The organism is Desulfosarcina sp. (assembly GCF_046496365.1).
GTDB lineage: Bacteria > Desulfobacterota > Desulfobacteria > Desulfobacterales > Desulfosarcinaceae > Desulfosarcina.
On record NZ_JAWOHB010000132.1, the window covers coordinates 1 to 43,791 of the forward strand.

Annotated in this window: 37 protein-coding genes, 1 tRNA gene and 1 pseudogene; 15 read left to right on the forward strand and 24 right to left on the reverse strand. The window is 53.9% G+C overall.

All coding sequences use genetic code 11. From position 1 onward, the window contains the following. The 7 genes from R6V78_RS11955 to R6V78_RS11985 form a co-directional block, all read left to right on the forward strand. On the forward strand, window positions 1-1,094 hold a 1,094-nt coding region (locus R6V78_RS11955), incomplete at its 5' end, for a DUF547 domain-containing protein (protein ID WP_410289588.1). Between the two features lie 54 nt (window positions 1,095-1,148). Beyond that, a complete protein-coding gene (locus R6V78_RS11960; protein WP_410289589.1) occupies window positions 1,149-2,681 on the forward strand; it encodes a mercuric reductase in 1,533 nt (510 codons plus the stop codon). A gap of 43 nt (window positions 2,682-2,724) precedes the next feature. Continuing rightward, complete coding sequence (locus R6V78_RS11965; protein ID WP_410289590.1) at window positions 2,725-3,060, forward strand: arsenosugar biosynthesis-associated peroxidase-like protein; 336 nt, start codon at window positions 2,725-2,727, stop codon at window positions 3,058-3,060. 1 nt (window position 3,061) lies between these two features. After that, window positions 3,062-4,051, forward strand: a complete 990-nt coding sequence (gene arsS / locus R6V78_RS11970) for an arsenosugar biosynthesis radical SAM (seleno)protein ArsS (protein WP_410289591.1) — start codon at window positions 3,062-3,064, stop codon at window positions 4,049-4,051. 131 nt (window positions 4,052-4,182) lie between these two features. Beyond that, the gene (locus R6V78_RS11975; RefSeq protein ID WP_410289592.1) at window positions 4,183-4,569 is read left to right on the forward strand and encodes a hypothetical protein; all 387 of its coding nucleotides are present in this window, start codon (window positions 4,183-4,185) and stop codon (window positions 4,567-4,569) included. Between the two features lie 3 nt (window positions 4,570-4,572). Next, window positions 4,573-4,827 (forward strand): DUF3179 domain-containing (seleno)protein, encoded by a 255-nt coding sequence (locus tag R6V78_RS11980; protein WP_410289593.1) that lies wholly within the window; start codon window positions 4,573-4,575, stop codon window positions 4,825-4,827. 39 nt (window positions 4,828-4,866) lie between these two features. Next, entirely contained in the window at window positions 4,867-5,403 is a 537-nt protein-coding gene (locus R6V78_RS11985; RefSeq protein WP_410289594.1) for a carboxymuconolactone decarboxylase family protein, read from the forward strand. 352 nt (window positions 5,404-5,755) lie between these two features. Here the strand turns inward: R6V78_RS11985 and R6V78_RS11990 are convergent, their stop codons facing one another. Continuing rightward, window positions 5,756-5,992 (reverse strand): zf-TFIIB domain-containing protein, encoded by a 237-nt coding sequence (locus tag R6V78_RS11990; protein ID WP_410289595.1) that lies wholly within the window; start codon window positions 5,990-5,992, stop codon window positions 5,756-5,758. Between the two features lie 158 nt (window positions 5,993-6,150). Beyond that, on the reverse strand, window positions 6,151-6,495 hold the full coding sequence (locus R6V78_RS11995; RefSeq protein ID WP_410289596.1) for a hypothetical protein: 345 nt from the start codon (window positions 6,493-6,495) through the stop codon (window positions 6,151-6,153). Window positions 6,496-6,937: 442 nt separating this feature from the next. Here R6V78_RS11995 and R6V78_RS12000 point away from each other — a divergent pair, with 442 nt between their 5' ends. After that, window positions 6,938-7,981: a sulfite oxidase gene (locus R6V78_RS12000; RefSeq protein WP_410289597.1), complete on the forward strand. Its 1,044-nt coding sequence runs from the start codon at window positions 6,938-6,940 to the stop codon at window positions 7,979-7,981. Between the two features lie 94 nt (window positions 7,982-8,075). Here the strand turns inward: R6V78_RS12000 and R6V78_RS12005 are convergent, their stop codons facing one another. From R6V78_RS12005 to R6V78_RS12090, 18 genes and pseudogenes are all read right to left on the reverse strand, one after another. Then, window positions 8,076-8,456 (reverse strand): rhodanese-like domain-containing protein, encoded by a 381-nt coding sequence (locus R6V78_RS12005; RefSeq protein ID WP_410289598.1) that lies wholly within the window; start codon window positions 8,454-8,456, stop codon window positions 8,076-8,078. 21 nt (window positions 8,457-8,477) lie between these two features. Beyond that, the gene (gene chrA, locus R6V78_RS12010; RefSeq protein ID WP_410289599.1) at window positions 8,478-9,791 is read right to left on the reverse strand and encodes a chromate efflux transporter; all 1,314 of its coding nucleotides are present in this window, start codon (window positions 9,789-9,791) and stop codon (window positions 8,478-8,480) included. A gap of 147 nt (window positions 9,792-9,938) precedes the next feature. After that, entirely contained in the window at window positions 9,939-11,219 is a 1,281-nt protein-coding gene (locus R6V78_RS12015) for an MFS transporter (protein WP_410289600.1), read from the reverse strand. Window positions 11,220-11,321: 102 nt separating this feature from the next. Then, a pseudogene (locus tag R6V78_RS12020) lies at window positions 11,322-11,474 on the reverse strand (chromate resistance protein ChrB domain-containing protein); the annotation flags it as partial. 228 nt (window positions 11,475-11,702) lie between these two features. Continuing rightward, a complete protein-coding gene (ygeW, locus tag R6V78_RS12025) occupies window positions 11,703-12,899 on the reverse strand; it encodes a knotted carbamoyltransferase YgeW (RefSeq protein WP_410289601.1) in 1,197 nt (398 codons plus the stop codon). Between the two features lie 180 nt (window positions 12,900-13,079). Further along, window positions 13,080-14,030, reverse strand: coding sequence for a carbamate kinase (arcC, locus tag R6V78_RS12030; RefSeq protein ID WP_410289602.1), 951 nt, complete (start codon window positions 14,028-14,030; stop codon window positions 13,080-13,082). 6 nt (window positions 14,031-14,036) lie between these two features. Continuing rightward, complete coding sequence (locus R6V78_RS12035) at window positions 14,037-15,248, reverse strand: YgeY family selenium metabolism-linked hydrolase (RefSeq protein WP_410289603.1); 1,212 nt, start codon at window positions 15,246-15,248, stop codon at window positions 14,037-14,039. 73 nt (window positions 15,249-15,321) lie between these two features. Next, complete coding sequence (dpaL, locus tag R6V78_RS12040) at window positions 15,322-16,551, reverse strand: diaminopropionate ammonia-lyase (RefSeq protein WP_410289604.1); 1,230 nt, start codon at window positions 16,549-16,551, stop codon at window positions 15,322-15,324. Between the two features lie 227 nt (window positions 16,552-16,778). Beyond that, complete coding sequence (locus tag R6V78_RS12045; RefSeq protein ID WP_410289605.1) at window positions 16,779-18,104, reverse strand: TRAP transporter large permease; 1,326 nt, start codon at window positions 18,102-18,104, stop codon at window positions 16,779-16,781. A 47-nt stretch (window positions 18,105-18,151) separates the two neighbouring features. Then, window positions 18,152-18,688 (reverse strand): TRAP transporter small permease, encoded by a 537-nt coding sequence (locus R6V78_RS12050; RefSeq protein ID WP_410289606.1) that lies wholly within the window; start codon window positions 18,686-18,688, stop codon window positions 18,152-18,154. A 62-nt stretch (window positions 18,689-18,750) separates the two neighbouring features. Continuing rightward, a complete protein-coding gene (locus R6V78_RS12055; RefSeq protein ID WP_410289607.1) occupies window positions 18,751-19,794 on the reverse strand; it encodes a DctP family TRAP transporter solute-binding subunit in 1,044 nt (347 codons plus the stop codon). Between the two features lie 499 nt (window positions 19,795-20,293). After that, window positions 20,294-23,017 (reverse strand): PAS domain S-box protein, encoded by a 2,724-nt coding sequence (locus tag R6V78_RS12060; protein WP_410289608.1) that lies wholly within the window; start codon window positions 23,015-23,017, stop codon window positions 20,294-20,296. Between the two features lie 393 nt (window positions 23,018-23,410). Continuing rightward, window positions 23,411-23,487: transfer RNA gene (locus R6V78_RS12065), tRNA-Met, on the reverse strand. Window positions 23,488-23,718: 231 nt separating this feature from the next. Then, the gene (locus R6V78_RS12070; RefSeq protein ID WP_410289609.1) at window positions 23,719-24,033 is read right to left on the reverse strand and encodes a DUF167 domain-containing protein; all 315 of its coding nucleotides are present in this window, start codon (window positions 24,031-24,033) and stop codon (window positions 23,719-23,721) included. Window positions 24,034-24,036: 3 nt separating this feature from the next. Continuing rightward, window positions 24,037-24,459, reverse strand: coding sequence for an acyl-CoA thioesterase (locus tag R6V78_RS12075; RefSeq protein ID WP_410289610.1), 423 nt, complete (start codon window positions 24,457-24,459; stop codon window positions 24,037-24,039). Window positions 24,460-24,476: 17 nt separating this feature from the next. Continuing rightward, the gene (thrH, locus tag R6V78_RS12080) at window positions 24,477-25,142 is read right to left on the reverse strand and encodes a bifunctional phosphoserine phosphatase/homoserine phosphotransferase ThrH (protein WP_410289611.1); all 666 of its coding nucleotides are present in this window, start codon (window positions 25,140-25,142) and stop codon (window positions 24,477-24,479) included. Window positions 25,143-25,184: 42 nt separating this feature from the next. After that, window positions 25,185-26,501, reverse strand: a complete 1,317-nt coding sequence (locus R6V78_RS12085) for a homoserine dehydrogenase (protein WP_410289612.1) — start codon at window positions 26,499-26,501, stop codon at window positions 25,185-25,187. A gap of 469 nt (window positions 26,502-26,970) precedes the next feature. Further along, window positions 26,971-27,201 carry a hypothetical protein gene (locus R6V78_RS12090; RefSeq protein WP_410289613.1) on the reverse strand — a complete coding sequence of 77 codons (231 nt, stop codon included), beginning with the start codon at window positions 27,199-27,201 and terminating at the stop codon, window positions 26,971-26,973. A gap of 248 nt (window positions 27,202-27,449) precedes the next feature. Between R6V78_RS12090 and aceK the strand changes: the two genes are divergently transcribed. The 4 genes from aceK to R6V78_RS12110 all read left to right on the forward strand — a co-directional run bounded on the left by aceK (window position 27,450) and on the right by R6V78_RS12110 (window position 32,896). Next, window positions 27,450-29,174: a bifunctional isocitrate dehydrogenase kinase/phosphatase gene (gene aceK, locus R6V78_RS12095; protein ID WP_410289614.1), complete on the forward strand. Its 1,725-nt coding sequence runs from the start codon at window positions 27,450-27,452 to the stop codon at window positions 29,172-29,174. A 36-nt stretch (window positions 29,175-29,210) separates the two neighbouring features. Continuing rightward, window positions 29,211-30,809, forward strand: a complete 1,599-nt coding sequence (gene aceB, locus R6V78_RS12100; RefSeq protein WP_410289615.1) for a malate synthase A — start codon at window positions 29,211-29,213, stop codon at window positions 30,807-30,809. 112 nt (window positions 30,810-30,921) lie between these two features. Next, the gene (aceA, locus tag R6V78_RS12105) at window positions 30,922-32,262 is read left to right on the forward strand and encodes an isocitrate lyase (RefSeq protein WP_410289616.1); all 1,341 of its coding nucleotides are present in this window, start codon (window positions 30,922-30,924) and stop codon (window positions 32,260-32,262) included. 298 nt (window positions 32,263-32,560) lie between these two features. Beyond that, window positions 32,561-32,896, forward strand: coding sequence for a hypothetical protein (locus tag R6V78_RS12110; protein WP_410289617.1), 336 nt, complete (start codon window positions 32,561-32,563; stop codon window positions 32,894-32,896). Between the two features lie 77 nt (window positions 32,897-32,973). Here R6V78_RS12110 and gcvT read toward each other — a convergent pair whose 3' ends face one another. The 4 genes from gcvT to R6V78_RS12130 all read right to left on the reverse strand — a co-directional run bounded on the left by gcvT (window position 32,974) and on the right by R6V78_RS12130 (window position 39,714). Further along, window positions 32,974-35,628, reverse strand: a complete 2,655-nt coding sequence (gene gcvT, locus R6V78_RS12115) for a glycine cleavage system aminomethyltransferase GcvT (RefSeq protein WP_410289618.1) — start codon at window positions 35,626-35,628, stop codon at window positions 32,974-32,976. Window positions 35,629-35,674: 46 nt separating this feature from the next. Next, window positions 35,675-36,595: an EF-P lysine aminoacylase EpmA gene (gene epmA, locus R6V78_RS12120; RefSeq protein WP_410289619.1), complete on the reverse strand. Its 921-nt coding sequence runs from the start codon at window positions 36,593-36,595 to the stop codon at window positions 35,675-35,677. Between the two features lie 31 nt (window positions 36,596-36,626). After that, window positions 36,627-37,949 carry a histone deacetylase gene (locus R6V78_RS12125; RefSeq protein ID WP_410289620.1) on the reverse strand — a complete coding sequence of 441 codons (1,323 nt, stop codon included), beginning with the start codon at window positions 37,947-37,949 and terminating at the stop codon, window positions 36,627-36,629. A gap of 70 nt (window positions 37,950-38,019) precedes the next feature. Beyond that, on the reverse strand, window positions 38,020-39,714 hold the full coding sequence (locus R6V78_RS12130) for a hydantoinase/oxoprolinase family protein (protein WP_410289621.1): 1,695 nt from the start codon (window positions 39,712-39,714) through the stop codon (window positions 38,020-38,022). Window positions 39,715-40,081: 367 nt separating this feature from the next. Between R6V78_RS12130 and hisS the strand changes: the two genes are divergently transcribed. From hisS to R6V78_RS12145, 3 genes are all read left to right on the forward strand, one after another. Further along, window positions 40,082-41,362 carry a histidine--tRNA ligase gene (hisS, locus tag R6V78_RS12135; protein WP_410289622.1) on the forward strand — a complete coding sequence of 427 codons (1,281 nt, stop codon included), beginning with the start codon at window positions 40,082-40,084 and terminating at the stop codon, window positions 41,360-41,362. Between the two features lie 40 nt (window positions 41,363-41,402). Then, window positions 41,403-43,214 carry an aspartate--tRNA ligase gene (gene aspS / locus R6V78_RS12140; protein WP_410289623.1) on the forward strand — a complete coding sequence of 604 codons (1,812 nt, stop codon included), beginning with the start codon at window positions 41,403-41,405 and terminating at the stop codon, window positions 43,212-43,214. A gap of 227 nt (window positions 43,215-43,441) precedes the next feature. After that, the coding region (locus tag R6V78_RS12145) for a pantoate--beta-alanine ligase (RefSeq protein ID WP_410289624.1) at window positions 43,442-43,791 on the forward strand (350 nt) is incomplete at its 3' end.

Genomic DNA, 43,791 nt, shown 5'->3' on the forward strand with positions numbered 1-43,791 from the left:
CGATCTTTCCTTTTTTTGTCATCAATCTGGTGATGGGACTCACCCGCATGCGCCTGCTCACTTTTTTCTGGGTATCACAAATCGGTATGCTGGCTGGAACCATTGTTTATGTCAATGCCGGCAAGGAACTGGCCAAGATCGATTCCTTGTCCGGCATTCTGTCACCGGGGGTTCTTGTATCATTTGCGGCACTCGGCCTTTTCCCAATCATTGTTAAAAAACTGCTGGAGGTTTACAAAAAAAGATTCAAGACGGCTTCGCAGACCCTCGAGAAAAAGATCAAAGAAAGCGGCATCCGGTTCATACTGGCCGCCTTGCTAGTGTTCACGGTATTGATCACTTGGACAGGGGTTGGGAATACGGCATCATTCGACCACTCATATGCAGGCTATAATGCCCTCTTGAAAAGGTTCGTGAATGATGGCCGCGTGGACTATAAAGGTCTGATATCCGATCCCGAGGCGCTCGAGCGATATCTGGAAGACGCCGCTGGTGTTGGCAAATCCCAATTCAATGATTGGGAGGAATCAGAGCAGTTGTCCTTTCTGATCAACCTTTACAACGCGGCCACCTTGAAGCTGATTGTTGACCACTATCCGGTCAAGAGCATCAAAAAAATTGGCAGTCTATTCAAGGGGCCATGGGATCAGCCGGTTGTCAGGCTATTCGGCGAGGCAATCACACTGAACAATCTTGAACACGACATCATTCGCAAACAGTATAGCGAACCACGTATTCACCTGGCTTTGGTTTGTGCCGCCAAGGGCTGTCCCAAGCTGCGCAGCGAAGCCTATATCGCTGAAAAACTGGATGAGCAGCTCGACGACCAATCAAGAGATTACCTATCCAGTCCGGCTGGCCTGCATATCGACCGGGAAAGACAGATTGTCTATTTCTCATCGCTCTTTAAATGGTATGGAGATGATTTTATCGCCGGATATTCACCCGCTTCAGAATTCCCCGGCCTGGACCGAACCGTGCGTGCTGTAGCGAATTTTTCCAGTCGCTATCTTCCTGCATCATACCGCAATTATTTGAAAGCAGGCGGATATTCCGTCAAGTACCTGGATTACGACTGGTCACTAAACGAGTAGGTGGCACAAACAAATCAGACCTTCCCCAACGCATTCATTCATGGGAGTCGAAATATGTCAAAAGCTGATAATGACCAAGCGATTCTGAGTCCGTGGGATACGCACAACCAAAATTTGGTTGCTCTTGTGCATCCCCCGAATTGGGAAAATCCCAAGCCGGCATCGACTTACAACCTGGTGGTCATCGGCGCAGGGACCGCTGGTCTCGTATGTGCGGCAGGGGCGGCCGGCCTGGGAGCCAAAGTCGCCCTGATTGAACGTCACCTGATGGGTGGCGACTGTTTGAACGTCGGCTGCGTTCCGTCCAAGGCCTTGATTCGTGCAGCACGGGCTGCCGCTGCCGTTCGCGATGCCGGAGAATTTGGAGTAATTATCCCTGATGGTGTGAAAATTGATTTTGGCCAAGCCATGGAACGCATGCGCCGACTGCGTGCATCCATTGCCCCTCACGATTCGGTCAAGCGCTTCAGCGACATGGGGATTGATGTGTTTATCGGCGACGGCCGGTTTGTCGACACGCACTCGGTTGAAGTCGCTGGAGAACGCTTGTCTTTCAAAAAAGCAGTCATTGCCACCGGTGCGCGGGCGGCGGCACCTCCCATCGATGGGTTGGATACGGTGAGCTATCTGACCAATGAAAACATTTTTTCCCTGACGGAACTTCCCAAGCGACTGGCCGTCATCGGTGCAGGCCCCATCGGCTGCGAAATGGCTCAGGCATTTGCACGTTTTGGATCGGAAGTGCTGCTGGTGGAAACCGCCCATGGCATCCTGCCCAGGGAAGATGCCGATGCATCCGGCATCGTCCTGGAATCCATGCTCAAGGATGGGGTAAAACTCCTGTGCTGCGGCAAAGCATTGAAACTGGCCAAGGATGCGAACGACAAAATCCGCCTTACTGTCGAATCCCATGGCAAAAATTATGACGAAGTCGTCGACCGATTGCTTGTCGCAGTGGGCCGCGCTCCAAACGTCGAGAATTTGGGATTGGAGGATGCAGACGTCGCCTATACCAGAAAAGGCGTCCAGGTCAATAACCGACTGCAAACGACCAACACCGATATTTACGCGGCCGGCGATATCTGTTCGCCCTACCAGTTTACCCATGCGGCCGACTTCATGGCACGCATCGTCATTCGCAATGCACTCTTTTTCGGTCGGGCCAGCACCGACGACTTGGTCATACCCTGGTGCACCTATACCGAACCTGAAATCGCCCATGTCGGGCTCTACGAGAAACAGGCTCAGGAAAAAGGGATCGAGATCGACACTTTCACGCGGGAGTTGAGCGACGTTGACCGATCGATTCTCGAAGGCCATACCAATGGATTGGTTCGGGTGCATGTGCGTAAAGGTACGGATAAAATTGTCGGTGCTACCATTGTGGCGTCCAACGCCGGCGATATGATCTCGGAGATCAACCTGGCCATGACCCACAAACTGGGTCTCAAGCACATCGCCAACACCATTCATCCCTATCCGACCCAGGCTGAAGCCATCCGGCAAATTGGAGACGCATACAATCGTACAAGGTTGACGCCCCTTGCTAAATCAATTTTTTCGCGATTGATGGCCTGGCGCAGATGATGCCCGGCACCTATGCATTCATGGACAAGAAAGGAATCATATAATGAGCAAACCTTACTACGAACAGCGAGACCTGGAAGATTTTCCAAATATCGGTGAGTATGCCCCGGAGCCTGGCACCAAATTTTTTGAATACTACACGACAGCCACCAGCGCCGGAAAATTGACCGAAAGGGAAAAAGCGCTGATCGCACTGGCCGTGGCCACTGTCAGACACTGCCCCTATTGCATTGACGCCTATACGAACAAATGCCTCTCACTGGGTGTGGGCAACGACGAAATGATGGAGGCGGTTCATGTGGGAGCGGCGATGGTGGCCGGCGACACCTTGGCCCATGCCACCCAGATGCGCAAGATCATCAAGAAAAAGGAGATGTAAGATGATTCAGCCAGCACCACGAGCCAGTTCCACGGATGAATTCATCAAGCGCTTGATCGACTGTGGCGTTTTTCCGCTCCAGGCTTCCGGCATCGAAATTCTCCAGATGAACATCACGCGGCAATGCAACCTGACTTGTAAACATTGCCATGTCCAGGCCGGTCCCCAGCGCAAAGAGGCGATGAGCCGGGAAACGATTATCGAGTGTATCAAGGTGGCCAGTCGGCCTGAAATTACCACCATCGACATTACCGGTGGCGCACCGGAAATGCATCCGGATCTCGAGTGGTTGATCGGCGAACTCGCCTCTTTAAACAAACGTCTGATCGTACGCAGCAACCTGGTCGTCATGCTTGAACCGGCCTACCGGCATTACATGGACGTTTTTGCCGCCAACAACGTCGAACTGGTCGGCTCCTTGCCCGACTACAATGCCCAAAAGGCCGATCGCCAGCGCGGTGCGGGGACATTCGAATTGGTCATAGAGGCCATCAGAGCGTTAAACCTAAGATCCTTTGGTGTGCCTGGCAGCGGCCTGGCGCTGCATCTCGTGCACAATCCGGTAGGCGCATTCCTGCCGGGACCCCAACACGCACTGGAGGCGGAATACCGTCGCGTCCTGCGTGATAAGCACAACCTTGAATTCAACACATTGTTCTGTCTGGTCAACAGCCCCATCGGCCGTTATCGCGATTACTTGAAGCGCAGCGAAAATCTATCGGATTACATGCGTACCTTGCAATGCGCCTTCAATCCGCAAAACCTGGACAGTATTATGTGCCGCACGACAATTTCGGTGGGATGGGATGGACGCTTGTATGACTGCGATTTTAACCAGATGCTCAATCTACCGGTCAACAGCGGTTCACCCAACCACATCGAAAAGTTTGATTTTGACCGGCTGGCCAAACGCGAAATCGTTGTCCGCAGTCACTGTTTTTCCTGTACGGCGGGAGCCGGTTCATCCTGCCAGGGTGCGTTAGCCCCATGAAACGTCAGGATATTATCCGAAGATCACAAGGCGCATGAGATAGATGACATCAAGAATCGAGGAACGATCTGATATTCAACTATACAAATAAGGTAATCCATCGATTAACGGATTAACCTAACGAGGTTGATATGAAAAATAAACCAAATTGCACACTGAAGGCTTTAGTGATCGTTTTCATATACGTGCTTTTTATTGCATCCCCTGCAGCTTCGTCGGTAGTAAAAGATGGGGGTAAGATTTACATCGTGGACCGGACGGGAGAGCGATGGGACATTACCCAGGCTGTTTCCATTGGGTATGATCCCAACAATTTTGAATTTGGAATCGGTCGTGATGCATTCCAAACCCTGGATGAGCGTCATTGGACGACCAAAACTGGAGCAGCTAATCCCGCCATGCGCGTTATCGGTGTTGCCGAAAATGGGGATGCCCATGCATATTCGGTGGGGAAACTGCGCCACCACGAAACCGCCAACACGACCCTGGGGTCCCGAGCCATTGTCGCCGGGTACTGACCGTTGGTCGATCTGGCGGCTGTGTACAACCGTGAAATAGATGGGAACACCATCACGATCACCCCTTCGGGATGGACCTACAAAAGAACGTTTGTACTGGTTGATAAAGAGACGGGAACGCTCTGGTACCCCAAAAAGGGTGGGCTGATGGGAATTCAGGGGCACTATTTCAAACGATGGCTTCCCGAATTGAAATCCTCCGACACAAAATGGTCAAATTGGAAGAAAACGCACCCCACTTCCAAGCTAATGAGATGATTCATAATACCAACCAAGGACAACAGAAAGGACACCATCATGGCAAGATTACCGATAATTACCCATGAAAAAGCGGATCAAGATACAAAAAACACCTATGACGCCATTGCATCGAAATTTGGCATGGTACCGAACATCTTTAAAGGCATGGCCAACAGTGCAGTAACCTTGAACGCCTACTTGAAGCTTGACGAAATGATCACCGGAGGAAACTTCTCTACCCTTGAGCAAGATATTGTAAGGATCGTGGTCAGCCAGGCCAACGGTTGTGATTATTGTATTGCCGCTCATACCATGGGCCTGTCCTCAAAAGGAATGGATACCAACGAGATCCTCAATATCCGTAAAGGCGCCGCCTCGGATGCCAAGCACAAAGCGCTGGCAGACTTCACCTTAAAGGTACTTGAAACAAAAGGTTTCGTGAGCGACGATGATCTTGAATCGTTTAAGAAAGCTGGATTCACCGATACGCATGCAGCTGAGGTTACCGTTATCATCGCTCAAAAGACGTTATCGAATTTCTTTAATCATATTAACGATACGGATCTTGATTTGCCGGCCGCACCGACCGTCTAAAGATTCCAAACCAACAATCCCAGATGACTAATGGGTACCGCCAAGCTTGATGGAATCGTAAAAAGTCGAAATCTCAGATTTATTGTCATCTCCGCGGAGGCGGAGATCCATAAGTTTCAAATAGTTATAGCCTCCCACCTCCACGGGAGCGACACATCAGGAACTTTTTACGAGGCCATCAAGCTTCTTGCTTATGAAAGTTCAAAAACCCATTCAATGCTATTAAAAGATGACCTTTTCAATCGTCTTGGTGGAATTTCACTTACGTTGCTCGATCTTACCTTTAGAGCTGCATTTACCGCTTTAACGAGTATATTCGTATTTTCTAAAAGTTGGGTATAAGGTAGCTGCTTCAGATTCTCTCTATCCGTATGCGAAAATTTGCCACCACCAACAGGGATTTTTTCTTCTTGTAGCGATAATCGCGCTTGTCATGACTTTGCGAACGGTCATGATACGCTTCACACTCCCGGGGTGGAGACGGCTGCGCCGCCGAACGCTCAATGAGCTTGTCCAGCTCCCCGCGGTCCAACCAGACGCCCGGGCATTCGGGACAATAGCCGACCTCGATGCATGGACGGTCGGCCATCACTGGACTGACCTATATGGTCGGCAGGTAGCGCTATCACATTGTTATATAAGAAAATTAGCGCCCACTACATCACGTGGTTTGCTCTATCCATATTTTCAGATTGGTGACAATCACAATATGTGGGCATTCCATATGTATCATCATAAGATCAGGTATTAGCTATCTGCCCTTACCTTCCCCAGAAGTAATATTTTTGTGTCTCCATTTGTTTTGAAACTTGCAAAAAGAAGATATGGGGCGAGAACCATTATCCCACCAAAGAATCCCAACACACCCAATGCAAGCCCTCCAAGAGTGAAATGGTGGCGCCAAGCGAGCCACAGGCCCGAAAGAATTAGAAAGCACATAAAGTCCAGATTAAACTGTCCGGGCCAGGTCATTGCTGCCATATCGCCAAAGAAAATCGGCAGCAGATTCCAACCATGGTTGAAAATCACAATACCCGTGTAACCGATGATACCTGTGGTGAGAATGCCCAGCAGAATTTGAAATGCACCCATCGTTTTTCTCCCTTCAAAATAGTTTGAATTCAATTTCTGGTTATAGTAATCGTTTTAGGTAAGGAAGCCCACCAGTGAGGATCCAATTGATTTTCAAACTGAAAATAATCTTCCGATAATGAGTTTGACCTTGGAAAAAGATTTAATGAAGGCAAGCTTTTTCACCACGATCTCAACGCTTGGAACACCTCTTGATTTAACAACCCAAGAACTCCGAATTGAGTCTCTTTTTCCAGTGGGTGAAAAAAACAACAAATGTTTCCTCTTGAAATTTAGATGAAAGCAGACAAAATACTGGGATGGTGGCGTTTGACGAGAAACTTGGTACAGCTCCTACATATGCCAACCGGCCTAAATTTTGAAAAACACAAAACTGGCAAAAAAATAACGAGGCAAACAAAATCCATTAAAAAATGATAATGAACCAATAGGAGGAGCGGTAATGGACGAAAAGCTGCGTATCATGACGGAAAACCCTCTTAATGCGGAAACACCTATCGAAAGGCTGCGCACTTGGATTACAGACAACAAAGTTTTTTTCAAGCGCAATCAGGGGATGTTTCCTGAGAGTCCGGTTGATCTGGACAACTGGTCATTAACTGTTGATGGCTTGGTAGGTGAAGAACTTGAATTAAAATTTGCCGATATCCTTGGGATGCCGAAGGTAGAGATGGCGAATACCTTGGAGTGTTCCGGCAACAGTCGCTCGCTTCTACCCAAAAAAGCTTCTGGGAATCCGTGGACCATTGGTGGTGTTGGTAATGCTATATGGGGTGGGATCTGGCTAAAAACTTTATTGAATAAGGCGGGAATCAGGCCGAATGCTAAACATGTCTGTTTTGAAGGATTTGATATTCCCAAAGGAAAAACGCAAATTAAATTTATCCGAAGCATACCGGTTGAAAAAGCCCTGGATTCAACTCTTCTTGCATATGAAATGAATGGAGACCCGCTGCCGCTTGAACATGGATTCCCCTTGCGTGCGCTCGCTTTAGGATGGACGGGTGCCAACTGTGTAAAATGGTTAACTAAGATTACTTTAATTCGTGCACCAGTGGAAGGCTTTTTCATGGATAAAGTTTATCGAATTTTCCAGAAGGGTGAAGAAGCCGCGTCCGGAAAGGTTGTTACAAACATAAAAATCAAATCAATTATTACCCAGCCGTTGAGTCATGAACAGGTTCCTGCGGGGATGACGCCAATACGGGGTGCTGCTTATGCTGGTGAAGACGGAGTAAAGCAGGTGGAGGTTTCCATTGACAATGGGCAGACATGGAATCCTGCAAAGTTAATCGGACTTGAAGCACCGTATGCCTGGCGGCACTGGGAGTATCTGTGGGATACCAAACAGAAAGGGGCTGTTACCATCTTGTCAAGGGCAGCCAGCACAAGCGGGGAACGGCAGCCCGATACGGCAACCTGGAATGTTCTCGGCTATTGTAATAATGGCATACAGGAACATGGTGTTACGATTCAGGTTGTATAGATCGAGATTGATGATTATATCCGCTGCCATGAACAATGGAATATTTCCTTCCTCGGAGTTGCGCGCGACGATGAGACAGGAGCCTGAAGCTGCACTAAGAGCGACCTGACAATGATGAATTGGCCTGGATCGCATAGGGCCCAGCTGACGGTCGGACTTCTGCAACCGGTTGACCGCCCTCCACCCGCGCCTTGAGCCCTCCTTCCAGAAAAACCGCCTCAACGCTCTCTCTGCGCAGCCTTTCGGTCAGGGACTGGTTGACTGAACCGCCCTTGACGCAATTGATTACCGTGTGGCTCTCGGCAGGCAACTCTTTGACCCAGGCGTCGAGTTTCTCCGGATCGCGGTACACGGCACCGGAGATGCATCGCGGGTCGGCCTCGGCATCCGCTTTGCGGCGGACGTCCAGAAGGATCATCGGATCGGGGCCAGACAGGCGTTGGTTCAATTCGTTGATTCCGATTGAATGTGTCACGATAGGTCCCCTGTTCTTTTATTAAAGGGTCAATCTCCAAATCACGCCTGCCGCAGCGCCCACAGGTACCAGATAGTGGACGGGAATATGAAATTTCTGCAGCAGCAATAGCGAGATCCCAGCGGATGCCAGTGCAAAAAGATCGATACCGCCGTTGGGTATTATCACCTTATGCCCGAACCAGACCGCCAGGTTGAGCACCACACCCACCACGGCAGCGGTGACGCCGGTGAGGGCGGCCTGGAGGCGCTGGTTGCCGGCCATGGCCTCGATGAACGGCGCACCGGAGAGGATGAAGAAAAAGCAGGGCAGAAAGGTCACATAGGTGGTGATCAGGGCACCGAGGATTCCCGCTGTTAAAGGATGGAGTCCTCCGGGGAGGTTCCAGGCCGCCAGGAACCCCGCGTACTGGGTCACCATGATCAGCGGTCCGGGGGTGGATTCAGCCAGACCGAGGCCGATCAGCATCTGCTGGGTGGAGAGCCATCCACTGGACACGGCAACGCCGGTGATATAGCTCAGCACGGCGTAAGCACCGCCGAAGGTGACGAAGGCGGCCTTTGTAAAAAACAGGCCAAGTTGTGTCAGTGTGTCGTCCTGCCCGCGCCAAGCCCAGATGCCGCCGACCGGCACCGCCCACAAGACGAAGCAGACCAGAAAGACCCGGATGACATGGATGAGCGACGGCCGACGCCGCTTACCGCTGTCGGGTTCACCCTCGATGCGGCATTCATGGGTTTGCTCGTCGAAGCTGCCCTTGCAAAAAATCTGTGGCAACCGTCGCTGCAGGAGCAAACCGCCGAGTGCGGCTGCGGCCACGATATAGGGGAATGGGATGTTTAGGAAAAAAATGGAGATGAAGGCCAAGGCGGCAAATACGTAGAGCACATAATGCTTCAACGCCTTTTTGCCGATGCGCAGCACCGCTTCGATGACAACGGCCACCACCACCGGCTGGATGCCGTAGAAGGCGGCGGCCACCGCCGGGATGTCGATGTGCGCCACGGCCAGGTAGCTGAGCAGCAGCATCACGAAGATGGAGGGAATCACGAACAGGGAACCGGCGGCGATCCCTCCCCATGTGCCATGCAGCCGCCAACCGATGTAGATAGCCAGTTGCTGGGCCTCGGGTCCGGGCAGCAGCATGCAGAAATTGAGTGCCCGCAGAAACGGGTTTTCACCGATCCATTGGCGGCGTTCCACCACTTCTTGATGCATGATGGCGATCTGACCGGCCGGACCGCCGAAACTGATAAATCCCAACTTTGTCCAGAACTTAAGGGCTTCTTTGAATGAAACCGTCGGTGAGGGAATTGGCTTGGGTGGCGTCGCCATGCATCCTCCTTGGTATCGACCGATATTGAATATCTGTGCGTTTATGCTTTTCCTTTTTCCGACAAGGACCGGCGCTCATCGTCCGCAAGCACCTGGGCATGTTTCACGAAAATCCTTTTCCGATTCTCCGAGTGATGTGGATTGTTTTCATTGTGATGGGTCATGGTAGACCTTCTTCTCGTATGCGGGCCCCTGAATATCTCGGCCGAAAATCGCAAACCCAACGGTGCCGATAATCCCGAAAACGAATGCCGTTAGCAGGTTCGTCTGCGGGCTGATTTGCCATAAAAACGCTCCGCCCAAAGCAGCGAAGGCGACGAAAACATCCCGGATCAGATAATAGAGCCCAAACATCCCGGCCTTGCAGCCCTCCGGGGAAAGGTCCATGATCAGGGACTTGCGTGTGGGCTCACCGAACTCCTTGAGCCCCCGCAGGATAAACGCCACGAGCAGCCATTCGAAAGAGCGACTGAAAAGCAACACCAGGGGAAACAGGGTAAAAAAAACAAAGGTGGCGAGCACAAAGGGTTTCTTGGTACTGCGGTCGGCCAAGTAGGCCACCGGGATGTATACCAGCACTGCCGTAGCCATTTCGATTGTGGTCAGCCAACCGAACTGCAGGGCCGATACCGGAGCCGCGATCACCTTCATGCTCCAGACGACCACGAAAGCATAGGGGATCTGTTCGCAGAACCGGATGAGAATATCGGTGACCAGCAAGCCCTTCATGGCCGGATTCATCAGCCGAAACAGTTTCAACGGATTCTTCTCCGGCGTCAGGCTGCAGGCATCGCCTGAAGACCGCGCATCCGGTGTATCGTCTTCGATCATTCGCTGCTGCAGGAGCAGCGCCACGATAGACATGATCAGGGCCACGCCGAAGGCGAACCGGACACCGTCACGCTCGCCCCATATGCCGATAAACAGCCCGCCGAGCAGGGGGCCAAGCGCCATGGGGATGCGGCGTACCAGCGAATGCATGGTTACGCCCATGGTGCGCTTATTGGTGGGCAGGACTTTGTACATCAGACTCATGGTGGCCGGCAGCGATATGGCCGACCAAGAAATAAAAAGCACTGATCCGACCAGCACCGCCTGCCAGGCCGGGACCAGGATCACCAGGGAAAACCCGACCATGGCCACCAGGTTGAAGATCAACAACGACTTCTTCGTGCCCAGACGATCGGACAGGTAACCTCCGGGAAAGGAGTAGAGGGCCGAAAGCAGGTTGTCCATGGCCTGAAGAAGACCGATGGCCAGCACACCACTTCCCAGGGCCAGCATATAAATTGGCAGAAAACGCTCGGCCATGCGCTCGCCCATGCCCACCAATACCACCATCGCCAGAACGCCGACGGTGCTGCGCTGCAGGGCGAGAAAACCGGAGATCCTGGCGGTGCTGCCCGTTATGCGTTCACGGAGTGCCATGGTGGGTTTCCTTTATTCGTCCCTGGCCGAAGCGAGTTGGCACCAGGCATAAAGTGCGTCGTAGACCTCGAACTGCCTCTCGATGTTTTCTCCCTGGAACATATCGAACCTCAAATCTCCTGAATTAGGCGTATCTGTGTTGGCTTTAACGGATTTAAAAACAGCTGCCTTATCCACGTAGCGTCGGATCAGCCAACCGCAGGCGATGCGGTCCACAAAAAGGTTTTTGCGTGTAACCCAGATTTTTCCTTTCAGGCTATCAAGCTTGACGGTGCCGTAAAAAGTCCAATATCTGCGTTACGCTTCATCCCTCGTCACTGCGGCGTACGTTAAGTACGCCGCATTCCTCGGGATTCGCAAGCCTTGATCCTGGGTCTAGAGGGCCGCTTTGATGGCCTTTCTGCTGGCGTTGATCAGTTCTCCGATGATCGGATCGATCCTGCGGTCGGCGCCATAGCGGCCGACCGCAGGTGTTGATCGATATTATCGAATCCGTGTATTGCCAGCCGTCAGCATGGCGTTTAGGGTATCTGCGGGGAATTTGGCTTTGCTCAACAGAATCATGGCCGCGATGATATATGGTTTGTAACTCGCTTCCATATACATGGGCTTGCGATAGCGGTCGAACACGCTGGCCGCGACCTCGCCTTCCTTACAACTCACACCGGTAATGTCGGCGGGCAGGCAGTGCATGTACAGGGCGCTACCCTGGTGGGTCTTGGCCATCAAGGATTCGGTGCACTCCCAATCCTTGAAATTGGCATTTTGTCCCAGCAGCTCTTTTTCCAGGGTTTTGATGCCGTCAAAGTCACCCTCGCCATAAAGGTTGGTGCGCTTTTCCATGGCGGAAAAGGGTGCCCAGCTTTTGGGGTAGACAACATGCGCGTCGGTGAACGCTTCGGCCATGGAATTGGTCTTTGAAAACTTTCCTCCGCCTTTGGCTGCATTTACCTCGGCGACCGCTTCGACTTCTGGCATCACTTCGTAACCTTCCGGGCTTGCCAGAGTGACTTCCATGCCGAAACGGGTCATGAGTCCAATCACACCTTGGGGAACGGAAAGGGGCTTGCCATAAGAAGGACTGTAGGCCCAGCTCATGGCCAGTTTTTTGCCCTTGAGATTGTCCGCACCGCCGAAGTGATGAATCAGATGCAGCATATCGGCCATGGACTGGGTTGGGTGGTCGATGTCGCACTGCAGGTTGACCAGGGAGGGGCGCTGTTCAAGAACCCCTTCCAGGTATCCCTGTTGCACCGCTTCGGAAACTTCACGCATGTAGGTGTTGCCTTTGCCGATGTACATATCATCCCGAATACCGATGACATCGGCCATAAATGATACCATATTGGCCGTCTCGCGCACGGTCTCACCGTGGGCTACCTGGGATTTGCCTTCATCCAGGTCCTGAACCTCAAGTCCCAGCAGATTGCATGCACTGGAAAAACTGAAGCGTGTGCGTGTGGACTGGTCACGAAACAAGGAAATTCCTAAACCGCTGTCAAACAGCCGGCAGGAGACGTTCTGCGCTCGAAGGCCCCGCAGAATATCGGCCACGAGAAATGTAGCCTGGATTTCCTGATCGCTCTTCTCCCAGGTAAGCAGAAAGTCGTTCAGATACATGGCCTGGTAATCCAGTTGGGATAGTTCGCGTATGAGGTTCTTAATTTTTAAGGTGTCCATCTAATTTCCTCCTTTTGCTTATACATTAAAAATATTGATCCGTAGGTGGGTCTGAACAAAACGAAACCCATCATTTTAACGCTGGTGTCCCTTTTTAGATTTGCACGTTGCTGGCCGCTATGGGCGACATCGCAAAACAAGAAGAGAGAGTCGTGAATCGAATGTACGAGGATGCAGCCGCTACGGAATGATATGTGTGCCGCTGCCGCTTAGTACAGCTTCTTTAATAAATTCGGGCGCCGTGATAATCACTTCTTTGCCGCCTGATTTGAGAAATTTCAATGCGGCCTGAATCTTGGGTAGCATACTGCCCGGAGCAAAGTGCCCCGCTTCGATATAGGCCTCCGCCTGGCTCATGGTCATGGTGTTCAAGGCCTGCTGGTCCGGCTTGCCAAAATTCAAGGCGACCTCCTTCACGGCCGTTGAAATTATCAACAGATCGGCGTTCAACTGTCCGGCCAGTAAGCTCGAGGCCAGGTCCTTGTCGATCACCGCATCCACACCGTCCAAATCCTTGCCGCTGCGCACCACCGGTATGCCGCCGCCACCGGCGGCCACCACGTGGTAGCCCGCATCCAGCAGCGATTCGATCACCGGCCGTTCGACGATTTCATGGGGAGCCGGTGACGGTACCACGCGGCGGTAACCCCGGCCGGCATCCTGGACCAGAGACCAGTCCGGGTACTCACGGCGGATGGCCTCAATCTGGGATTCATCGAAAAATTCTCCTACAGGTTTGGCCGGTGAACCGAACGCAGGATCATCTTTGTCCACCACCACCTGGGTCACCACGGTCACACACTGACCCGCAAGGCCCCGGGCGGCCAACTCATTGTTCAGGGCCTGCTGGATCTGGTATCCGATGGAGCCCTGTGTGTCGGCAACGACATTGACCAGGGGAACCAGGTGAAGACCGGTTTCTCGGCGGGCAACTTCGGACCGCCTCATGATGAACCCCACCTGTGGGCCGTTTCCATGAGAGATCAGGACTTGCCAACCCTGGCCGATGAGATCAGCCACATGCTTAACGGTCTCCCGGATCGCGTCGTGCTGATCTTCGACTCTCTGCAAGTCTTTGCTTTTAATCAGCGAGTTGCCGCCGATAGCGACAAAAGCCAGTTTCGCTTTCATGACCCGTTACTCCATTTTTTCGAGATAAATTGCTGGCAGAGCGGCATAGAAAGACGCACAACGCACCAGGTCGGCTTTCCAAGTTTTCTCGTTTGGTGCATGGGCCTGCGCCTCTTTACCTGGTCCGAAACCGATGCAGGGGATGCCCAGCAGCCCCATGATGGAGACACCGTTCGTGGAAAAGGTCCATTTGTCGACGTGGGGCGGTTGATCGAAAAGACGGCGATAGGTTTCCGCGGACGCCTGGGTCACCGGGTGGTTTTCCGGCAGAACCCAGGAGGGAAAGTAGCAGTCCGTGGGATAGACCAGCCCGGTGTAAGAGGGTTTGTCATAAGTGTACATAGACACCTCAGCGTTGGCGTCAATGGCCGCAGGAAGGTCTCGAATCTGCTGCAGGGCCAACTCCTTGTCTTCCCCGACCGTGAGACGACGATCGATGGAAATCGTGCATCCGTCGGCAACGGCACATCTGGATGGCGAGGTGTAGAAAATTTCGGAAACCGTCAATGAACCTTTGCCCAGGAAGGCATCGGTTGTCAATCGCGTGTGAAGTTGCTCGAGCTCACCCAGAATCTTTCCCATTTTGAAAATGGCGTTGTCCCCTCGCTCGGGAGCGGAGCCGTGAGCGCTGATGCCCTTGACTTCGACTTTAATTTCCATGCGCCCACGTTGACCGCGGTAAATGCCACCGTCGGTGGGTTCTGTGGAAACCACGAAGTCCGGTTTCAGCCCCGATTCCTTGATGATATACTGCCAGCACAAACCGTCACAATCCTCTTCCTGCACGGTTCCCACCACGACCAGCGTGTAGCCGTTTTCAAGCCCCAAGTCTTTGATGATCTTGCCGGCGTATACCATGGAGGCCATGCCACCTTCCTGGTCGCTGGCGCCGCGCCCGCCGATGGTCTCCTCGTCTTCGTAGCCCTCGTAGGGATCGAATTCCCAGTTGTCCCGGTTGCCCACGCCCACGGTGTCGATGTGGGCATCCATGGCGATAACGGTTTTCCCGCTGCCGATATATCCTAATACATTGCCCATGGGATCAATTTCGACCCTGTCGAAGCCCACCGTTTCCATCTCTTCCTTGATTCGCAGTACGACCTCCTTCTCTTGGCAGCTTTCGCTGGGGATGCGGATCATGTCCCTTAAAAAGGCGGTCATCTGGGGTTTGTATTTCTCGGCCAAGGCAGTGATTTTTTTATAATCCAATTGCGTCATTTTTGTATCCTTCTGTTAAATTTAATTTATTAGGACCGTTTTGGAATTTGTGTGGATCCAGCTAAAGATCGAATTATTGCGGTGACAACAAAGCCGGGCATTTACCGTACCATAGAATTTCTCGATAGTTGACGGGATCAGTCGCTCCTTCGGTGTTGAAAAACAGCAACTTGGAATCTGGGCCGATGTCCAGAGCCTCTTTGATTTCCTTAAAAGCGCTGTGGTTGGCCAAAAGATCCAGCAAGCCGATGCCCACCGAACCGGATTCTCCGGCCTCTACGGAACTGTCTCCACCGACGGGATTGGCCAAGATGCGTATGCCATTGGCCGCCACGTAATTGTCACAGCAGACGTAACCGCTTGGAAAATCTCTAAGAATAGGCCAGCCGATCAGGTTGGGCTCACCGCAGGCTAACCCGGCCATGATCGTATTAAGATCGCCGGTCACGGCATGCGGTTGACCGTCACCGGCGGTGGCAGAGGCGAAAATACAGGCCGCGTTGTTAGGCTCCATGATGATGAACCGCGGCGGCCGGGCACGAAACTTGTTGACCATGTAGCCGACGACGGCTCCTGACATCGCCCCGACCCCGGCCTGAATAAATACGTGCGTGGGCGCTGTGTTTTGCTCGGCCATCTGATCCACGGCCTCCTTGCACATGGTCATATAGCCCTGCATGATCCAAAGCGGGATCTCTTCATATCCTTCCCAGGAGGTATCCTGTATCATCTGCCAGCCGTTTTTTTCAGCCTGGCTATTGGCCAGGCGCACGGCATCGTCATAGTTAAGGTTGGTCACTTCCACCGAGGCGCCGTGGGCGCGAATGGTTTCTACGCGGGACGGGACAGTGCCTTTGGGCATGTAGATCACGGCCTCCTGGCCGAACTGCTGCGCGGCCCAGGCGATACCGCGGCCGTGGTTGCCGTCCGTGGCAGTGGTCAAGATCATGCGGCCGATGCGGCTACGGACCTCGTCGCTGACCAAGTACGGGTAGTCGGTTTCCTCCAGGCGCATATTCAGCTTCTGGCAAATCAGGCGTGCCACAGCATAACTGCCTCCCAGCACCTTAAAGGCCTTGAGATCGAACCGGGTGGATTCATCCTTGACGAAAATGTCACCGACGCCCCATCTCTGTGCCAGCCCGTTGAGTGATACTAATTGTGTCGGCATGTAATTGGGAAGTTGCTGGTGAAAACGGTGCACCATGCCGGCGATTTCTTCCGAGAAATTTTTGGGAACGACGCCTGACTTAGGCTCTTGGATGAAGGATTGAAATCGATATTCGGGAATTTGTATTAACATGGAGACACCTCACGGTTAATTTTCACGAACTTCAAGCACGCAGTCGATAACCGATTCCATCGTTTCAGCAAGGTTTTTGCCGTAATGCGCTTTGGGATGATCGGATGCATTACCGTCGACTGCCGGATTCAATGGATTGAATTCAGAAAAAGGTTTGGAAAGGAAAGCAAAGTCAATGACATCGACGTTTATGCAGATGCAGCCATACCATCCAGGAAAAAAAAGAATCAGGCCAGTCCCAACATGCGCGGAATGAGTAATACCAGGCCGCTCCAATAGGCGATGATGAACAAAGCGATCATCACGACTACGATAAACGGCCAAATAGCCCTGGTCAATTGTTCAAGGGAAAGCTTGCTGATGCCGCAGGCAACGAACAGACACGCCCCGACCGGAGGAGTCATCAAGGCCAAATTGAGCGAAAGCACCATAATAATGCCAAAGTGGATCGGGTGGATTCCCAGATTATTGACCGCGATGGGATGGAGAATCGGCCCCAGAATAATCAGCGCAGCCGCAATATCCATGAACATCCCAACAATCAACATAAGGACGAGAATTAGCAGCAAGACGACGTGAGGGTTATTGCTGATGCTCAATAAACCGGCAGCAACCGCTTCGGGAACGCGTTCCATGGTCAACACCCATCCGAGAATCGAGGCTGATCCGATGATCAGGAACACCACGCCAGTTGTCTTGCCTGTCTGATAGAGAAGTTCGGGAATATCATTGAGTTTAAGCGTTCGCAGGACAAAGAATCCGATGACGAACGCATACCCTACAGCCACAGCGGCCGCTTCAGTGGGGGTAAAGATTCCGGTCAGGATCCCCCCTAAAATAATGATCGGCATCAACAAGGGAATGATGGCATCTTTGGTTGCATTCAAAACTTCTTTCAGGTTGCTGCGTGGGTTTTTGGGATAATTACGCTTCTTGGCGATATATCCGGCCATGATCATGAGAAAGGCAGCGATGAGGAGGCCGGGCAGGAAGCCTGCCGCAAACAAACCTGCAATGGATACGCTCATCAGCGACCCGTAAATAACCATCATATTGCTGGGAGGAATGGTTGGCCCAATAATCGAGGAAGCTGCTGTAACCGCCGCACTGTAATCTTTGTCATAGCCTTCGTCGACCATTGCCGGAATCAGCATGGTTCCGATGGCCGCCGTATCCGAAACAGCCGCACCGGTCATACCGGAAAAAAAGATGCTGGCCATAATGTTGGCATGAGCCAACCCACCCCGCAAATGGCCGACCAGAACATTCGAAAACTTCACCAGCCGATGGGTGATGCCGGTTTTATTCATGATAGCGCCGGCGAAAATAAAAAATGGCATGGCCATCAAGGTAAACATGTCAAGCCCCGCATAAAACCGCTGACAAACCATTTTAAAGATGAAGACATCCGAACCGGGATTAAGCAGGACGGGAAGTTGTGAAATTCCTCCCAGCTTGGCCAATGACAGGACCGCTGTAATTCCAAGGGCAAACCCGATAGGCGTTCCCAGCAAAAGCAGGCCAAAAAAAACCAGACTGATAAACGTTAACATCGGACATCACCTCATGTTACCGAAATTGCACACCCCTTATAGTTATATTAAATATCCACCATGCCCTTGATATCGGGGCCTTCTTTTTTAGCAAAAAGATCGACTACTATCTGCAAGACCGTCTGGATCATCGCTAACGCACCGGCAACCGGGATAGCCGAGAGTGACCAGACCATGCTGACCCCATATTTTGAGAGAATTGGAGAAAGCTGGGCCTTCCCCTCGATCGCCATGAAATACCCAAATTTGGTGAGGACCCACAGGAACCACAACACCAAAAGATTGACCAGAACCGCCGTATATTTTTGCACCGAATAGGGTAGTCGGGTGATGAGATAGTCAATACCCAAATGTTCTCTGCGCATGACGCCGATGCTTATGGCAAGCGAAGCCGCCCAGATCATGAGATACCGGGCAACTTCCTCGGACCAGGAAAGCGGTATGCGCAGCACGTAGCGAAAAAGTACGCCGAGCAGCACTACAAAGGTCATGGCGCCAATGGCCGCAATACAGGGGTAGGCCGCCAATCGCTCAACCAAGTTGCTCACTTTTTGAGCGACAGAAACGATCGAAGGGGTCTGCATTGTTTTCATCATCCAAAAACAAATTTGAAAGGTCCACGGAAATGACGATTACATTCTGTTCCTTACTTGATCATCAAGCTTTTTTTGGCCTCCTCAATGGCTGCCAGATATTTGTCAATCCACTGCGTTCCCTGCTCCCCAAGGGAGCTGGCGAAAAATTTCTTCGCCGCGGGGATAGAGATTTCTCTGAATTTCTCTATTTCTTCGGGTGTGGGCGTGTACACTTCCATTTTTGCGGCAATGGTCGGTAAACCTTTTTCAGTGGCCGTAACCAACCGGTCAATCCCGCGTCCTGCAATAGCGGCCACATCAGCGGCCCCTTGAACGGCGGTTTTTTCTTCTGGTGTCAACCGGTTAAACCACGCATCGTTGATCACCAGAACGTACAGTCCGCCCATGTGGTTTGACAGAGTCATATATTTTTGCACTTCATAAATTTTGCCCAGGTTGATAACCGTGATCGGGTTATGCTGACCATCAACAACACCCATCTGAAGCGCGGTGTAGGTTTCCGCCCAGGCCACCGGGGTGGCTGCAGCGCCAAGGGTATTCATGAATTCCATGTGCAGGGGGTTGTTCATCGTCCTTATTTTCAGCCCTTTCATGTCTTCGGGCGTCTTGATCGGACGCTTTGAATTGGTGAGCTCGAAAAATCCCTGGGGAATGAAGGCGAGGACGCGCATTCCTGTTTTTGTTCGAATATCTTCGGCAAGTTCTTTGCCGAAAGAACCATCAAACAGGGCACAGCCGACTTCATAGGAATTATAGGCAAACGGCATGCTGGTGATATCAATCAAAGGATAAAATGGTGCAATGCCTCCAACCGAAGCAATATAGCTCTGAGTGATGCCCGCTTTTACCTGTTCCATCGTTTCACGCTCATTGCCCAGCGTGCCATTAGGATAAATTTCAACGGTGATCTGACCACCCGTTCTGGCTTCCAACTCATTTTTTAATACCGCAGCGACCGCGGCCGTCGCGACATCGAAGGGGGTCTGGGGGTTTAAATGCGCTATTTTGATCACTTTGGGCGCAGCATAAAGCACATTTGCAGCCATGAAAAAAATTGCCAAGACAGTTAGTAAAACGCTGGTTTTTTTAAACATACGTATATCCTTTCTGAAAGGGTTCGGTAGATCCTCAAGGAAAAATTGTTTCCTCATCACAATATGGGAGTACAAAAAAACAGTACTTCGCCTTTTAAGACAATCGTATTGCGGAAACTATTCTTTATACAGGGGATAGGAACGGACGGCTACCAAGTGGAGGCCTGAGAGAAGAGGTCTACGAAGGATTTTTGTATCATCCCCCCCTGTGAAGTGCAAAAACAATATAAGTCAACAAGAAATTTGTTGCAACAGAAAATTGGTGGAAACCGTATCGGCTGCTGGGTTGTTTCAAGAAAAACCGATCCAAGATCTTCCATTAATTGTTGGATTCGCTCTTTGATAGCAGTGAATAAAAGGTATCGACAAGGCCAATATGAGCACCATTGGTCTCCTGGGCCCTTTTTTCAGGGCAAGCACCCACATCTTGTGTAGTCTATTGCGCTTTGCATTGGTAAGGTTTACTCAACGAAGTTAATTAGATTCATGAATAGGACAATCATGGTTGAGTTTTTCCTTTGGCCTCATCAAGCACCTGTCGAATCATCTTGGCCAATTCGGATTTGACAATTGGTTTCATCAGCAAGCCCTTTATTCCAAAATCTGCGGCATTTTCCTGGCTGATCCGTTCACTGAATCCCGTGAGAATGATGACCGGCATGTCTGGTCTGATTGACAAGAGTTTGCGAGCAAATTGATCTCCAGTCATGTTCGGCATCGTCATGTCCGTAATAACCAAATCATAGGCATCCGGATTTGCTTTGAAGGCTTCCAATGCGTCAACGCTGCTTATTCGTGAAGTTACTTGATAACCGAGACGTTCAAGGATTTGTTTTTCAAGTCGCATTATCGGTTCTTCGTCGTCAACCAACAGAATGCGTTCATCGCCTGCAAATATGCTTGAGACCTTTTCCAGCGATACGGCTTCAGGCGATTTTTCCATCAGAGGCAGGTATACGTTGATGGTTGTCCCTATTCCTGCTTCACTGTACACTTTGATATCGCCATTGTATTGTTTGACGATTCCATGAACCACAGAAAGCCCGAGACCAGTTCCCTTGCCTTGCCCCTTGGTGGTAAAATATGGATCGAAAATCTTGTCCACTATTTTTGGGTCGATACCGCATCCCGTGTCGGAGACGGACAGCATGACATATTGACCGGGCCGGAGCAGGCTGTGCGCTGACTCGTCACGATCTATCTCTATCGCCCTTAACTGAACGGATATTTTTCCGCCCGTTGGCTCCACGGCATGGTAGGCGTTGGTGATCAGATTCATAGCAATCTGATGAATTTGTGTCGGGTCCGCCATTACCATGCCGCAGTCGCTTGAAATGTTTCGGGTAATTTCGATATTCGCAGGAATCGTTGCGCGACAAAGCTTGAGCACCTCCTTTAACACCTGCTGAACCCGAACCGGTATCTTCTTGTGTTCAGATTGGCGGCTGAAAGCAAGAATTTGTTTCACAAGATCACTGCCTCTTTTGCCGGCGTTGTATATTTCTTCAGCATTTTCATGCTCCTGACTGTCAGGTGCAAGGTCTTCCATCAGCAGTTCAGCCAGGCCGACGATGGGGAACAAAAGATTATTGAAATCGTGGGCGATGCCACCGGCAAGACTGCCAATGGATTCAATTTTCTGGGCTTGCTGAATGCGCATTGCAGCTTGCTCGCGTTCGGTTATATCGCGCATGATCCCCAGATTGCCGATCCATTGGCCGCTCTCATCAAAAAGTTTTGCCCCGAATGTCTCACCGGAAAACTCTCTTCCGCTTTTATCCCGATAGCGGGTGACATATAAATTTTCAGGATTTATAGACTTATTTTCGAACACGGAAGTTCCGGTTTCGATATATCCACTTTGGCTGGCGTAAAGAATTTGGGTGGATTTACCCAGCAACGCTTCCGGTTTGTAGCCGAATGTGGATCCCATGCCCTTATTTGCCAACTGAATTTCACGCTGCGTGTTGGTTATAACTACGCCATCGGGTATCGTATTGAACATGGTTTCAAAAAGTCGTTTCTGGTTAATAAGCTCACTTTCCGATTTTTTCCGCTCGGTAATATCTCGGGCAATGCCGAGCACACCGATAATGCTGCCGTCAGAATCATGCATCGGCGTTTTGATGGTTTCAAACAACCCACTGAATCCACTCGCGGCGAAAGTGAGTTCTTCTTCGTTTTTACTTGGCCGGCGGGCCTTCATTGCTACGCGGTCATAAGTACGAAAAGAATCCGCAAGATCCTTATCCACAAAATCGTAGTCTGTTTTACCGATAATTTCAGATTCTTTTGCACCGAAAAACCGTTCAAATACCGGGTTACAGCTGAGGTAAATGCCCTCTTGATCCTTTAACCAGACCAAATCCGGAATGCTGTTCACCAATGTGCGCAGATGAGATCTGGATTGAATTAATTCTTTTTCGGCCAGCTTCCGTTCTGTTGTTACTTCTGTATAGGTGATCATACCACCAATGGAACCGTTGGCCGTATACCAAGGCCGACATTCCCATCGGTTGTAGGTAGTTGACCCATCCGGGCGTTTAAAATGGTCGTCATCGTTGCGTTCTGTAGCGCCTTCAAGAACGCGTTGATGTATATCTTTCCACCGTTGCGGCATTTCTGGAAAGACTTCATAGTGATGTTTGCCCACTATGTTCTTATCCGCCACATTATAATCTTGAAGGTAACGGTCGCTGACTGCGATATATCTCAAGTTCCGGTCATAAACGGCAATTGCGTTTGGATCGTGCTTTATTATCTGTTGCATGATCCGTTCACTCTCCAGCAGTTTCCTTTCGGCCTGTTTGCGTTCAGTGACGTCACGCGCAACTGAATAGGTATCTCCTTTTTCAAGATTCGGATGAGAAACCCAACTTAACCATTTATAGCTTCCATCCTTGCACCGGTAACGGTTTTCGAAGTAGATGACTTTGGCACCCTTGTGCAACGTTTGATTAATTACGGTACGGGTCACATCGATGTCATCAGGGTGAATGAAATCGAAAAACGGTCTGCTCAAAAGCTCTTCCTCAACATATCCAAGTATCTCCGTAAATGCTGGATTGACTTTGATGAAGGTCGCCGTGTTGATATCGGCGATGCAGATCATGTCCAGAGACATAGCAAAAATTTGGGCCAACTCCCCCTCTGTCCGCTTCAGATCCGTGATATCACCCCGAACGCGCTGCTCCATTTCTTCATAGGTCGGTTTTGCAGACATATAGCTCCTAAAGTCCAGGAAACCTCGCCTGGCATATTTTCTACTTTCCGATTCCTTCAACTCAAGGATACTTGCATCATCTTTAACATCAGGCAGATATCAAGGATAATGGCTGCATCCTCTACGAGATCGGTTTCAAATTATTCAAGTTTCAGAGAATTGCACGAACCAAGTGATAAGGAAGGTATTTGATGTTGAAAGTCTCCCCCCTGTCCACAGGGGAGATGTTAAATGCGTAATGATAAGTCGTATCAGTCTCACAGGAATCGGGAAAATAGTTCGACCGATTTACCCTGTTTTATTTACCCCTTGGTGGGTATAGTGGTGGGTACGCCCAATTCAAAGCAATAATAAAGGCACCCACATTTTCTTGTAAGTGCCTGATTTAATTTATGGTAGCGGGGACAGGATTCGAACCTGTGACCTTCGGGTTATGAGCCCGACGAGCTACCAGACTGCTCCACCCCGCATCAGATTTAAAAACGTATAATAAGAGAATCGCCTTGAATTGTCAACAACGGATTGGGAGAAAACTTAAATTTCGAGTTTCGCCCAAGATCGCCATGGAAATGGCCAGGGATTGCATCCGGTTGGGGACAAATACGAAAAAGGGGTTCATGTTGGGCTGGACGCCGCTCCGACAAATACTCGGAACGTTGACCCACTGCCTGCGTACTGCAGCCTTGCCTGGCAAACAGGCATTAACGGTCTGCCCAGGACATGATCGCCTTTCGGATGGACTCCCGTTGCGCACCCTGGTCTTGACATCGCACCATGACCCGTTTGTTCCGGCCGGTGTTCCCGGAGACGACCGTCACCGCTGAGTTGGCCACAGAGAGTAAATCCGCCAGGAATTCTCCGCAGGCTTTGTTGGCGGCATTGTCCACCGGTGGTGCGGTGAGATTGATCTTCAGCGCGTCGCCGTAAAGGCCGGCAACCCGGTTTCTGGAGGATCGGGGCTGGACACGAATTTTAAAAATCAGTCCATCGGGTTTGTCCTGGATTAATATGGGCATGGATCAACTGCTTTCGCTGATCAGATCACGGATGAAAGAGGGCGGGCGGACAACCTTGCCCTGGGCGTTGATAAATGCGTGCCGGGTATATCCCGTCGTGTGGACCACAGCACCGTCCTGGCTGGTGATGGCGTAATCGAACTGCATGCCGGCACGAAAGCCGGTGTTCAGCGTGGCTTCGATAAAGACCACGTCATCGTAGCGCGCCGGGTTGACGTACTTGCATTTGACCTCGGAGACGGGCAGCATGAGGCCCCGCGCTTCGATCTCCCGGTAAGGCAGTCCCAGATGACGGAACAGTTCGGTCCGGCCGATCTCAAACCAACGCAGGTAATTGGCGTGGTAGACCACACCCATGGTATCGGTGTCGCCGTAAATCACCCGGTAGGCGGTACGGTGGGATAGAATTTTGGAAACTTGATTCATGGTTCCGGGGTTAACGCTCAAATCTGAAATGAATGAATTTCAGTTGATCTACCATCCCTCAACTCACCAACCCCTCGATCTGCCGTCAGGATGTTTTCAAAAATCACCTTGAGTTCGTCGTAGGCTGTCGCCACGGGAAACTGGGGATATTCATCGATCACAGGCTGCGGGGGGCGGAAAAGGATTCCCTGGTGGGCCTCCTTGAGCATGTTGATATCATTGTAGGAGTCGCCCATAGCCAGCACCTGGTATTCCAGACCTTTAAAGGCCTGCACCACCTTGCGCTTACCGTCGGCCTGCCGCAGGTTGTAGCCGGCGATGGCGCCCCCGGCGTCAATCGTCAGACCGTGGCACAAGAGCGTCGGCCAGCCGAGCTTGGCCATCAGCGGTCGGGCGAACTCTACAAAGGTATCGGAAACGATGATCACCTGGGTAAGGGCCCGCAGCCAGTCCAGAAACTGCAGGGCGCCCGGCAGCGGGTCCATGGTGGCGATGACATCGGTGATATCCTTCAGCTTGAGGCCGTTGGCCTTGAGTATGGACAGGCGCTGCTTCATCAGCACATCATAATCGGAGACATCCCGGGTGGTGAGACGAAGCCCTTCAATGCCTGTACGCTCGGCGACGTTGATCCATATTTCCGGAACGAAAACGCCTTCCAGGTCTGAGCAGATTAAGTACATGTCACCTCTTACTAGTTTGGGGCCATGGCTGGGATCGTCTTCCTAATCCTGGCCGTCTTCGTCTTCAATGCGGATCAGCATGGGCGTGCCTGCGACCACATCCAGGGCTCCGATTTCGGACAACGCCCGAATCACATCCGCCTCCCTGGCATGGTGGGTCAGCATGACCACCGGCACAGACCCGTTGGTTTTCCTTCCCTTCTGGTGAACAAATTTCAGGCTGATGGCACATTTACCAAGGATGCCGGCGATGGCGGCCAGTACACCGGGCCGGTCCATGGCATCGAACCGGAAGTAATAGTTGGTTACGATATCGTCCATGGGCATCACGGCAATGGCCCGGATCTTATCCGCTTGAAAGCCCATGATCGGCACCCGCCCGGCGCCGTCTGAAGCCAGGTTTCTGGCAATATCCACGATGTCGGACACTACGGCGCTGGCAGTGGGCATCATGCCCGCTCCGTGACCGTAGAGCAGGATATCGCCCACCGCATCGGCAGATACGCTGATGGCATTGAGTGTGCCGTTGACATTGGAGAGCATATTGTCGAACGGGATCATGGTGGGATGAACCCGGGCCTCCACCGCCTGCCCGTCAAACTTGGCAATGGCCAGCAGTTTGATGCGGTAGCCGAACTGGGCGGCGAACTCGATGTCCATGGGAGTTATTCTTGAGATACCCTCGATGTATACATCATCAAAATTAATCCGCATGCCGAAAGCAAGGGCCGAGAGAATGGCCAATTTGTGGGCCGCGTCCTGCCCCTCGACATCCAGGGTCGGATCGGCTTCGGCATAGCCCTTGGCCTGGGCTTCGGCCAGGGCAGTTTCGAAAACCAGGCCCTCGTCGGTAATCTTGGACAGGATGTAATTGCAGGTTCCGTTGAGAATGCCGGTCATGGCGCTGATCCGATTGCCCACCAGAGATTCTCTGATCGTTTTGATGATGGGCATGCAGCCGCCAACGCTGGCCTCGTAGGCCAAGTCCACGCCACGCGCAACGGCGGCGGCGATGATTGCATTGCCGTGCTTGGCCAGCAGGGCCTTGTTGGCGGTCACCACGTGTTTATCCATGTCGATGGCCTCAAGGATCAGCTTTTTCGCAATCCCTTCCCCACCGATGGTCTCCACGACGATATCCACCGTGGGATCGGCGATGGCCGCGGCCGCATCAGAGATCATCACCCCGGGTTGCAGGCCGAGGCCGCGATCTTTGTGGGTGTCGATGTCAGCCACATATTTAAGATTGAGCACACATCCAATGCGGTCCCGGATGATATCCCCATTTTCCAGCAGCAGGCGGGCCACACCCGTCCCCACTGTTCCGCATCCTAAAATGGCAATGTTAACCTGTTTCATCGGTTATCTGTTCCTGAACCGTATTGGTGTTCATAAAACACCGCAAGTAGTTATAATTAATTCGGCAATGTCTTATGACAACGGTCTGAAAGTCAACAGAAAAGAGACTTCGCGCCCACACAGAAAAGTCGTCGGCCCTGAAATTTCCAGCCCCATAGGCCTCTTGGCTGCAAGAATGCCGGGCCTGTTTGACAATATCGAATCAGGCATCATTTTTGTTAATCCATCAACCGTTTTCAAGTAAGGAGTTAAATTATGGTCTATACATGCAAGAACTGCGGAGCAGTGGCGAAATCCCCGGGACATCTGTGCAATCCATGCAATGACAAAGAAAAGTGCAGTTTCTGCGGCACGCCAGATGTAGAACCAAAGCACGTCTGCAAGGACAAGCTGGCGGCGATGAAATACGTGTGCAATGGCTGCGGTCGGGTGGCAATGGAAGAGAACCATCTGTGTAAGCCGGCACCCATCAAATAATCAGCAGCGCATTGGCCTGGGCGAGACCGCCAAAAGTTATCTGCCAGCCAAACAGAACGGCCAGGCCCGCATGCGCTGAGACCGCGTGATAAAACGGGCAGCACCGGCCTAAGGTGTTCTTCCTTTGTGATGCGGCCACCATCGACGGGTTGGACGGGGGCCGAATCACCACCACCACCGACGACGCAACCTTCGCTGCGGTCAATTCCCAGCGCGGCGCCATTTAGGTGGTGGCCGTGGCCGTGGCTGGTTCTGGCCTGGGGGGTGCCGGCAACCAACATCAAGTCCATCAACGGCATCGATTTGCCGGCTGCCCCGAATCCCGGTCGCTTTCGGCCCTTGGGGACGGTAGGGTCCCCACCCGTTGGAATCGCCCGGGCGAACGCCGCTGGCCATTGTCACAGGACATTTGCATTCCCGCCCGTAATCGGATATTTTATTTCCAATGCTTACCTGCCACAAGGTGGCCAAATGACCATCGGACAACTTGCTCAACGCTGTTCGGCCTGCATTCATGAGCGGTACAACGACTATCAGGATCGTTTTCAGCGCATCACGCTGCTCGCCCCTTTGCGGTTTATGAACCGCCAGTGGGCGCAGGTCCAGGTCGACACCACCGAGAGGCTGAATCTGTACGCAGCAGCCGTTGATCAATCCGAATCCAGCATCCGCGGCCTGCTGAAAGAACGCTTCGATGAGGAGGAGCTATGGGCCGCCGCCAAGGCGGATTATTCTACCCGCATCGCCGGAAGGGCCGACCGGGAACTGGCTGAAACCTTTTTCAATTCGGTCACCCGGCGCATCTTCGACACCGTCGGCGTAAACCGCCACATTGAGTTCGTCCCCGATGACTCCGCACCGCTTCGGCCGCCTCCAACCGAATCGGTTGTGAGGACCTACCCGTTGAATGGTCCCATTGAAGGGGTGCTCCGAAAAATCATATCCGATTACGGGGAGATCCGACTCAACACCGCGGCGTTGAAAAGCGTGTTGCCCAGGATCGTGGAAAGGGTTGAAAACCGTCTCGGGGACGGGTGCGATCACAACCGCCCGGTTCGTATCGAAATGCTCGGCCACATCTTCTATCGGGGTCAGGGCGCCTATCTCATTGGACGCATCATCGCGGACAGGCAGCTTATTCCGCTGGTCATGGCACTTTTGCATGCACATGCAGGTGTGGTGGTGGACGCCCTTTTGCTGGACTCGGACGGGGTTAGCATTGTTTTTTCATACACCCGCTCGGCCTTTCACGTGCAGCTGGAAAAACCCGCCGAACTGGTCGATTTTCTCAAATCCATCATGCCGGCCAAACCCGAAGCAGAGATCTACTCCGCCATCGGGCACTTCAAACACGGTAAAACCATACTTTATCGGGATGTCTGCAAGCACACGGCCCAATGCACCGACGAACGCTTTCGCATATCATCGGGCAAACGCGGCATGGTCATGGTGGTGTTTGACATGGCCGGTCATGACATGGTGGTCAAGCTTATCCGGGACCGCTTCGACAATCCCAAGAAGATCACCCGCCATCGGGTCGTTGCGCAGTATGACTTTGTATTCAAGCATTATCGCGTCGGGCGGCTCATCGAAGCCCATTCCTTTGAGCACCTTTCCTTCGACTGCTGCTGGTTTTCCGACGATCTGCTCACTGCGCTCACGGCCGATGCCGGACAAACGGTTCACCTTGAGAACGATCAGGTGATCATCGACCATGCCTATCTGGAGCGCAGGGTCAAACCGCTGGACATCTACCTGCTGCAGGAGACCGCTGAGAAAGCTGCATCGGCGGTGGTGGACTTCGGTGCCGCCATCAAGGACCTCGCCTTCGGCAACATCTTTCCCGGCGACATGCTGCTGAAAAACTTCGGCGTCACCCGCCACGGTCGGGTTGTTTTTTATGATTACGACGAAATCGTACCGCTGACCGAGTGCCGATTCAGGAAAATCCCCCAGGCCAGAACATACCTGGAGGAGATGGCCGATGAACCCTGGTATGCAGTGGATGAAAACGACGTTTTTCCCGAAGAATTTGCACGTTTTCTCGGGCTCTCCACAAACCACCGGGATCTGTTTTTGCACCATCACGCGGATCTGCTGACACCGGCCTTCTGGATAGCGGTTCAGGATGAAATTCGTTCAGGGCATATCCGCCACATCCGGCCTTATCACCCCCGGTACCAGTTGGGCCATTAACCATCGCGTCACCATGGGATTACAAGGAGGAATCAGATGAACACCGCCCCTATTTCAGAAGGGATCACCGTCCATGCGCCGGTCACCGACGCATTCAGTCGCATCCTCACCCCCGAAGCACTGGCATTTGTGCGCACGCTGGCCCGCCGGTTCGAAGGCCGCCGCCGCGAACTGATGACCCGCCGGGGGCAGGTCCAGGCCGACATTGACGCCGGCAATCTGCCGGATTTTCTCCCGGAAACCAGGCATATCCGCGAGGGCGACTGGCACGTGGCCCCGGTGCCCGGCGACCTTTCCGACCGGCGGGTGGAGATCACCGGCCCGGTGGATCGCAAAATGGTCATCAACGCGCTCAATTCCGGCGCGAAAACATTTATGGCCGACTTCGAAGACAGCCACAGCCCTACGTGGACGAACACCATCGACGGCCAGATCAACCTGCGCGATGCCGTCAACCGGACCATCGAATTTGAAAGCCCGGACAAGACCTACCGCCTCGACAACCGGACCGCCACACTCCTTGTCCGCCCGCGCGGCTGGCACCTGGTGGAAAAGCATGTCCAGGTGGACGGACAACCCGTCTCAGCCAGCCTGTTCGACTTCGGTCTATTTTTCTTTCACAACGCCAGAACCCTTCTGGACAGCGGCAGCGGCCCCTATTTCTACCTGCCCAAGCTGGAAAGCCACCTTGAGGCAAGGCTGTGGAACGACGTCTTTATCGCCGCTCAGAACGCGCTGAACATCCCCACAGGCACCATTAAAGCCACAGTTCTCATCGAGACCATTCTGGCTGCCTTCGAGATGGATGAAATTCTCTACGAGTTGAGGGATCACAGTGCCGGACTCAACTGTGGGCGCTGGGATTACATTTTCAGCTTCATCAAACGCTTCAAGAATGTTCCCGGGTACCTGTTCCCGGATCGGGCCCAGATTACCATGACCCGCCACTGCATGCGGTCTTACTCCCTGCTGGCCATCAAGACCTGCCACCGCCGCGGCGCCCATGCCATCGGCGGGATGGCCGCACAGATTCCCATCAAGAACGACCCGGAAAAAAATCGTCAGGCCCTGGATAAGGTGCGGGCCGACAAAACCCGCGAAGCCACCGACGGTCACGACGGGACCTGGGTTGCCCATCCGGGTCTGGTGCCCATTGCCTTGGAGGAGTTCGACAAGACCATGCCCGCACCCCACCAGATCGACCGCTTGAGAAAAGACGTTCACGTCACGGTGGCCGACCTGTTGAAGCTGCCGGCCGGCACCATCACCGAACAGGGCATGCGCACCAACATCAGCGTGGGTATCCAGTACATGGCCAACTGGCTCTCGGGCTTGGGTTGCGTGCCCCTATACGACCTCATGGAAGACGCGGCCACCGCTGAAATCTCGCGCACCCAGCTGTGGCAGTGGACCAAACACCCGGATGCGGTGCTTGACGACGGGCGTAAAGTCACCCGGGATCTTTTCAGTTCGATGCTGAAAGCGGAGCTGGAAACGATCAAGACCGAGGTTGGCGATACACGCTTTGAACGTGGCAATTACGAACAGGCCGGCAGCCTGTTCGATGAAATCGTCACCGCCGACAGCCTGGCCGAATTTCTGACCCTGGCTGCCTATAACCACCTGGTGGGTTAGGACTATATACAGCTCATTTTTAAAGCAACACTTTATCCAAGCGAAAAAACCACCCGATTCAGATAGGAATTTAAATTACCCATTTAAAACGGTACTTATCCGGGGAGACAAAATGAAAACCATTGAAGAGAAGGCCGAAGAAATCTGCCAACGGCTGACATGTCACGAAGTGGTAGCCGAGGAACGCGAAGAACTGGAGGCCCACTGGGCCAATGATCCCCGCTGGAAGGGAATTGTACGCCCTTATTCGGCCGAAGAGGTGCTCAAGCTGCGCGGCAACCTGACCATTGCCTACACCTTTGCCGCCATCGGCGCCAAACGCCTCTGGTACCTGATCAACCACGAGGACTACGTTCCGGCGCTGGGTGCGCTGACGGGCAATCAGGCGGTCCAGCAGGTGGAGGCGGGTCTCAAGGCAATTTACCTGAGCGGATGGCAGGTGGCTGCCGACGCCAACCTGGCCGGAGAAATGTATCCGGACCAGAGCCTCTACCCGTCAAACAGCGTGCCGGCGGTTGTCAGGCGCATCAACAACGCCCTGCGCAGGGCTGACCAGATTCAGGTGCTGGATGGACGCAAAAATGGCCCCTACTGGTTCGCCCCCATCGTTGCCGATGCCGAAGCCGGTTTCGGCGGCCCCCTCAACGCCTTCGAATTGATGAAGCAGATGATCGAAGCCGGTGCCGCAGGGGTGCACTTCGAAGACCAGCTATCATCGGCCAAGAAGTGCGGCCACATGGGCGGCAAGGTGCTGGTTCCCACCCAAGAGGCGGTGGCGAAACTGGCGGCAGCCAGACTGGCCGCCGATGTGTGCGGGGTTCCGACCATCCTCGTGGCCAGAACGGATGCGGATGCCGCCAGACTGGTCACCAGCGACATCGACCCGCGTGACCGGCCCTTCATACTCGACCAGCCTCGCTCCAGCGAGGGCTTCCACTATGTAAGAAACGGTGTCGAAGCGGCCATTGCGCGCGGCCTGGCTTACGCCCCGTACGCTGACATGGTCTGGTGTGAAACATCCAAACCGGATCTGGCCCAGGCCAGACGGTTTGCCGAAGGCATCCACCGGCAGTACCCCGACAAACTGCTGGCCTACAACTGCTCGCCGTCGTTCAACTGGAAAGCCAACCTGGATGATGCCACCATTGCAACCTTTCAACAGGAACTGGGTGCCATGGGCTACAAGTTCCAGTTCGTCACCCTGGCCGGATTCCATGCCCTTAATTTAGGCATGTTCGACCTGGCCGTGAACTACCGCAAAACCGGCATGCAGGCCTACTCCCGGTTTCAGGAAGAGGAGTTCAGATTCGGCAGGGAGGACGGCTATATGGCCACCACCCACCAAAAATTCGTAGGAGCCGGCTATTTTGACCGCCTGATAGACACGATCAGCGCTGGCGCATCTTCTGTAGGTGCCATGTCCGGTAGTACCGAGGAAGCGCAGTTTAAATAGCGAACCGGTCCACAAGGTGGCGCCGGATTTCAGTTCGTCACCCAGGCCGATCCGTCGGCGCATGTGGAGATTTGCGTCGATGGATGCAGGGCAGGAAGTTGAATTCGATGGCGCTTTTATTCGGACTCGACATGATATCTTTTTAATTCTTTTTTTAAAAAAAAGGTTGATTATCGCAACGTATTTATGTCAAACATATGCATAAATACAGCATATTTTTTTAAAACAATTTAATCGGAGTTATATTCAGAAGTGACTTTTTAAATTTCACCAGCATTCATTAAAAAAGGAGATTCTAATGCCGGCTAAAAAGAAAATCGATGGTCCCAAGTTAATTAACATGGTCGAAACCGGAATCCATCAGCAAGAGATCATGAAAGTATTTAAATTCAATACCGCGGCGCAATTGAGGGCACACTATCTGGAAGCATTGATGAAGGCCGGAAAAGCGCCGGAAATCAAAACCGGACGTGGAAAAGCAAAAGCGAATCCAAGTAAAGAAGTGTTGGTTAGTAAACGGGGAAGTGTTGTGATTCCAAAGACAATGATTGACGAAATGGGTTTTTCGGCAGGTAATCAGTTCACCGTCCGCAAGACTAAATCGGGAATATCTTTGAAACTGACCGGAAAATAGTTTCATCTTTCGGGTTGCTGTGCCCAAAAAAAACAGCCCGATAAAGTCTGCTTTTTTCTTTGGGCACAGCAATCGGCCTATATCAGCATCTCCATCATCTGTCTGATCTGGTCAGCGAACACATCGGTGTTGAAACAATACCTCAACTCAAGAAATTGCTGTCGCAGGCGCGACACTTCTTCCTTGACCCGCTTGTCCTCCATGACAACATCACGTATCAATTGCGCCAGCTGCTGAAATCCTTGGGCCTGCATACCGAAGCGGGTCATCTCCGACACCCCCATGCGAAGCATGCCTGAGGCCGAGAAACTTTCGTCCGCGGGCCCCGCCTGGTAATTGCAGATAATGTTGTTGGCTTCTAAGCGTCGGGCAATCTGCGGCCCCTTGGCGTAACCGACATCGACCAGCACCTGATGCGTTTCCGTGTAGCCGATCTGCGGATCTCCGGCCACATCAAGGCCGCAGTCGTTCAATGCCCGGGCAAAGACCTTGGCATTGGCAATGACCGCACGCTGGTAGTCATCTTTGAAGTGATTCATCTCATAAACGGCCATCAGCAGCCCCACCATCGTGCCCAGATGGTGATTGGAGACCGATCCGGGAAACGTTCGCCGTTCAATGGCCTCCCAAAGGGGGTAACCTGCATCGGTTTCCGTATAGCCGCCGGCCACCACCCCCCGCTGCGTCCCGAAAAAAGTTTTGTGGGTGGAGCCGGTAACCAGGTCCGCCCCTTCGCTGAACGGGTCCTGAAAATGCGGCCCAACCAGTCCCAACACATGGGCCATGTCGTACATCACCACCGCGTCGATACCCTGCTGGTCCAGAAAAGCACGCACCTGCCGGACCGGTTCCTTGCAGATCACCATGCTTTTACCGAAGATAATCAGTTCCGGACGGTACTGGTCGATGCGTTTCAGCATGGCCGGCACATCAATGCGAAAGGGGTTTTCAGTCAGCACCGGGAAATTGACCACCGCCGGCCGTTCGGTTGCAGGGTCACGGGCCACGAAATCCCTGAGGGCGCCCATGGGCTGCGCACTGAGGTGACCACCTTTGCCGATATGATTGTTCATCACGTAACGCATCCGCCGGGGCTCACGCTTGCGGTCGGCACGGTTGACATAATCCAGCATGGCACTGTACACAGCCGTGTTGGCCATCTGGCCGCTGATGACCCGAGTCTCCACCTCGGCACAGCCGAAATAACGCTTCAGCTCCTCGACCAGCATTGCCTCGACCGCATCGATAAAATCGCATCCCTGGTAATAAAACACCTCGGCATCGTAGTAGGCCTTGAGCTTGCGGTGCTCGGCGTAGCGGAAGGATGGATCCGAAATCGAGAGCAGACGCACCAGGGGCGAAGCCGTCATTTCCGAGGGAATCAGGTTGATGCACGCCTGCTGCCGCCAACGGTGGTTTTCCGTGGCCATATTCAGCAGCCGCAGGGCGTCTGATCGGGAATTATCCGATTCAATGACCTTCGCGGCGCGTCCATGGTCAAAGGTGATCGGGCGGGTATAGGGCGGGGATTCACTGCGCATATGGTAAGGAACTGCCACGGCGGAAACCTCCTTGCCACGGATTTCCACGCGTAACGCATCCTGGTCCAGAACATCGCTGTCCAGGTAGGCCAGGCAGATGGAACGCCGGCGGGTGTTGTCGCTCGGACCGGCATACACTCCCTCGCCTTCGACTTCCCAGTAAGGTACCATGGTTCCGCTGGTGATGGTACCCACATCCTGACCGTCTTTGTACACCCTGGCTCCCTGCCGGGCAATGCCGCGGTCGGCAAGCGCCAACGGGCGGATGATCCGGGGCAGATCACCCAGAGCTGAAAAATCCCTGAATAGAATTTTCTGAAAGGCGTCATGCTGGCGTACCAGGGCCTGGCGCCCCACAAAATCACCCTTTAGTGGTGAAAAACTGACCCCGAATTTAGCCAGTGGGCAGGCAAAAATGGGGATTTCCGCACCGTCGGGGTCCATACCCAGTTCGTGGCCGTAAAGGGGCAGGCCTGCCTCCAGCCGCAGGGTGTCCCGGGCACCCAACCCGACGGGGGTGGCACCCTTGTCAACCAACACCTCCCAGATTTCGGCTGCTGCATCCGCCGGGATGAAAAGCTCGAATCCCAAGGGTTCCCCGGTGTACCCGGTGCGGGCCAGCAGAACTGCGGCACCGGCTATCGTGACTGTACTCAGGGCGTTTCTCGCCGGCTCCGGCAATCGTCCGGCCTCAATGACGTCGGACACCATCGATCGGGATAAAGGTCCCTGAAGCGACAGCATGGCCATTTCGCCGCTGCGGTCGATAAGTTCCACCCGATCGAACCCCTTGAGCAAGGTCTGGAAATGCCGCCAATCCTTGTCCCGGTTCCCGGCATTGACCACCAGCAGATATTCGTCCTCCACGAAGCGATAGAGATAGGCATCGTCCACCGCGGTGCCGGCTGGGGTGGGTATGAGGGTATATTGGGCGCCTTTGTCCACACTGTCCAGTGCCGCAGCGTTATTGGTCAAGGCATATTGCAGAAATTCGAGGGCCCGGGAACCCCGAAACACGAAGCGACCCATGTGAGAGACATCGAACAGACCGGCGCTTCTGCGGGTGGCCAGGTGCTCGGCCAGAATGCCCGTGCCGTACATCACCGGCATGTCCCAGCCGCCGAAGGGCACCATCTGGGCCCCTGACTTGACGTGGCAGTCATATAAAACCGTGCGTTTGAGTTCGGTCATGTCTTTTCTCCTCGGAAGAATTTCCAGGTTGGTGAACGGGTCCGCGTCAAAGTGATTCCGGCACAAACGCCACCACCTCATCGATGAGCGCCGCATCGGTAAAAAGCATCACCAGCCGATCGAGGCCCAGGGCGTTGCCGGCAGCCGGCGGGATGCTGTTCAGGGCCTGGAGAAACGGTTCGGCGATCGGATAGGCGGATTTCCCGTTGGACCTGCGCAAACGGTTTTCGGATTCAAAGCGAATACGCTGCTCTGAAGGATCGGTAAGTTCCGTGAAGGCGTTGCACAGTTCCATGCCGGCAATATAAAGTTCGAAACGTTCTGCCAGCGACCGGTCGGCCGGTTTGAGACGGGCCAGAGCGCCACAGGCCGCCGGATAGTCATACAGCAACAATGGCCGTTCCAATCCGAGTTGGGGTTCGATGTCAAGGCCCATGATCTCATCGAAACAATCCCGTTCCAGTGCCTGCCGGGCAGACATCCTACCGTAGCGCTGGAATGCCTCGTTCACCGTCAGCCGATCCCAGGGCGGCGTCAGGTCGACCGTCTGTCCCTGGTATACAAGCAGGCTGCCGATGCCCATTTTCCCGGCCAGAAAACAGATCAATTCTTCGCACTGACGCATCAGGTCGCGGTAATTAAAGCCCGCTGCATACCATTCCAGAAGGGTCATTTCCGGCAGGTGACGGCTCCCACGCTCCCCTTTGCGGAAACAGCGGCAGATCTGGAATATTTTCTCGTAGCCGGATGCCAGCAGCCGCTTCATGCAAAGCTCCGGCGATGTCTGCAAAAACCAGTCTCCCGATTCCTGAGCATCGATGTGCGCCTCGGGTGCCGGTGCGGGAATACGCAGGGGCGTCTCTATTTCCAGAAACCCTCCGGCACTGAAAAAGTCGCGCACATGCGCGATGATGCGGGCCCGTCGTTCCAGGTTGGATCGAATGGCGGATTGTGGCGAAAAATACATGCGATCACATCGGTCATTGAATTGATGGGTGCTATGATGGACCGGTTTTTTCTTTGATTACATCGGCGGACCGATCCTGAAGATAAACCTTGTCGTACTTGGCCGTTTCGGCCTCTTCGTACCACGCGTAGCCCTGCTTCAGGCAGGTCTGGCAGGATTTTCGTGGAATGTGTACAGCCAGGATATGTTTCATCCCCCTGGCGGTGGAATCGATTTTCAGGGCACCACCGCAAGCGTCGCAGACCCGGAGGGTCTCCTGCTGGGTTTCATGGATGTTGTCCGTGTCGTAGTAAATGTTACGCTCCCGGTTCATAAACTGGTTATCCCCCCGGTACATCTCTGCAAGATGCCGCCGCTGGCGCCAGTTCTCAAGCACCTTGTCACCGGTCTTGTGCACCCAGCGGGTCACTTCCGGGCTCTGGCGTATCCGGATGGGATCGAAGTCGGGCTCCTTCAGGTGGCTGTAGTCCATACCGGCCATGGCCAGGATGATGCCGGCATTCACGTAGGGCAGCGCCCCTTCGATGGCATAACCGCCTTCCAACACGGCGATGTCGGGCTTCAGCAGGGTGGTGAGCTCCGCATAACCCTGCGCGGAAAAATTCATATTGGTGATGGGGTCGGAGTAATGGTTGTCCTGTCCGGCGGAATTGACCACGATCTCCGGCTGGAATTCTTTGAGAATGGGCAAAACCACTTCACGAATGACATGCAGGATCCCTTCCCCGGAAGTATGGGGCGGCAGGGGGATGTTGATGGTGCTTCCAACGGCGTTGGCACCGCCCAGTTCACTTAAAAAACCCGAGCCGGGATAAAGCGTGCGGCCATCCTGGTGGATGGAGATGAACAGGGTATCGGGATCATGCCAGTAAATGTCCTGGGTGCCGTCACCGTGGTGACAGTCCGTATCCACGATGGCCACCCGATTGACTCCATAGGCCTGGCGGACAAATTCGACCATGATGGCTTCGATATTGACGTTACAGAACCCTCGGGCGCCGTGGACCACCCGATTGGCATGATGCCCCGGCGGTCGCACCAGGGCAAACCCGCGCTCAACCTGCTTGTCCATCACGGCCATGGCGATGGTCTTGGCCCCGCCGGCGCTGATGAAATGGGACTCGGTCATTACTGCCCACAGGTCCGGCACACAAAAGTGAACCCGCTGAACATCCTTTTTGGTGACCACGTCGGGTTTGTATTCGATGATGCCGTCGATGTCGAGGATGCCCTCCTCGAAAACCTGATCCTGCGTGTACAGCAATCGCTCCTCACGCTCCGGGTGGGTGGGACTGATGGCCCAGTCGAATGCGGGGAAGAAGACCAAACCGGTTTTATTTCTGGCGCGCAGCATGCCGGGCTCCAATGCCTAAAATTCGTTTTTTAGAAAACGGGGATATCGCTCCCCGGACGTATTTAGATCGTCAGACAAACGAGCTGTCCATGATCTTTTCCGCGATGGGATCGTAACCATGGATCAATCCAGGTTTGACCTGGACCGTCACCCGTATGTTCCTGCCGGTGGTGTAAAAGCCGCGAACCATGTTAAAGGACATGGCTTCGATGACTTCCAGTTCCAGGTGTTCGGGATTGGCACCCCGGGCGATGGCCTTTTGGCGAAGCAGATCCAGGGCCGCGGCGATGGCATCTTCCTTGGTGTAGGTTGACGGAATCACCGTGCTGAAATTTTCCTCCGGCGAGGTGGCGATTTCCCGTTCGGTATCGGCAAAGAGGATCACCTCGCAAGTGGTGCGGGCCAGACCCGCACCGATGGCATTGGCCACCTTCCACCGGGGAACCACAGCCACCCGGCTGTTGCTCAAACGCTCCAAACCTTTGGCAAACCAGTGAGCCGGCCCACCCAGAACCAGAATAAGCATGGGCTGCAGGCGATGGCCTTCCCACAATTCGTGGACCGTATACACCGGTTTGGCGTTGATCCGGTCGACCATGGCTGCGGCTTCATCCAGAATCGTGCGGCAGGCCTGCTCAAAGATCCGATTGGCCGCATCCTGGAGATCCGTTCCCAGTGCATCGGCCACACGCTGGATGCCTTCACGGGCTTTCTCCAGGTCGCCGCCGTCACCCATACCCAGAAGAAAAATGGCGTCCGTGGGGGTGGGCACCGGTCCGCCGTAGGCCATCGCTAAACCCAGCCGATCGGGACCGATATGGATTTTCCCGTCCGCCACCCGAACGGCGCTGTCACCACCGACACCGATGGAAACGGTTTCCAGGGAGCGGATCAGGGTCTTGTGGTCCCCGATAGTGATGCCCATGGGGTCCAGCAGCGGCACCCCGTTGACCAGCACCGCCATGTCCGTGGTGGTGCCGCCGATATCCAGCACCAAACACGCTTCATCTTTGGGTGCAAAGGCCACAGACCCCATGACGCTGGCCGCCGGTCCGGAAAGGATGGTCTGGGCCGGATGGTCGATCGAGGCGTCGAAGCGCATGTTTCCGCCATCGGGTTTGAGAATGCGAATGGGTACATTGAGCCCTTTTTTGGCCAGCGAATTGACCACGGCCTCGAAAAAATCCTTGTGGATGGGATAGACCGCAGCGTTGAGGAACGTGGTGGCAATGCGGCGCGGGAAGTTGAGGCTTCCCGAAATGCGGTGGCCAAGGAACACCTTTTCGAAGCGATCGGCAATGAGACCACCGATGGCCAGTTCGTGAGCAGGGTTTCTGACGGAAAATTTGGAGACCACGCCGACATAGCGGATACCTTGTTTTAAAAGCCCGTCGGCCACGGTCAGCACCGCGGCCTCATCGATGGGGGTGATTTCCCGTCCCCGGTGGTCGATGGCCCCCGCCACGGTGTGGTAATGCAACCCGGTTCGGAACAGTTCGGGATCCATTCCCGGTCCGGCAGCGACGATCATCCCCACCTCAGGAATGCAGCCCTGTACGATGCGGTTGGTAGCCAGGGTGGTGGAAAGAACGGCTCGACGGATGCGGGCGGGGTCGACACCCTCAGTAATTGCTTCAAGTCCCGTGAGCACCGTGGTAAACAAGTTCGAGGGGTCGGTGGGCACCTTGACCTGCCGCACCAGTCCCTCCCGCCCAAGAAGAACAACATCCGTATGCGTACCGCCTACATCCAACCCGATGATCATGGTGCCATCCTGACTTGTGGTTTGGTTGACGCCGCCGAGGGAGAGAAGTTTCACGGTATCCAAAATCAGCACCCCTGTCAACCATGCTCCATGGGACGAACAGCGTCCCGGCGTAAAATAGGTTGACGCCGCAGGAATAACTGGGATAGACGTTCGTGTTTACGCATAAACGTTCGCCGGCAGACGCAACCGGGGATCATTCGCAAGCGGCGGATCTCACTTCAGGTCAAGGGTGCGGCGGCTATCAACACGCATGCGCGGCACCGCGGGGATATCAACGGTGAAAGCGCACCGGCCCGGGTCAAAAACTGCCATTTGCGCATGGCTACCATCGGCAGCGGGACTTCCCGAAAGGTTAATTCAACTAATGAGCCGACCCAGCATACAATTGATCAGAGGGTTCAAGGACATTTTGCCCGGTGAGACCGAGCTGTGGCAGCATATCGAGCGCACCGCCGTCGCCCTGTTCGAGGACTTCGGCTACCGGGAAATCCGCATTCCCATCATTGAAAAAACCGAGCTGTTTGCACGCAGCATCGGCGAGGACACGGACATCGTTGAAAAAGAGATGTACACCTTTGGGGACCGCAAAGGTGATCTGCTGACCCTGCGGCCGGAGGCCACGGCATCCATCTGCCGGTCCTACATCCAACACAAAATGTATGCCCAGGATCCGGTCCGCAAATTCTACACCATCGGCCCCATGTTCCGCCGCGAAAGGCCCCAGAAAGGCCGCTATCGTCAGTTCTACCAGATCGATGCCGAGATCTTCGGCGTTGAGGCCCCTTATGCGGATGTGGAGCTGATTTTCCTGCTACGCACCCTGTTCGAGCGTCTTAAGGTGACCGACACCACGGCCCACATCAACTCTTTAGGCTGTCCTGCGTGCCGGCCGCGGTTCAAGGATGCCCTGGCCGACATGCTGACCGCTGCGGCCGCTTCCCTGTGCAGCGACTGCATGCGCAGGAAAGACCGCAACCCCTTGCGGGTTCTGGACTGCAAGGCTCCCGGCTGCAGGGAAACCATGCGCAGCGCGCCGTCCATCCTCGACTATCTGTGCGATGCCTGCCGCAGCCATTTCTCAACGGTCACCGACATGCTCACCCAGCTACGGGTTCCTTTCAAGGTGGACAAGCAGCTGGTTCGCGGCCTGGACTATTACACGCGCACCGCCTTCGAAATCCAGACCGGCGCCCTGGGGGCCCAGAGCGCCGTAGCCGGTGGTGGTCGGTATGACGGACTGGTCGGTTCCCTGGGTGGACCGGAAACGCCGGCCATCGGTTTTGCCATCGGCCTCGACCGCCTGGCGGAAATCGTCTCCCTGAACAATCCGGCTGCGGTTCGGAAACCGGACCTGTTTATCGCCGCGCTGGGTGAACCGGCAAGGAAGCTTGCCTACGGATGGTCCACCGCCCTGGGGCTCGCGGGCATCAGCGCCAGCATGGATTTCGGCGACAAGAGTTTGAAGGCCCAACTGAAGCAGGCCAACCGCTTAGGCGCCGATCAGGTGCTTATTATAGGGCAAAGTGAGCTGGATGCGGGTGCGGTGGTTTTGCGGGACATGGCCGCCCAGACCCAGCGTGAGATTCCCGTGAAGGCGATCGTAGCTGCGTTGATTGAAACATTCTGCAAACCAGGCGCCCGCTGAGGCGGTCCGGCGGTTATCATTTTTTGAAAGGAGCATTCCATTGGCTGACATCCTCGGCGACATGAGAAGAACCCATCACTGCAACGCCCTGACTCCCCGGAACATGGGCGAAGAAGTGACGCTGATGGGCTGGGTCCTGCGGCGGCGGGATCACGGCGGCGTCATTTTCATCGACCTTCGTGACCGTGAAGGCATTACCCAGGTGGTCTTCAACCCGGAGATCAATCCGGATGTCCATGCCAAGGCCCATGCCATTCGAAGCGAATTCGTCCTGGGCGTCCGCGGTCGGGTCGAACCCAGGCCCGACGGCATGATCAACGCCAAACTGCCCACCGGCGAAATCGAAGTGCTGGTGGATGAATTGAAAATACTCAATCCGGCCACAACGCCGCCATTCATGATCGAGGACAACGTGGAGGTCTCCGAACCCCTCCGGTTGAAAAAGCGCTACCTGGATCTGCGGCGTCCTGCACTTCAGCACAACCTCATCATCCGACACAAGGCCGGCGCAGCGGTGCGGCGTTTTCTCAACGACAACGGGTTCCTGGACATCGAAACCCCGGTGCTCACCAAAAGTACCCCCGAAGGCGCCCGGGACTATCTGGTTCCCAGTCGTGTCAACCCCGGCCAGTTTTATGCCCTGCCCCAGTCACCCCAGCTGTTCAAGCAGCTGCTCATGATCTCCGGGTTCGATCGCTATTATCAGATCGTGCGCTGCTTCCGGGACGAAGATCTGCGGGCCGACCGGCAACCGGAGTTCACCCAGATCGATATGGAAATGTCCTTCGTCGGCGAGGAAGATCTCATGGCCATCAGCGAGGGAATGATGGCCAGCCTGTTCAAGGAGGTCATGGGTCTGCCGCTGTCTTGCCCCTTTCCCCGACTGACCTACACCGAGGCAATGGCCCGCTATGGCCTGGACAAGCCTGACACCCGCTTCGCTCTGGAACTAAATGACATTTCAGACATCGTGAAAGACTCCGGCTTCAAGGTCTTTTCCAGTGTGGTAAAAAACGGAGGTATCGTCAAAGCCCTGAACGCCAAGGGCTGCATCGATTTTTCACGCAAGGAGATCGACGATCTGACCGCTTTCGTCGCCGTTTACAGAGCCAGGGGCCTGGCCTGGATCAAAGTGCGCGCGGACGCCTGGCAGTCCCCCATCGCCAAGTTCTTCACTGACGAGGAAAAAGACAAGCTGACCGAACGCATCGGCATGGCCCCCGGAGACCTGGTCTTTTTCGTTGCCGATCAGCCCAGGGTCACCAATGAAGCCCTCGGGCATCTGCGCAACCACCTGGGCAGGCGACTGGGACTGATCGACGACAGCCGATTTAGCTTTGTATGGGTCACCCACTTCCCCATGTTCGAATATGACGACGTTGAAAAACGCTATCAGGCCCTGCACCACCCGTTCACCGCCCCCCTGGAGGAGGACTACGACCGCCTGGAAAGCGCTCCTTTGACCGTTTGCTCAAGGGCCTACGATCTGGTGCTCAACGGATTCGAGGTCGGCGGCGGCAGCATCCGTATCCACGACATGGAACTTCAGCAGCGGGTCTTTTCTGCTCTGGGCATGGAGCCGGGGGCCTACAGGGAGAAATTCGGTTTTCTGTTGGAGGCCCTGGAGTCCGGGGCTCCGCCCCACGGGGGTATCGCCTTCGGCTTTGACCGCCTGGTGATGCTGCTGTGCGGCGAGTCATCCATCCGCGACGTCATTGCTTTTCCCAAAACCCAGCGGGCCGCCTGCCTGCTCACCAATGCCCCGTCTGGGGCGGCCAAAGCCCAACTGGACGAACTTTCCCTGAGGATTCAGCTCACGGCGGCCGGAACCCAAGAGAACCGCGCCGGCTGAGATCGATTCCGAAACAAGCATTACCGTTTCCACCACCCGAAGATGACTGCCCCTTCGGGTGTTTTGTTTGGCTGCGGGACAATCCTTGACACCTGCCCGACCATCAACTATCTCATGATGGTACTCGTGACGTGCGACCGGCCGCAAAGAGAAGAAGACGGCCTTGACCCGGGTTCAATATTCATCCATGCTTCAGGAGCATTTATGGCACAGGAGCATTGTTACGAATGAACCTTATTGAAAGCCCCGAAAAGATGCGCGCCTGGTCGGATGCGCAACGGAGCCGGCAGAAAACCATTGGGTTTGTGCCGACCATGGGGGCGCTGCATGCCGGACACATAAGCCTGGTCGAGGCGGCTGTACGAGACAATGACCTGGGAGTTGCCAGTATTTTTGTCAATCCCACGCAGTTCGCGCCCCACGAGGATTTTAATCAATATCCGCGTCCGTTCGAGGATGATCTTGCCAGCCTGCAGGCGGCAGGGATAAACACCATCTATGCGCCCACAGGCGCCGACATGTATCCTCGGGACTATTCCACCTATGTGCTGGTGGAACAAGTCAGCGAAGGCCTGTG

Bases quoted from the DNA above. Each gene is read 5' to 3' on its own strand.
- R6V78_RS11960 (WP_410289589.1), top strand. From the start codon at position 1,149: ATGTCAAAAGCTGATAATGACCAAGCGATTCTGAGTCCGTGGGATACG.
- R6V78_RS11965 (WP_410289590.1), top strand. From the start codon at position 2,725: ATGAGCAAACCTTACTACGAACAGCGAGACCTGGAAGATTTTCCAAAT.
- arsS (WP_410289591.1), top strand. From the start codon at position 3,062: ATGATTCAGCCAGCACCACGAGCCAGTTCCACGGATGAATTCATCAAG.
- R6V78_RS11975 (WP_410289592.1), top strand. From the start codon at position 4,183: ATGAAAAATAAACCAAATTGCACACTGAAGGCTTTAGTGATCGTTTTC.
- R6V78_RS11985 (WP_410289594.1), top strand. From the start codon at position 4,867: ATGGCAAGATTACCGATAATTACCCATGAAAAAGCGGATCAAGATACA.
- R6V78_RS11990 (WP_410289595.1), bottom strand. From the start codon at position 5,992: ATGGCCGACCGTCCATGCATCGAGGTCGGCTATTGTCCCGAATGCCCG.
- R6V78_RS11995 (WP_410289596.1), bottom strand. From the start codon at position 6,495: ATGGGTGCATTTCAAATTCTGCTGGGCATTCTCACCACAGGTATCATC.
- R6V78_RS12000 (WP_410289597.1), top strand. From the start codon at position 6,938: ATGGACGAAAAGCTGCGTATCATGACGGAAAACCCTCTTAATGCGGAA.
- chrA (WP_410289599.1), bottom strand. From the start codon at position 9,791: ATGGCGACGCCACCCAAGCCAATTCCCTCACCGACGGTTTCATTCAAA.
- R6V78_RS12015 (WP_410289600.1), bottom strand. From the start codon at position 11,219: ATGGCACTCCGTGAACGCATAACGGGCAGCACCGCCAGGATCTCCGGT.
- ygeW (WP_410289601.1), bottom strand. From the start codon at position 12,899: ATGGACACCTTAAAAATTAAGAACCTCATACGCGAACTATCCCAACTG.
- arcC (WP_410289602.1), bottom strand. From the start codon at position 14,030: ATGAAAGCGAAACTGGCTTTTGTCGCTATCGGCGGCAACTCGCTGATT.
- R6V78_RS12035 (WP_410289603.1), bottom strand. From the start codon at position 15,248: ATGACGCAATTGGATTATAAAAAAATCACTGCCTTGGCCGAGAAATAC.
- dpaL (WP_410289604.1), bottom strand. From the start codon at position 16,551: ATGTTAATACAAATTCCCGAATATCGATTTCAATCCTTCATCCAAGAG.
- R6V78_RS12045 (WP_410289605.1), bottom strand. From the start codon at position 18,104: ATGTTAACGTTTATCAGTCTGGTTTTTTTTGGCCTGCTTTTGCTGGGA.
- R6V78_RS12050 (WP_410289606.1), bottom strand. From the start codon at position 18,688: ATGCAGACCCCTTCGATCGTTTCTGTCGCTCAAAAAGTGAGCAACTTG.
- R6V78_RS12055 (WP_410289607.1), bottom strand. From the start codon at position 19,794: ATGTTTAAAAAAACCAGCGTTTTACTAACTGTCTTGGCAATTTTTTTC.
- R6V78_RS12060 (WP_410289608.1), bottom strand. From the start codon at position 23,017: ATGTCTGCAAAACCGACCTATGAAGAAATGGAGCAGCGCGTTCGGGGT.
- R6V78_RS12070 (WP_410289609.1), bottom strand. From the start codon at position 24,033: ATGCCCATATTAATCCAGGACAAACCCGATGGACTGATTTTTAAAATT.
- R6V78_RS12075 (WP_410289610.1), bottom strand. From the start codon at position 24,459: ATGAATCAAGTTTCCAAAATTCTATCCCACCGTACCGCCTACCGGGTG.
- thrH (WP_410289611.1), bottom strand. From the start codon at position 25,142: ATGTACTTAATCTGCTCAGACCTGGAAGGCGTTTTCGTTCCGGAAATA.
- R6V78_RS12085 (WP_410289612.1), bottom strand. From the start codon at position 26,501: ATGAAACAGGTTAACATTGCCATTTTAGGATGCGGAACAGTGGGGACG.
- R6V78_RS12090 (WP_410289613.1), bottom strand. From the start codon at position 27,201: ATGGCGCCGCGCTGGGAATTGACCGCAGCGAAGGTTGCGTCGTCGGTG.
- aceK (WP_410289614.1), top strand. From the start codon at position 27,450: ATGACCATCGGACAACTTGCTCAACGCTGTTCGGCCTGCATTCATGAG.
- aceB (WP_410289615.1), top strand. From the start codon at position 29,211: ATGAACACCGCCCCTATTTCAGAAGGGATCACCGTCCATGCGCCGGTC.
- aceA (WP_410289616.1), top strand. From the start codon at position 30,922: ATGAAAACCATTGAAGAGAAGGCCGAAGAAATCTGCCAACGGCTGACA.
- R6V78_RS12110 (WP_410289617.1), top strand. From the start codon at position 32,561: ATGCCGGCTAAAAAGAAAATCGATGGTCCCAAGTTAATTAACATGGTC.
- gcvT (WP_410289618.1), bottom strand. From the start codon at position 35,628: ATGACCGAACTCAAACGCACGGTTTTATATGACTGCCACGTCAAGTCA.
- epmA (WP_410289619.1), bottom strand. From the start codon at position 36,595: ATGTATTTTTCGCCACAATCCGCCATTCGATCCAACCTGGAACGACGG.
- R6V78_RS12125 (WP_410289620.1), bottom strand. From the start codon at position 37,949: ATGCTGCGCGCCAGAAATAAAACCGGTTTGGTCTTCTTCCCCGCATTC.
- R6V78_RS12130 (WP_410289621.1), bottom strand. From the start codon at position 39,714: ATGATCATCGGGTTGGATGTAGGCGGTACGCATACGGATGTTGTTCTT.
- hisS (WP_410289622.1), top strand. From the start codon at position 40,082: ATGAGCCGACCCAGCATACAATTGATCAGAGGGTTCAAGGACATTTTG.